The sequence below is a fragment of the Autumnicola lenta genome (assembly GCF_031846515.1).
Classification (GTDB): Bacteria; Bacteroidota; Bacteroidia; order Flavobacteriales; family Flavobacteriaceae; genus Autumnicola; species Autumnicola lenta.
The window spans coordinates 1-57261 of record NZ_JAVRHO010000008.1 but is presented as its reverse complement, the minus strand read 5'-3'; the positions used below and the strand labels follow the sequence as shown (position 1 = coordinate 57261).

Sequence of the window (57261 nt, the reverse complement as noted above, 5' to 3'; positions counted from 1 at the left end):
AAAGAAGCCTTGCTGAATCCAAAGAATTTGTAAGGAAGTAGGGAATTAAGAATAACAGAATAAAACTACAACCTACCAGTATAGCAATATTGGGAATAGTGGAACCGAACTTTAAAAATTCAATATCATAGTCCTTATACAAATAATAAATTATGTATACACATAGCGCTATTGCTACGCCATAAGTAATGATGTATTGAACAATTATTGGATCAGGAAAACTTTCTGTTGGCAGGAATCCCCCGGTTAAGTTGTAAGCAATATACAGCAACCCGAGAGTTATATACCTTCTTAGGCTCAGGCGTTTTAGCTTTGCATTTTGAATGACAGCAATAAGTACAATAATCGTGTCAATCAATAGGTAAAAAAAGGTCGTCCAATGGATTGAAGTGCCAAACATCATTGTTTCTCATCTTTTCGTTCGAACTTATTTGTCTTCAAATTAGTCGCGTTGCTCCAATGAAAAATCCTGTTGTTCATAGCCACATAAACGTCTGGCTTTAAAAATTGTAAGGCATCTATTACATAGCCTAAATTGAATGGAGCATCTGTATTTCGAGAGGATCCCAGAATAAAGGAACCGGTGAGAACTATCATTTTATTTATTTTACGGTCTGCTTTATGTTCTGCAGCTTCTTTCATAGTGAAAGTACCGTGAAATATAAAAATTTTTGAAGCTTTTGAGGTTTGGATTTTTTCTACCAAATACTCCGGTCTTCAAATGTGATAGATCTGCTGTCTTTTTTTTAAAGTGTCTTCGATGATATAGGTAAAAAGACGCATTTACTGATTCTAGGGCACTCTTTAATAAAAGCTGTTGCTTCTTTTTTTTAATTCGTTATCCAGGCCTTCTATCTTTTCCACCTGATTATCTAATCTTGAAATTAAGCATTATCAAGTCAGTTACCTTCTATTATTATGGAAAACATCTTAACTATTATTTAGTAGTAGTTATTCGGCAATAATGAATTGACAAGATAAGCATTGGATTTTCACTAAAAGCTAAACCTTTACTATAGCAGACTGAAAGCAATATATATGGATTTCAGCTTTGGATTTTGAATGACAGCAAGTAATTCAATAATGGTGTCAATCAATAAATAAAAAAAGGTCGTCCCCAATGGATTGAAGTGCCAAACATCATTGTGTTTCATCTTTAGACTCGAACTTATTTGTCTTCAAATTTTTAGTCACATTGCTCCAATGAAAAATCCTTCCGTTCATAGCCACATAGACATTTGGCTCTAAAAATTGTAAGGCACATATTGCATAACCTAAATTGAATGGAGCATCTGTATTTTGAAAGGATCCCGGAATAAAAGAACCGGTGAGAACTATCGTTTTGTTTATTTTTTGGTCTGCTATATGTTTTGCAGTTTCTTCCATAGTGAAAGTACCGTGAGATACTAAAATTTTTGAAGCTTTGGAGGTCTGGATTTTTTTTGCCAAATACTCCCGGTCTTCAAATGTGATAGATCTGCTATCTTTTTGGAAAACTTCTTCTATGGAAAAAGAAATTGACACATTCGCCGATTCCAGAAAATTTCTCAATGAAATTTTCCTATCAATTTGTTTTTGATCATAATCCAGTCCTTGGATGGTACCGCCGGTTGAAAATATTTGTATCACAATTGGAAGATTTGAGAATTTAAATACTAAAGATAAAGGACTTACTCCTAAAAAAATACTCTGTAAGGTTTTTTTACTATGAGTGACTTATTTACCTGCAGCAAACATCTAAAAGTTGAAAAATAGATCCATCTTGCTGTTAAATTATCTCTTAAAATTTGTGGACCACCCCAGGGCATGTTTTAAATTTGAAAAAATAAAACAAAATGATACCACGAGACTTAAGTAAAGATATCAAAACCAGGCTACAGAGCATTAATGGACAGATACATGGTCTCATAAAAATGCTTGATGAAGATGCCAACCCCGATAAGATTCTTATTCAATTTAAAGCGGCACAGAAGGGTCTGGATAAAGCTCATTTTTTATTGTTGGATGAAACCTACCGGAAAGCCTTGGCCATAAAAATTTCTGAAACTGTAGATGCCTGCCCCGGAGATTGTGGAAATGAAGATCGCATCGAATTTATACGAAAGCAATTCCCCGATTTGGAATTGGATACCCTTACTTCCAAAATGAGTGAAATAGCCGAGCTCCGTAAGCGAATCACTGATCGAGAGATATAGAGTATATCTCAATACCATGTCTTTTCAACATTAATATAGTTTTCTTGGCACTAGTGCGATTTGTAAGAATATAACAAGCAGAAAGCTAGAAGCATATTTCATTATTCCCCTTCCCAAAACTTAAATTTTTCTTCTTTAATTATTAGGAGACCACCCTGGGGTCTCCCCTACCTTTGAATTGTTCTATTAAAAGAATATAAAAATTGTTTAATAATAAAATTTAATAAGATGAAACGTAAAGTAGAAATATTTACCGCCAACTGCCCTGTATGTGATCCGGCTGTTGAAATGGTTAAAGCCCTCGTTTGTAATAATTGCGAGCTCACCACTTATGATTTGGTGAAACAGTGTGACGATAAATCCTGTGTGTCCAAAATAAGTGAATATGGGATCAAGAAATTACCGGCAATTGCAGTAGATGGAAAATTACTGGATTGCTGCAAAGGCAATGCCATCACAAAAGAAAAACTAATTGAAGCCGGGATAGGAAAAGCTTAATTAATAGAAGGCACGGCTTATTTTTAAACCAATTTTTCCGGCTTCCGTGCAAGCAGGGAAATCATTTAAAACCAACATAATTATGAAACCATTAAATTCAAAATTACAGAAATGCATTGATGATTGTAACGATTGTATTACCGCATCGCGAATTTGCCTGGACCAGCACCTGGGGGAACCGGATATGAAAAAGTGCCATCAGTTTTGTTTGGACTGTATTGTTTTATGTACGGCCTGTGTGCAACTACTAGCCAGCCAGTCCGATTATTCAAGTCGTGTTTGCGCCATTTGCGCCGATCTTTGTAAAGCCTGTGCCGATGAATGTGCCAAATTTGATAGCGAAATATGCCAACAATGTGCAGAGAAGTGCAGACAATGTGTGAAAAGCTGTGAAAAAATGGCAGCTTAAGATTCATTTGAATTAAAAACATTGTTTGAAATGGGGCAGTATCTTTTATGTTATTGCCCTTCTTTTTATTTTACCTCTATCTAACCATTTTAGGATTCATCCGTGAATTATCAAGAAATGTAGAATGAGTGACTACTTCTGAATAGATTTTATAAAAATTCAAAACTGACTTGGAGACCACCCCATAGTTCCTCGTAACTTGCCAATTAATTGAATAATTAAAATGATGAAACATCCATGCGAAAAGAATTTCTCACACAGAAGAAAGATTGTATGGATGTCCATATATCCTCTAAAACACTAAAAATATATGAAACAATTAATAAAAAAAGTAGTCGCTGTGATGCTGACTGGTGCTGCAATTTTATTTTCCTACAGCACAGCGAATGCACAAAAGTCCGAGATACAGCAAAATGAAACTGAATTAGAAGATAAAAAGATGATGAGTAGTGTACTACATTTAAAAATAAAGGGCATGCACTGCGAGTCCGGCTGCGCCAATGGAATAGATGCGATGCTGAAGGAACAGCAAGGAATAATTAAAAGTAAAACGAGTTTTGACCAAAGTTCAGCTGTAATTGAATATGATCCCATTCTGATTTCTGAGGAAGAAATTGTTAGCTTGATCACAGGCAGGGGGTTTGAGGTAGAAGTTGTCACCGAAAAGGGAGATATACCACAGGATTAATTCCACTCAAATAAAAATAATATGCAAATCCTCACAAAAATAAAAGAAGACTTCGTAAGCATAGGAAGCCTTTTCACCTCGATTTCCACCTTGCTGTGTTGTACCCTGCCTTCGCTCTTGGTTGCCCTGGGAATGGGAGCGGTGGTGGCAGGATTAGCTTCTGACCTGCCCTGGCTTATTACCATGAGCAAATATAAAGACTGGACCTTCTTGATTGCCGGGACTATGATAGGCTTTAATTTCTGGCTGTTCTACGGAAGAAAAAGAAAGCAAACGTGCGAGATTGATGGAAATGGAAATGAAACCCCCTGCGATACAGCAGCAAGATGGAGCAAAGTCATTCTTTGGGTTTCCTTTGGCCTTTATGTCCTTGGATTGTTTTCTGCTTATTTACTATTACCCATTCAAAAATTTTTAGGAGTTTAAATCTACAAAACGTGAAAAATTATTTTTTGATTCTATTTATAGGATTATCGACGCTGTATAAAGTAGGAGCCCAGGGACATGGCCCCATTTTTGGATTACAAACTCCCACCCTGGCAAAAGGCGGTGTGAATCTGAACGCTGCCGGGATGAGCATAGCGACCGAAGACGAGACCTCTTATATGCTTCGGTATACCTTGTTCTATGGCATTACAGAAGATTTACAGGTTACTCTTACCACTCCAACTATGATTGAGGGTTTAGAAAATGCTCCACGAACCCGAGGGAATAGTATTATGCCCGCCAATGGAGACATAGAGGCTTCCCTGTGGTATCGTTTTTTTTCAAATGCTTTCGGTGTAGGGAAAAGATTTGAGTCGACAGCGATTTTAGGTGTATCCGCCCCTACTGAGGATGTTCGTGGACAGGTGAATGTGGGGAACTCCATTCATGGGGCTATTTCCACTGGCTATGCCTCAAGGGTTTGGTACGCGTGGATAGGTGGCGGTTACCAATATTATTTAGAAAAGGACAACGAACAATTAGGCGATTTGCCCTATGTAAGTTTGGTGATAGGCTACCGTCCCGATATTTTTATGGGGGATTACCCTAAACCCGACTGGCGGATATTTATAGAATCACTGGCGGAATTTCCGGGAGATAGTAAAATTGATGGACAATTTTTTTCTACGGAGGAACGGAGTGAAAATGTATTGGTTGGTCCTTCCATTTTAGGACTTTTTGGTCCCTGGGGAATTTCATTCGGGGCATTGTTCCCGGTGGTTCAGGATCTAAAACCCAATATGCCTCGTGAAAGGTACAGGGTATCATTGAATATAAGTTATTGGTTATAACAGATATTAAAGAAGAATTTTAAATTAAAAGAGATGAAAAAGATAGTATTAATTATAGTATTAGCAGTATTTGGAACTTTAAGTTCCAATGCCCAAATCACCAAGGTAGATCAGGAAGTTTTTGGAATGGATTGCGCACCTTGTGCCTATGGCCTTGAACGCGGACTCAATGAAATGGAAGGCATAGAAAAGGTACGGGTAAGCCTAAATGATGGCAAAGCTTATTTAGATCTGACAACAAACAATAGCTTAAGCCTAAAACAAATTCAGGAAGAAGTGAAAGAGAACGGGTTTTCAGCCAAAAATGCCGAAGTAGTTTTGGAAGGACAACTCGTAAAAGAAGATAATACCTTAAAAATTAGAGTGAACAATGAGGAATATTATTTCACTTCAAATACAGAGCAGAGTCTTGTAAATTCCCTTCAGCCCGGAAAGGTGAAAGTGCGGGGAATTGTTCAGGATGAGGAAGATGGTCAAGTTACCAATAAATGGAAAATAAAGATTACGGAAGTACTTTAAATTTATTTATGATGTACGATAAAAAGCATCAATAGAGTCCTTACAAGGGTGAAGGATTCTCGTAGTTTTTGGTGTATAGAGTGTCGCCGAGATCCCGCTCAAAAAATTCTAGTGTAATGGAATCAAAAATGCTCCTTTTGGTTATCCAAATAGTACAACATTTTTCCATAATAGTACAACTCTAACTGCTATTTTATAGTTAATTTCGCTTTTTAAGCGAGAAAATCAGGAGATCATTTCTATTATGGGAATGTTTTCTCCATTGACGATGAAAAGTACAATACGTAATATTGTCTCTGTTTTAATGGCACTTATAGTGTTGTTGTCTACTTTGTCCTTTACTGTAGACAAACATTTCTGTGGGGGGCTTTTAATGGATCTGGCTGTCTTTTCTGAAGCTAAAAGTTGTGCAATGGGAATTCATGATCACTCCGAAAAGGGCAGTTCCATAGAGAAGGATCATTGTTGTAGTAACGAAAAAGTTCTGGTTGAAGGTCAGGACGAGTTGAAAAATTCATTTTTATCTCTGGATCTTGAACAGCAGGTGTTTTTAGGTGCTTTTGCGTATTCCTATGTCTCTCTATTCAAATACAGGCCTCGGCAGGTGCCAGCTTATACATTCTATTCTCCCCCTTTGCTGATCCATAGTATTTATCTTCGGGATCAGGTTTTTCTTATTTGATTTTAATCTTTTTTGTCAGTACCAGTTATTTATTGCTGGTAAGGTATATCTGTTATAGGAGTGAATAAAAATATTCATTCAGATTATACTTTATAGGTGAACTTAGTCGCTAGAACTGAATTCATCTTCAACTGGTATTAATTAGTTAAATTAAAAAGAAATGAAAAAACATCTTTTTGCGGTATTGCTGATAGTTGTAACTGTAAATCTTGCGTATGCCCAACAACCTCCATCATTAGAGGGGAATGTGGACAATTTACCTGTACGGGAGTACCATTTAACCATAGATGAAGAAAGGGTTCATATTGCAGGAGAGGAAAGCATGGGCATGACGGTTAACGGCAGCATTCCCGGTCCAACTTTAAAATTTACAGAGGGGGATTATGCTGTTATATATGTTAAAAATGAAATGGAGGAGGAAACTTCAATTCACTGGCACGGCCTCCTGCTACCCAATTTTTATGACGGAGTGCCTTATCTCACTACACCGCCCATAGAGCCAGGCGAGGTACAGAAGTATGAATTTCCCCTCATTCAGGCCGGTACTTACTGGTATCACTCCCACACCATGCTGCAGGAACAAAGTGGCGTATACGGTTCAATCGTCATAGAACCAAAAGAACCATCGGCCGCTTATGATTATGACCATGATGAGGTACTGGTGCTATCGGACTGGACTTTTGAGAAACCGAGGAATGTCCTGCGAAACCTCAAGCGCGGCAACGAATGGTACAGCATTAAAAAAGGAACTGCGACTCCTTTGAACCGTGTAATTGCCAGAGGCGCTTTGGGTGCCCAGTTGGATTTCTGGCGTCAGCGTATGGAAGGTGCAGATATTGCGGACATATATTATCCTGCCTTTTTGACTAACGGGGATACGGTACAACATTATTCCAAGTATGAAGCCGGGGATAAGGTAAGGCTTCGCATTATAAATGCAGCCGCATCTACACAATTTTGGCTCACCTTCGGGGGCAATCCGCCTCTTTTAGTTTCGGCCGATGGCCTAGATGTGGTCCCGGTGAACAAAGAAAAACTATTTATTTCCATCGCAGAAACCTACGACGTAATCATTACCATTCCAGAAAACAGACAGATTGAAATGCGGGCCGTGGCTCAGGATGGTTCAGGGGCGACACATGCCTATTTCGGAAATGGAGATATACTACCGGCAGAGGTACTACCAAGGCCCGATAAAATAGGTATGATGATGCAGATGGCAAAAATGGACATGCGCATGGGAGCTCCCGCCATGAAATTCAATCCAGGTAAAGTAGAGCCCTACGAGTTTATGAAAGAATGGGGAATGGACATGAAACATGGTGAAAAAATGGAAGGGGATATGGGTATGGACCACAATAAAGAAATGGAGGATATGGGCAGGCAAAGAATGCCCGAGATGAACCACGACGCACATGAACCGAGGACTGACAGCCTTCAGGCAGAGCGTTCCTCTTTAGAGAACCCCAAAACTTCAGAGAAAAGACAGCAGACGGGGAAATCTGATGTGTCAAAAATGGGAATGTTTGCAGATTACAATTATGATTTTCTACAGGCTCCTGTTCCTACTACCATTGATGAGACAAAATCCGAAAGAGAGATTTTGCTGAACCTTACCGGCAATATGTGGCGCTACATCTGGAGTATGAATGGAGTACCTCTGGCCGAAGCCGATATGATTAAAATTGAAAAAGGTGAAAAGGTGCGAATAGTATTCAACAACCTCACCATGATGCATCACCCCATGCACTTCCACGGTCACTTCTTCCGCGTTCTTAATAGACATGGAGCCTATTCTCCGCTCAAGCACACGGTGAATGTTGCACCTATGCAAAAGACCATCATTGAATTTGAGGCCAATGAGGATAGTGATTGGTTTTTACACTGCCATGTGCTGTATCACATGGTTGGGGGCATGGCCAGGGCAGTAACCTACCAGACTGAGCGCAACCCACTAATGAAAGAACACCCCAGAGAGATTCTCTTTCAGGAAGGAAATCATTTTTTTACCTGGGGCTTAGCAGATGTAGCCTCTCACATGACCGAAGTAAATGTAGTTTCCAGCAATATCAGGAACCAGTTCAACTTAAGTGCTGAATACGGCTGGAACGAAAATTTAGAAGCTGAGTTTTCTTATGAATATTATCTGAACGATTGGTTTCGGGTATTTGGTGGGGTGAACGTGGAAAATGAAATGGAAGGTAACCTTGATGAACTAAGCACTACTGCCGTTGCCGGGGTACGCTATTTTACGCCATATATGTTTAACCTGGATGTACGGTTGGATCATAAGCTAAGACCACAAATAAGTTTAAGCCGGGAAATTCTGTTATTTCCAAGATTAGTCATATTCGGGGAATATGAATTCCAGGCCGATTTTGGCTGGGTAAATGCGCTGCCCGAAAGCGCTGACTTTGAAAAAGAACAAGTTTACAATTTGGGTGCCGAATATTTCCTTTCCAGGAATTTTTCTTTAATGGGAAGTTATGACAACCGGTTTGGAGCGGGGGGCGGACTGAGCATAAGATTTTAGGGAAGTACCAATATCAATTAATATCAGTTTAAAACAATTCAAAAATGAAAAATCTAAAAGTTAACTTAGGAATTGCAATGTTAGTAATCGCGAGCTTAACAGCAGTATCCTGTAAAAACAACAATGAAGAAGGAAATGTTGACAATTCAGGAATGGACCATGAAAATATGAGCGAAGGTTCAGAAATGATGGAAGGTGGAACACAAACTTCCGAGGATATATCGGGCGGTGAAAATCAGGATTCGCAGACGGGAATTATTGTTAATGATTATCTGGAACTAAAAGACGCCCTGGTAGCCGATAATTCGGAAGGGGCTGCGAAAGCCGGTGAAAGCCTCGTAACAGCTTTTGAAAATTTTGATAGGAGCGGTTATGAAGCTGGAGAGCAGCAGGAAATGACCGAAATTATTGAAGATGCCAGAGAACATGCCGAACATATTGCCGTGAGCGATATGGCGCACCAAAGGGAGCATTTTGACATTTTGAGCATTGACCTCGTCGATATGCTGGCTATTACCGGTTCCCCCGAAACGCTTTATCAGCAGTTCTGCCCTATGTACAACAACAATAAAGGCGCGATTTGGCTAAGCACCAGTGAGGAAATAAGGAACCCTTACTTTGGACAAAATATGCTTAGCTGTGGAGAGGTCCAGAAGGAAATTTAACGAATGAAATTCCTAAAGATCATCGGTTTGGTTTTATTGGTTGCCTTTGTGGGGATACAGTTTATCCCCGCAAACCGCAATCAGAGTGATTATATTTCTAAATCAGATTTTACGGAGATCTACGAGGTGCCCGAAAACATCAATACCATCCTGCAAACCTCTTGTTATGACTGCCATAGCAATTATACCAATTATCCATGGTATAATAAGATCCAGCCGTTTACCTGGTATTTGAACGATCATATTGAGGAAGGTAAGGCAGAATTGAATTTTAGTGAATTCGGGGAGTATTCCTCGCGACGGAAAAGCAGCAAATTACGTTCTATAAGCAGCCAGGTGGAAGATGGGGAAATGCCTTTGAAATCATATACTCTAATGCATTGGGATGCGAAACTTTCTGATAAGGAGAAGGAAGAATTCACTGCCTGGATGGATTCTTTGGCCATGGAAGTAAGATGAAAGAAAATAATCCCCCGTCCCTGTGCCTGAAGACTGTTTGTTTAATTAGTTAATTGATATTTCAGGTGCAGGGTTTTTATAAAATGTTTTCAGCAACAAATAAAAATTATGATTATTGGTCAAAAGAAAAACAGCGCTAAAATTAGGAAAAGCCCAACTTTATAACGAACTCTTCATATGGATCCACTTTAATTACTTTAAAATGGGGGAAATTAAAATGAAAAACTTGTGTTGCAAAAATAAAGTCTTAATTGCTTTGCTGATTTCAGTAATATCCCTGGCTTGTGGCACTTCCGAAAAGAAATCAGCAGGTGAGAAAATTATAGAAAAAAGTATAGAGGCCTCCGGTGGAGAAAACTATGTAAATGCTGAAATCGATTTCACTTTTAGAAATAGGAGGTATAAGAGCAAACGTAATGGGGACATCTTCCGGTTGGAGCGTATTGTAAAGGATTCCACAGGTAACACCACACATGATGTTCTGGACAATGAGGGTCTGAAACGTTTAGTAAACAGTAAAGCTGTCACTGTTCCAGATTCAATGGTTACCAGGATAAGTGATGGAGTCAATTCTGTTCATTATTTTGTCCAGGTGCCTTATGTGCTCAATTCACCTGCGGCCAATAAAGAACTGTTGGGGGAAGATGAGGTGGAAGGGGATGCCTATTACGAAGTTAAAGTCACCTTTCGTGAGGAAGGTGGAGGGACCGATTTTGAGGATGAGTTCTTGTATTGGATACATAAAGAAAATTTCACGGTAGATTATTTAGCTTATAGGTTTTATACCAATGACGGGGGAATAAGGTTCAGGAAAGCTGTGAATCCCAGGGTGGTAGGAGGAATCAGGTTTGTAGATTACCAAAACTATAAAACCGACGAGCTTTCCACCCCGTTACGTGATTTGGACTCCCTATATGAAGCAGGAAAACTGGAATTTTTCTCTGATATCCAAACTGAAAATATTAGCGTAAGCATTAATAAAAACAATTAATTAAACACACAATTTTCCATGAAAACCACAAAATACATTTTTTACGTGCTACTCGTATTATTTTCCACAATTGGAATGCAGGCGCAACATGAAAACCACCAGGCCGAAAAGGTGGCAACACAAGACAAAGAGGTGCTAAGTCCGCATACTGGTGCCATGGCCATAATTGATGGGGCTCATATTCATATAGATTATTCTTCACCACGCGTGCGTGACAGGATAATTTTTGGCGGACTGGTGGGCTACAACACAGTTTGGCAAGCCGGGGCACACAAAGCCACCTGGATAGAAACCAATATAAATTTGGTAATTGGTGATGAAACATTGCCCGCCGGAAAGTATGGTTTTTTTGTAATCCCCGGAAAAGAAAAGTGGCAGGTCATGTTCAATTCCCGATGGGACCAGCACGGGAAGGATGAATTTAATGAAGTTGAGAATGTAGTTGTATTGGAGGTAAATGCTGAGACCCTAGAGAACGTCCAGGAGGAGCTGATTTATGAGGTTGAAAAGAAGGACAGTGACGAAGGAGTTATTTCTCTCACTTGGGAAAGAAAGAAAATTAATATTCCTTTTCAAGTCAGTGCAGATTGACGGTGGATAAATGACTAAGCATACAACCTAAAGAACTAATAAACCAGCAACAATGACAAAGGAAGTTTTAATTGACAGGAATTCGAACAATATTGAAAATCATAAAGTTATTCAGATTAAAAATGTGGTTTGCCAGCGATGCAAAAGGAGCGTAAGAGAAATATTGACTGCATTAAAAATTCCTTTTAAGAAAGTGTCTTTGGGAGAGGCAGAGTTGGAAAGAGATCTCTCTGATCTTGAGTTTCCGTTGCTCCAGGAGGAGTTGCGTAAAGTGGGATTTGAGCTTATTTTTGAAAAGAATGAGCGACTGGTGAACCAGATAAAATCAATAATAATTGCGCGGGTTTACAAGGAGGAAGATTTTGGAGAACAGAAGATTTCAGATCTATTGACCAATCGTTTACACTACGATTATAGCCACCTTACTCATATCTTTACCAAAATTGAGGGAAAAAATATTCAGAAGTTTCATAGTGAAATAAAAATAGAAAGAATAAAGGAGTTATTGGAGTATAACGAGCTTACTATTTTAGAGATTGCTCATGAAATGGGATATAGCAGTGCTACTTACTTATCAACTCAGTTTAAAAAAGCTACCGGTGTAACCCCATCGGATTATAAAAATAAAGAGGAAAAACGTAAAATAGATCTGAATAGGCTCTGAGAGACTACCAAATCATCTGAGTAGATTCATAAATTTCGAGCTATCGTTTCTCTTATGGTGATTTTTATGGCCCTCTTCCTGGCTAGCACTGCGAAGGAGTTAATTTTACCCAGTCCTTACTTAGAAAGAATCTTTGACAAGCACTAGAGAACCCTCTACATTGTTAAGCTGAAAATACTTTTAAACCGCAGCTTCTTGTAATTAGCACACTAATGATCTTGTACTAAAAGATTCATAAAATCATAATACCTAATGATTTTACCATAAACTTCAAAAAAAATGCGCTTGAGATATTGTAAATTGAGAAAAAGTTAAAGAAAAAATACCAAGAATTAAGAATAAGCAAAACGTTTTACGATTGTGCAGCGTATGAAATTTATGCTGAGGCCTGTTTGAAAGAGGAAAACATTAAGAAGAGGGTGCGGTATATCCGGCTGGACAAGCTTTGTACTGTGTAGAAGTCCGCGACTCCATTCTTGCTTTACAAGAACCTTGAGGAAATATTCCTTTTTTTTACAAAAAACATAAAAACCCAATTTGCTGGGTTTTTCTAATTAGCATTTATGGAGGAATATAAAACAGTCTGATCTTTTCGAAATGCTGTGGTCATATGCACCGTTTATTTTAGGACACAAAGGTAAGAGAATATAAGTAGCAAATAATATGTCATGAAACAGAGGTATACAATTTCAGGTATGACCTGCAACGGTTGTCGCAGTAAAGTGGAGAAAGCTTTGCAGGGAGTTGAAGGGGTCTCTAATGTTGAAGTAAGCCTTCAGGATAAACAGGCAGTTATTGAGATGAAGCAGCATGTGCCCCTGGCAAAGCTACAACAGGCACTGGAAGAAACGAAAGGAAGCTATTCTATTGCTCTACCTAGTGAGGAGGAAGAGGATTCACACTCAACTATGACACACACCTATGCGGTTCACGGGATGACCTGCAATGGTTGCCGTAGCCATGTTGAAAAAACCTTAAATGAAGTAGAGGGAGTCACAAAGGCCTCTGTTAATCTTGAAAAAGCGGAAGCTACTATAGAGATGGAACGCCATATTGAAATTATTCAATTTCAGGAGGCTTTAAAAGATTCAAATTACAGAATTTCTCAACCTTCAGAAGGACGTAGCAGTGAAAAAAAGATGAAGCACACTTATGCCGTTCATGGAATGACCTGCAGCGGTTGCAGAAGTCATGTGGAAAAAGCTTTGAGCGAAGTAGAAGGGGTCACCAATACATCGGTAAACCTGGAAAAGGAAGAGGCGGTGATAGAGATGGATAAACATATTCCACTTAAAACATTTCAGAAAAAACTGGAGGATGATGGAGGAACTTATTCTATCACTATGCCGGGAGAGAAAGCTAAAAAGCCTTCTAAAAAAAGTACAGAAAAAGTTGCGGGAGGATCTGGCTCCTTTTATTGCCCTATGCACTGTGAGGGGGAAAAAACGTATGATAAACCCGGAGATTGCCCGGTGTGTGGGATGGATCTCGTTGAAGCACCGTCCTCGCAAAAGATGCCTCAGCGATTTACCTGCCCCATGCATCCTGAAATAGTAGAGGATGAAATGGGTTCCTGCCCAATCTGCGGAATGGATCTTGTTCCTATGGAAGGAGGTGTGGATGAAGATGACAAGACCTATAAGAAACTGCTGCAGAAGTTCTGGGTTGCTACTGCCTTCACCATTCCTATTCTAATAATAGCGATGTCTGAAGAAATATTTTCAGATAATCCACTGATGGAGGTAATGGATTGGGAGTATTGGAACTGGGTTCAGTTTGGATTATCTATTCCTGTTGTTTTCTATGCCACATGGATGTTTTTTGAACGTGCCTATAGATCTATAAAGACGTGGAACCTAAACATGTTTACGCTAATAGGGATAGGTGCAGGGGTGGCCTGGCTTTTCAGCGTGGCAGCTATGTTGTTTCCAGATGTTCTTCCTGCTCAATTTAAAACAGAACAGGGTACTGTTTTTGTCTATTATGAAGTGGCGACAATCATCCTCACACTCGTGCTCCTTGGGCAGTTGCTTGAAGCACGAGCTCATGGAAAGACAAATTCAGCCATTAAGGAACTTTTAAAGCTCGCACCAAACAAAGCTACCCGTATAGTCGATGGAAAAGAGCAGGTGGTGATGATAGACGACATCAATAGGGGAGACCTGCTTCGGGTAAAACCGGGAGAGAAAATTCCTGTAGATGGAAGTATAAAGGAAGGGGAAAGCAACATTGACGAATCCATGATAACAGGGGAACCTATTCCGGTGGATAAGGAGGTAGGCGATAAAGTAAGCTCGGGGACTATAAATGGAAACAAAACCTTCATAATGGTGGCTGAAAAAGTAGGATCAGAAACCCTTCTCTCACAAATTATTGAAATGGTAAATGCTGCGAGTAGGTCCCGGGCACCAATTCAAAAACTTGCTGACAGGATCTCAGGTTATTTTGTTCCGGTTGTAGTTGCAGTGTCTGTTTTAACCTTTATTATCTGGGCAATTTTTGGTCCTGAACCTTCATACGTTTTTGCGCTGGTTAATGCCATTGCAGTATTGATCATTGCCTGTCCCTGTGCTTTGGGATTGGCTACGCCAATGTCTATCATGGTAGGGGTGGGAAAAGGTGCGCAATCGGGAGTTCTTATAAAAAATGCCGAATCACTCGAAAGGTTTAATAAGGTTGATGTGGTAATAATAGACAAAACAGGAACTGTCACTGAAGGAAAACCTTCAGTAGAAAAGGTAGTTCCTGCATCATCAAAATTTTATGAAAAAGAGATCCTTCAGAAGATAGCTTCGGTTAATAGCAGTAGTGAACATCCTTTGGCAGAAGCAACTGTACGTTACGCTGAAGAAAAGGAAATAGAAATAAAATCAGTCTCTAATTTTAATGCGATCACAGGAAAAGGGGTTACCGCTGAACTAAACGGGAAGAAAATAGCTTTAGGAAATGACAGGTTAATGGAGCAGGAAAACGCTCAAATTTCTGATGAACTTCGTGAACAGGTAAGAACAGAACAGCAATTAGGGAAAACCGTTTCCTATTTAGCTGAAGGAAACCGGGTTATTGGCTTTGTGGTTATATCAGATAAAATTAAGGCTTCGAGTAAAGAAGCCATCCAAGAACTCCATGATCTGGGAATAGAGGTATTCATGCTAACCGGGGACAATGAAGATACTGCCAAAGCTGTCAGTGAAACTTTAAACCTGGACGGCTTTAAAGCACAAATGCTGCCGGAGGATAAATTAAAAGAAGTTGAACGTTTACAGATGAAAGGTAAGAAAGTAGCCATGGCAGGCGACGGAATAAATGATGCGCCTGCTTTAGCTCAGGCCGATATTGGAATAGCAATGGGTACCGGGACAGATGTTGCTATTGAAAGTGCAGGAATTACTCTTGTGAAAGGGGATTTAAAAGGCATTGCCAAGGCTAAAATTTTGAGCCAAAAGGTTATGAAGAATATTAAACAGAACCTTTTTTTCGCGCTGATATACAATACCCTCGGTATTCCAATTGCAGCAGGACTGCTGTACCCATTTTTCGGAATACTGCTTTCACCTATGATTGCTGCTTTGGCTATGAGCCTGAGTTCTGTTTCAGTGATTGCAAATGCTTTGCGCCTTAGAGCAGCAAAGGTTTAGCATCTAGTGAAAATACACGGTTTCTTAAAGATACATTATAGGCTGAATGACCACTATCCTGGAATAGTTAATGTATTTTCCATAATAATAGAACGGGGCGAGATTAATAATAACTAATTTGTTAAAAATTGACTGCAAATTACACTATGGGATCCAAAAAAGAGAGAGTGGCGAATAAACGGCTATGGTATCTTATTTTCGCTTCAATAGTAATTGTAGAGTTGGGGTGGTGGATAGCAGAAGAAGTTTTCTGCGAGCCCATAATGCAGGTTGATTCTAAAGGAGAGAAAGAAGTCGCACCTAATGATTCGTTTTTTTGTAGGATTTCAGGATAAATTTTAGCATACATCTATATTGGCTTCTTCAAAAATTACAATCTTAGGTTTAAATAAACATTTATTTAAATAATAAAATGTCAGAAACATTACTAATCCTTGGATTCATTATACTATTAATAGCTATACATGATTTTTTTTACACTACTCTTTCCGCCAGCGGAGCGGGTTTTGTTTCTAAAAATGTAGCAATTTTGTCCGATAGGATACTTCAGTTTTTCGTAAGGACTTTTGGGAGAAAAGTCTATAATTATCACGGGCTATTCATAAATCTTATGATCCTCGTTGTATGGCTTTTTCTGATTTGGCTTGGACTTTTCCTGGTTTATTCCTCAAACCCCGAGGCTATTACCAACAGTAGCGGCAGAGTAGCAAATTACTGGGAACGGCTCTATTTTACCGGTTATACACTTTCTACCCTGGGGATGGGAAATTTTAAGCCTACATCGCCTTTTTTTGAACTGGTCACAAGTTGCTTTTCTTTCTTCGGTTTTATTTTTTTCACCAGCTCGATGACTTATTTTCTTTCCGTTTCATCTGCTGTGGTAAAGAAAAGAACCCTGGCAAAAAGTATCTATAATTTGGGTCATAATCCACAGGCCATAGTAAAGAAAATACTTGCCTTGGATTCTTCCTATAGTTTCCAACAGATTCTTGAACTTCAGGAGAAGGTAGACGGGCATTCCGTAAGTCATCAGGCTTATCCGGTTGTTCATTTTTACAGCCGGTCCGAAGTGAAAGATTCGTTCAGTATTAATATCGCAAGATTAGATGAGGCTTTAACGTTTCTTCTTAAATCTAAAAAGGGAGAAAATCTTCGGGAGGAACTGGAAATTTTGCGTTCTTCTCTGTCAAATTTCCTTCAAAATCTGGATAAAAATTTCTCGCGCAGCTTGCCTAAAGCTGAAGCTTCCCGAAGCAGTGAAGATTTACCACACAGTTTGACTGAAAGAAACTCACAAGAGTTGATCGAGCGTAGGCGTATCCTGGAGGGCTTGCTTAAAAGTGAGGGTCTTAGCTGGCGTCAGGTCGTGGAACAGGATCAGAAAAACTAAAACAAGTATCCAATAATTCGCTATTAAATTTATAAAAAAATAAAACTCATGACGGAATCAATTTGGAAAGCGAAGGCCTCTAATGCTAAGGCCATTTCTTTAAGTGAAGATATAGAGGTCGAAGTTGCCATTGTAGGGGGTGGCATTACCGGAATTACTACTGCTTACCTTCTGGCTGAGGAAGGTATTCAAGTCGCCGTTTTGGAAAGCATGGACGTGGGTGGAGGCACAACCGCTGGTTCTACCGGTAATCTTTATACTATGGTGGACAACCGGCTACATCATATCCAGTCAAAGTTCAACGACAAGACAGCCAGGAAAGTGGCTGAATCTCGTACAACCGCGATCAATCTCATTGAAGATCTGATTAAAAAATATGCGATAGATTGTAGTTTTAAAAGACAGCCATGGGTGTTATACAGTGAAACAGGCGAAGAAGAAACAATTAAAACCACAAAAGATACACTGGAAAAATTTGGTCTGGAAGTGCAGGATATAACATCAACTTCGTTGCCCTTCAATATAAAATCGGGTATTAGGGTTGAAAACCAGGCCCAATTCAATCCTGCTGCATTTGTTGCCGGTCTTGCCCAAAAGGTAGACCAAAATTACTGTAGTATATATGAAAATTCGCCGGTTCATCATATAGAGAAAGGTTCTCTACACGTCTTGCATACCCCTACAGCAAAAGTGAGGGCAAAAAAAGTAGTGCTGGCAACCCATAGTCCTAAAGGCATTTATGGACTTCAAATGGCTATTTTTCCTCACCGCGAATATGCTCTGGCGGCTCGCTTACGATCCGGGGATTATCCAGAAGGTATTTTCTGGAGTGCCGAATCAAAAACACATCCCTCCCTGCGTACTTATGAAACTGAAGAAGGAAAGTTTTTAATTACTGTTGGCTATCACCATAAAGTAGGACAGGCCGATGAAAACAAGGATTATTTTGGAGATCTTGAAAAGAATTTGAAAAGACATTATGATGTTGACACAGTAGCTTATAAATGGTCTGCCCAGCACTACAAATCTTCAGACGGGCTTCCTTACATTGGTGAAAGTACAGATGACAATATTTTCGTTGCTACAGGTTTTTCAACAGATGGTCTCACGTATGGAGTGGTTTCGGCATTGATTTTCCGTGACCTGTTTACCGGAAAAGAAAACAATTGGGCAGAAATTTACAAGGCAAAAAGATTTACACCTTTAAAATCAGCTAAATCTTTTATAAAAGAAAATCTTAATGTCCTTGGGGAATATCTTAAAGATTATCCGGGGAATGCCGATGCAGAAATGTTTTCTGAAGTAAAAGCAGGAGAAGGCAAAATTGTCGAAATCAAAAATGAAAAATGGGCAGTTCACCGTAGTGATGATGGCACGTTATGTGCCGCATCGGCAGTTTGTACGCACATGGAATGCATTGTTAACTGGAATAATGAAGAGAAGACATGGGACTGTCCCTGCCATGGCAGCAGATTTAAACCCACGGGAGAAGTTATTGAAGGCCCCGCGTTTTCGCCACTTGATAAAAGAAGTATTAATCCTGAGAAATAAATAAACAATATGGTAGTTGCAGCAGTAATTTCATTCACCCTGGCAGTTCTTCTCGGGGCCTATCTTTTAATCTATGTGCTACAGAAAAAACATCCGCCTAAAGCTATTGTATTTGCCCATGGTACATTCGCTGTTCTGGGTATACTCATTTTGCTTATTTATGCACTTACCACGAAATCGCACCACAAGCACTGGGACAGTTTTACGATTTTTTCCATAGCAGCTGTAGTTGGCCTTTATCTTTTTTTCCGTGATATTAGGCATAAAAATGTACCTAAATGGGTGGCTGTTGTACATGCAGGCATTGCCCTCTTTGGATTTGTTTGGATCTTAATTCATGTTTTGGGGTTCTAATACGTTATTCCGTTAACTATAATCGAATCCTCTGTTAAGTTTTCTTAACCTATTCTTTTGAAAGACAGGATTTGAATAAAATTGAAAGTTTAGTTTTAAAAGTGAATCAACAACTGTGAAATTTAAAGAGAGAATCTATAAAACTTCTCTCCTTAAATTAAGCGAAGAATAAGATCACTTAAAAGATTAATTGTAAGTTTTTATCTTTCGAAATCATCGTTTTAACAATTATATTAATCCCCTTTCATTGAAGATTTCCTAAAAAAATGTTAAATTTGCACTCAAGCCATCTAAGGTGCATTCAATTTCTATGTCTAAATTATTTAACAAGCTCAGATTCAAGCGAAAAAGAAATCTTGAGCATCATTGCCATGACATTGCAAGTAAAAGATTATTACAAACCGTCTTTGATACCACTAATCAGGGAATAGCGGTTTTTAAAACGATTTACCATAATGAGGGGGGGATAAAGGATTTCAGGTTTATCAAAATAAATAAGGTACTCCAGGAAATGTATTTGGATGTAGATCCTTTAGGAAAAACCTATTTGGAAACTTCCAGATATGGAGTTGAACTGGGAATTTTCGATGCGCTGAAAAACGTTATGCTTACAGGAAATTCTATGGAACAAGAATTTCATTTTGATAAAGAAGGTTATAATAACTGGTTCAAAATGACAGTTAAATCTCAGGATGATCTATTGATCGCCACCATTGAAGATATCACCATAAGAAAAAGTGAGTCTGAACATCTCCAGGAAACCTTAAGATTTAAAACCCAATTAGAACACACTTCCCCTGAAACGATTCTTATTATTAACCTTGACTCCTATAGTGTCCGGTATATTAATAAAGATATTTTTCCTGACGCGGGAATGACGGTAGAAAGAATCCAGGGAACTCCATTAACGGAAATCCTTCCTTTTATACATCCACAGGACCGGGAAAAAATAATTGCTTTCCATAAGAAGTTAATTAAATCGGATGATCAGGATATACTGGAAATTGAATTACGTCTGAAATTAAGGGGCATCTCCTGGGAATGGTTTAGTGTACGCGGAAAAATTTTTGAGCGGCGAGATGCTCATTGGGTAAGCGAATATGTATTGTTAGTAAGGAATATAACAGAGCAGAAAAATACACAAGAAGCTTTATTAAAAGCAGAAAGGCTTTCTATACAAGGGGAGGTTGCCCGGATTTTTGCTCATGAATTGCGCAATCCTTTAGCAAGCATTGGAATGGCTTGCGATATATTAAATAAAAAATTCGCTCCCGGTAAGGAAGAACAGGTAGCCAATTATTTAGGTATTATTTCCAGAAGCACCAAAACTTTGAATAATTTAGTAAATAATCTATTAGATTCTTCCAATTATACGTCTCCGGAATTAAAGAGAGAAAATCTTGCTGAAATTCTAGATCAAACCATAGAGAGAGCTTCAGACAGAATTTATTTAGCGGGTATAACGGTGAGAAAGAACTACGAAAGTTCTGACTGTTATATCTTGGCAGATAAGGAAAAGCTCATTATCGCTTTACTCAATATTATTGTAAATGCCAGTGAGGCTACTACTCCGGAAAAAGGAATCATAGAAATAGAGATTACCCAACATACTACAAATTGTGTATTAAGCATCCGGGATAATGGACATGGGCTGAAGCCAGACGAAATAAATCGCATATTTGATGCTTTTTATACTAATAAAAACACAGGAGTTGGTGTGGGCTTAACTTCGGTAAAGAATATACTTGAAGAACATGATGCCCAGATAAAAGTGGATAGTAAACCTCAAGTGGGCACTTGCTTTAAGATAACTTTTCATAATGCTGAAAGTTAAATCCAATAGGATTTACATTTAGAATCTTCTTAGAGAAAAAGGTGAATTGAAAATAGCTATAATATTTAGAGAAATAATTAGGCACCTATCTGATTTCATGTATCTTCGCGATTTTTTTTAATAATTTTGAATGAGAATTAAAAATTTACTTTTTTTAATTACATTTCTACTTATTTTATTCAATGTCTATACCATCTTAGAATGGGACCTCATTGAAAGTAGGTGGGTAAGAATTATATCGGTCACAATTTTAGGTGGCTGCTCAGCAAGAATCTCTGCACTTGAAAATCGATTTTTACTCATAGCATTTTTTTTATTTTTGTTATGTGATTTTTTCCTGTTATGGTATGAAATCGACATTGCAAAGTACTTTTATTTCGGAATCCATTCTCTGGCTTACTTATTTATTCTTTTTCATATAAAATCAGAGATTAAAAAGCCAAAATTCAATCTTTTGCAGAATATTTATTTTATAGCTATAATTCTGATCAATAGTTATTTATTTTATAAAGTTGCTTCAATATTTTCGGAAGAAATTGAAGAACTTGGACTGGAAATACTCTTTTACATTCATGGGTTAATCACTGTTGCAATGGTAATGGCTGCCTTCTCTTTCTGGGATAATAGAGTGAATCGTGCTTCTATAGTGTTGTTTATGAGTATTTTATCTTTAGCCCTTTCTGATGTAATTATGTTTTCTGCTTATTATATTGAATTAAAAGAGATGTACTACCTAGAAAGAGGATTGTATGTTATTGGATTGGCTGGTCTTGCTAGATTTTCTGCTTTATATCAAAATGAGCCTATAAAAGAAGAAAATTTCTGATGTGGAGATTGTAAGTGCATGAAGGAATTTTAACTTCAGAGAGCCATGAGAGCAATCAATTTGTTATGCCAATAACAAATTGAATATTGTTTTACAAATTGTTCTGTTTAATAATTGCACAACTTAAATCTTGATTCATTAGACTTTTACCTAAGGAAAAAAGTCCGAGGTATCCAATTTCAATTGCCTCGAGTCCTTCACCTAGCATTCCTGTCAAAATAGTAGTTACAAGTATTAGGGATAAGCCTTATTTAATGAAATAAAGTTATTGTTTGTTCTTTTCGATAAAATGCGTAAATCTCCGACAAACGGCAAAACTTTTAGATTTTTTTTATATTTTAGAGAATAACAAAAAATCCCCCTGGATAAATGAATGAATCAGAAAGAATTAAAGAACTCCAGTCTTATAACCTATTGAAAGGATCTAAAGAAAAAATACTGGACGAATTGGTTGAAATTGCTTCTTTAGTCTGTAATGTACCCATTTCTTTAATTACACTAGTAGGAAAGGATACCCAAAATTTTTTAGTTCACCGTGGATTATCTATTACCCAAACCTCAAGAAAAGATTCTTTCTGCCGACATACACTTCATCAACCTGAAGAAATCTTAATTGTACCCGATTCATTGAAGGATGAAAGGTTTAAAAATAATGTACTTGTTAAAGGAGATCCCCATATTCGTTTTTATGCGGGAGCTCCTCTAGAAACACCTAATGGAAATGTTTTAGGTACTTTATGTGTGATTGACACAAAACCGAAAAAAATTTCAGAAAATCAGAAGAAGGCTTTAAAGATCTTGGCAAAAAAGGCCATGGATCATCTGAATGATCAGAAGATGATTCATCTCCAAAAACAACAGATCGAATCTCATTCAGATAACCTTTTAAAATTAACAGATGAAATTCCAGGTATGATTTATCAATGTAAAATGACAGAAGAGGGTGAAATGTCATTTCATTTTATCAGTAAAGGTCTTGAGCTTCTAAGTCCGGAAATAACTAGGGAACAGGTATACAAGGATCCTCATTTAATATTTACCCTAATTCACGAAGAAGATCTTCCAAGGGTGCAGAAAAAAATTCAAAAGTCTTTTGAGAACCTTAGGCTTTGGGAGCATGAATTCCGTATAATAAATAAAGAGAACACTATAGAATGGAGGAAGGTTAAAGCTATACCCCAAAAGCAAAATGATAATTCGGTTATCTGGTATGGATTTATTCAGGATTATACAAAAGAAAAAGCCTATCAAAACAAGATGGAAAAATTAGCTTTTGATATCTCTCATGTTTTGCGAAAACCAGTGGCTACTTTATTAAGTCTTACTTCAATCTTAGAAAATCATACGATGGATGCGCAGGAAATCAATGAATACAATGGGTACATTAAACAGGTTTCTGAAGAATTAGATGCCTTCACCAAAGAATTGTATAGAACATATGCTGACGGAAGAGATACCCCTAAATCCGTTCCAGATGAAAAAGTCACTATCTATTGATTTAGATTTAAATGCTGTATTTTTTGAATTGTTAATGGTTTAGATATAAAAGACAGGACTGAAGAAAACTCCTCAGATTTCGCCTTATCTACTTTGTCAATTGAAGAAGTCAGAAGGTATAGGTGGTATTGAAATTCAGCATCCTTTTCTAAAATAGTAATAACTTCCCATCCCGATATTTCCGGCATATTAATATCTAAAAAAATAATTATTTGAAACATTTTTGATTTTCTAAATTCATTCATTACAAAATCCAGAGCTGTTTTAGCCACATTAAAATCAACAATTGTCGCCGTAGGGAATTGATCTTGTAGGATCTTCCTGTTTACTAAGTTTGTTATATTATCATCATCTATCAACAAAAAAAGTTTTTCCATTTATTTCTAGTTCTTTGAAGTATCCTCGTTTGTTAGGACAGCTTAGCTGCTAAGTTAAGTTCTATTTTTCATTTGTTAAGCAGCTTTTCTTTGTTGTTTTAAATATTGGTTAAAGGGTATTTCATTTTCTATTCCCCGGTGCCTCCTTTGATGGTTGGAAAAATCAAAATAGCTTTGGAGTTGGCGGTATAGATCTACTCCAGATTCTGGCGGGCTTAGAAAAATGCTTTCGTATTTTACACTTTTCCAAAGCCTTTCTAAAAAACGTTATCTATGGTCCTTCCTTTACCATCCATGCTGAGTTTAGTATTTTAGAGAACACACAAAAGGGGAAAATCTCTGAAGTGAACTGGCTTCCCTGATCAGTATTGAGTATTTCGGGTTTCCCGTGCATATTGATGGCTTCTTCCAGAGTTTTTTTGCACCATTGGGCATCCATAGAATTGTATACCGGCCAGTTTAGCACAAAGCGGTTATGAAGGTCAATGATCGCTAATTTCCTGAAGCCCATCACTTTGGAATAGAGACACTCAATTCTTTTTTTGTTGATTGGATATCCTTTGTCAAGCGTGAGCCAGGTATGCATCCGCCTGGAACCTTTAAAAGGATGGTCGGTATAAGGTTCATCTATCAATCGCATAAGTTCCAGGTTGAGTTTGCTTTCGCTACAGGGTTTGTAATATAGGCCGCTGAGGTGGATTTCTAGTAGCTTACATTGTCGATGGAGGCTAAGTTTTTATGATCCTTGCTTTTCATTGTTCTACGCTCTTCCAAGGGTTTTATCGAATGCGTTTTTTAACAAATCATTTTCGATTTTAAGTTCCCCGATTACTTTAAGAAGCTGGTCTTTCTTTTCCTCTTCCTCTGATTTTTTTGATTTTTTCGCCTTTTGAAAAAACCGTACCGGTCTCTTTTAGGAAATCCCGTTTTCAGGTATTGATCTGCTGAGGGGTGATTTCAAATTTTTGTGCTAGTTCATTGACGGTTTGTCACTCTTTTAGGGTTTCAAGGACTATCTTCGTTTTAAATTTTGAGATGAATTTTCTTCGTGTCATGATTAAGTTAAATCAAGATTATTTTTTGAACTTAACTTACTGTCCTAATTTTTGGGGAATGATCATTTCTTCTATTTTGGTATGCGATTTTCCTATTATGGTATGAAATCGACATTGCGAAATATTTCTATTTCGGAGTCCATTCTCTGGCTTACTTTGTTATTCTTTATCATATAAAATGAGAGATCAAAAATCCAAATTTCAATCTTTTGCAGGATATTTATTTTATAGCTATAATTTAGTCATTATTAAATACAATGGTTAAATGGCGGTTTTGTACTTATAGACTTAACAGCCATAAGTAAGCCTTTTAACAGGCTCTTAACCACTGCTGTATATGATTTTGATTATCTTATATTAGGTTGACAGCAAGCAATATTAATTAAAAAAGTCATTATGAAAATTAAATCCTTTTTCTCCTTAACCTGCTTATTAACTCTTTCCTTCGCAACTTTTTCACAGGAATCGGTAGGATTGGAGGTAATAGCAGATAATCTTGTTTCACCGGTCGCATTTGTTGAATCTCCCGATGAATCCGGAAGATATTTCATCGTTGACCAGGTAGGGGTGATCCGAATTCATACTCCCCAAAAAGGGCTTTTGGACGAGCCATTTTTGAATCTTAAAAATAAGATAGTTGAATTAAAAGATGCCCATGAAGAACGAGGTTTGTTAGGACTTGCTTTTCACCCCGATTACAGTGAAAACGGCAGGTTCTTCGTCTATTATAGTGCACCCCTTAGTGAAGATGGTCCCGAGAATTGGAATCATACCAGCCACATTTCAGAATTCAGGGTCTCTCCGGATAATCCTAATATGGCTGACAAAGCTTCAGAAAAGATCATTCTAAAGGTAGATCAGCCACAGGATAATCACAATGCAGGGACTTTGGCCTTCGGGCCCGAAAATTACCTCTACATTGCCCTTGGCGATGGAGGAGGAGCAAATGATATCGATATGGGCCATGTACCCGATTGGTATGGGGAAAATGCCGGTGGAAACGGGCAGGATGTGGCGCAAAACCTGCTGGGCAGTATCCTGAGAATTGACGTGAATGGAGATGCTCCTTATGCCATTCCTGAAGACAATCCATTTGTAGATAAAGAGGGAATGGACGAGATCTACGCCTATGGGCTTAGAAATCCATACCGTTTCTCGTTTGACTTGAAGGGTAGCAATGATCTCATTGCCGGAGATGCCGGACAGGTACTTTGGGAAGAAGTAAATGTCATTACCAAAGGTGGCAATTATGGATGGAATGTGATGGAAGGGACACACTGCTTCAATGCCTATAACAACGATAAAGAGAAGGAGGAATGTCCTGAAAAAGATAAGATGGGCAACCCTCTGATAAGTCCTGTAATTGAATTTAAACAAGGGGGTACCGACCATGGAGGCAAAGGCCTGGTCGTCATAGGAGGCTATGTTTACAGGGGTGAAGACCTTAAAAATTTGGACGGGAAATACATTTTTGGAACCTGGACGCAGCATCATGGAAAACCTGCAGGTGCAGTGTTCGTTTCAACTCCAAAAGAGACCGGCATGTGGGATTTTCAAGAGCTGAAAATCGCCCAGACCAACTCTACTTCAATCGGACATTATTTGTTGTCTTTCGGTCAGAACAAGGAAGGAGAAATGTTCGTTCTTACAACCGATGAAGAAGGCCCTGTAGGCAATACCGGGAAGGTGTTTAAAATGACTTCTGGGAATTAAAAAAAAAATACATTTAAAGCACACGAGGAACCACCCATTCTGAGGGTGGTTCCTTATTTATTAAAGATCATATCTTAAATGATAAAGTTACACCGTAAGTAGCAGGATTTCCTAGGTGAACTGCTCCAAAGTTATAGCCGTAGCTAATGTATTCTTTATCAAAAATATTACGGCTCCACAGCATGAGCTTAATATCCCGGTAGGAGACACCTATATTCCCGTTGTACAGGCTGTACGGTTCCTGCCTTAAATTATTCGCAAGATCGAAATACTGTTCCCCCAGGTACTTCCATTCTGCACGGGCCGCGAATTCCCACTTTTCATTTAATCCCAGGCTTGACTTGTATTGCAGAGCGAGCATCGAAGTTATTTCCGGGGTGTAGATCTGCTTGTTATCTTCAAAATTAATTTCACCGCCATCTTGCGCAATGAGGAGCGATTCATAACCGGCGTCTGTAAGACCGAAATCATAACTCAGTTCAAGCCCGGTGGCCAATAAAGCTTTCAGCTCTACTTCCAGGCCTTTGCTCGTAAGTTTTCCGGTGTTTCGTGTGACGATAACCCCGTCGGGTAGGACTAAGGTCGGTACCTGTACGTCGGTCACTTCCGTATAAAAAACAGTGGCATTCACCAGCAGCTTATTCTCCAAAAAAGAGTTTTTAGTGCCTATCTCATAATTATTGCTGAACTCCGGTTTGTACTCGTACAAAGGTGGCTGTGTAGGGTCTGTACTCAAAGGAGTGAGGCCTCCCGCCCTAAAACCACGACTGTAGGTAAGGAAAACGAGGTTCTCTTCTGAAAGATCATAAGTAAGTCCAACTTTAGGCGAGAAGGCATTGAAGCTCGCAGTAGCGGTAGAGTCCGGTTGATATTCAAAGAGAGGTTTAGTATCAGAGTCCAATTGATATTCTCCAAGTACAGACTGCTTCTTGTATTCATGATCGTATCGCAATCCAGCGATGACCCCGATTTTATCAGTAAGCTGATAATTTAGCTGCCCAAAAAAGGCAATTCCTTTACCTGTTGATTCTGTAGTATTGATTAGCGAATAGTTGATTTCTTCAGATCCCACAAGGGCGGCATCTTCCCCAAAATGGGTCGCCTGTTTTACCGGACTTTCCTGGTAGAACAAATAAGTTCCTGCTGTCCATTCGAGGTCTCTGCCGGGGCCACTAACAGAGGAGAATTTAAATTCCTGTGTCGCAACTTTTACTGTATTCCAGTCGTTTCCGTAGTCATTAATAATCGAAATAGCGTCCAGAGGGGAGAAATCTCCATCAACAGGATTTTCGTAATACCTGTAATTCTGCTGGTAGGCAGTTTGAGAACTAAAATTGAAGTTTTTCCCTTTATGGTCAATGACAAGAGATGTATTGAAGGTGTTATCCTTCATTGTGGAAAGCTGGTTCTGGTTTAGCGTGTAAGGATTTTCAAAAGCCGCTTCTACACCCATGTTCAGAGGAAATGCACCGTCATTCTCTGCTGTGAAATGCTTTAGATTTAAGGTGGCATTCCAGGTGGGGCTAAAAAGGTATTTCAGATAGTAATTTCCCGAAAAATTTTTCTGATCATCATAACTGGAGCCGGTGAATTCATTGGAGTAAAATCCTTCTCTTTCCTCATACAATCCGGCTGCACCAAAAAATAGTTTCTCTCCTAAGGGGGTTCGTATTCCGGCCATATACCGCTGTTGGTTATAATTTCCCAGGCTAGCTTCTCCAAATATGGTGGTTTCATTTTGGGGCTCCCGGGTTATGATATTAATCACTCCCCCCATGGCATTTCTTCCGTAAAGAGTTCCTTGTGGTCCCCTTAAAACTTCTATCCTTTCAATGTCGAAAAGCTGAGTGATATAAGTGTCGAGGTTATACTGGTTTACACCGTCAATATAAGTGGCGATTGCCGGATCGTAGGAAGTGGTCACAATCCCCCTTATCGAAGTCACTGTTCTGCGATCACCAGGATCACTGGCGTAAAGGTTTGGGGCAATTGCTGTTAGATCATTCACATTCTGGATCTGGCTTTGCTCTATGTTTTCAGCAGAAAGACTAGTAATACTAAGGGGAATCTCCTGGATCACTTCTTCCCTTTTTTGAGCTGTCACAACCACTTCCCTGAGGCGTTCTCCTTCGGAACCTAAAATCACTTCTAACTTATTTATTGCTGAATCCACGGTAACGTTTCGTATAGTTTCTGAAAACCCTGATTTTCGAATACTCATTACATATGAGCCATAGGGTACTTCCGGAAGGGAGAAATTTCCATCGACCCCAGTACGGGTTTGAAAAGAAGTGTTTAATAACCTTACCTCAACATTTGCTAAGGGCTCAGAAGAACCTGAAAGCACCTTTCCCTGCAAAGTGCCAGGTTCCTGTGCGTTTAAAAGGAAGGTGAAAAGGCTGAAAAAAATTCCTAAGAATATTTTTTTATTCATTGGTCAACAGTTTGGGTTCTTTTATTTCTAAATGACTTTCGAAAAAGCAAGTTGAGAATATGTGCAAAATTTAGGATGAGCAGTCCGAAGAATTCCCTGCTGGCTTCTATCCAGGGCTTATCATCAGACATGGAACCGGTGATATTTTCCGCAGAATGCAAGCTGAACCAGGTATAGACGCCATTGTGGTTAAAAAACAAATACACAGCGTAAGAAACGAAAAAGACCAGACCTGCATAATGCAAAATCTTGCTATCCTTCCCGAAAATAGCCAGCATGCATACCAGTGCTCCATATCCGTAAATGGACATCCACAAAAGTGGGTCCGGGTCGTTGTGTTGTATAAAGGCAGAAACAAGAAAAATTACTGCAAAAAATGCATTAGCTATTTTCACAAAAAGTTGGTTTTGAACATTGGTCACCTCTTCGCCCCACAAGGAGCTGGAGATTCTCATCTAAAGTTTTAAAGGTGATTTAAGAAGATTAGCCGATTTAGCAAGAGTTTGGTTATTCATATAGATCTATGGTCTCTTTCTCGACTGTACCTTCAAAATCTGGAGTCGGGCGTTCCTTTTTTTCTTCCTCTGTTTCTACTATGCCGTTCTCTCTTATGTCATTTATCAGCCATTGCATTTCCATGATCTCCCTACGCTGCGCCTTAATGATTTTATCTGCAAGCTCTCTTACCCTAACATCTTCTATTTGAGAACGCTCGCTCGTTAATATAGCAATGGAATGGTGAGGTATCATGCCTTCCATATAATCTGTATCCGAAACGGTTACCTGGCTTCGTACCAGCCATATCGCCCCACCTATTAATATGACTCCAAAAGCAAGAGTGAGCATATTAGCTTTCCTGTTTTTGTACATGTTAAGCATATACAATAACATAATAATGATCATTGCCCCTCCCATGATCATTGTCATAAACAGTCGGGTTTCACTATACCAAAAATGATCTATAATTTGGTAAGAATGTGTATACATCAGAAAGAACATAGCAACCATTGAAGTTGCTATCATTAAAAAAAACTTTATGTAAGGCTTTTTGTTGTTTTGATTATTTTCCATTTTTTAGATTGTTTGGTTAGAAATTATTTTTGATTTGAGCTTAATTTAATTCGCCATTGATGGCTTTTTTCAAATTAAATAGTTTATGGATTTAATGATATGAAAATTGTGTTAAATCTAATTTTTTGTCTTGGGAGTGTTTTTTCAGGATGACTTTCAAATAAGGACTCCATCTGAAATAAACAACAGGTAAACCACGTGTTGGTAATTTTCACTTCTTACAAATTAGTCTTTGTTCCTGTTTGTACGCAGGTAGTGCAGATATTCTGCGATATTTTCTACCTGTTCATCTGAAAGTTGTTCTTCATTAAATGCGGGCATAACCCCAATTCCGTTTCTTATCTGAAATTTAATAAGAGCCTTCGGCAGAGGTTTATTTATAATAGCCAGCCCCACACCGGACATTCCTTCAGGATGGCATGAGGCACAATAATTATCAAAAAGTATTCTCCCGTTTTGAAGCTGTTCTGTTGGCAGCTTGACAACCTCAGCATAAGGTTTTGTTTTTGGGGCAGAGCAGCTAATAACTACAATGCCTGCTAAAAATGCTATAGTTATAAACCTGTAATTTCTTCCTTTTAATCTTGTCTTGTAATTTTCCATACCACGCCAGAATTTTTAACAGGGTTAGCACCTTCCTTGCTCGTTGCAAGAATTCCAAAATCTGTAATATACAATGCACTACCATCGGGACTGAATTGGACTGAAACCGGTCTTTCCAGACCTCCCGTTTCCAACCAGGAGGCAGGTCCATTCTTTTTAGCTTTATTGGTGGCGAAATCTTCAACTATTCCCGATTCTACATCTACACGTATAACCCGATACCCAACTGGCGACAACACCTTTCCTACTCCCGGTGCCATATCCCCAAACTGGGCTATAAAAGCCTGTCCTTCAAAGCCAAAGTTTCCGTTTGTGGAAAAACTTATTCCGTTGGAGGAGGAGTGAACCCCCAAACTTGCCACGGGCTGTGGCGGCGTACCGGGATCATTCACCAGTATTTTTTTTGGGTCTTCTTCTCCAGGGACCTCCAGGTGGGTTATGGACATATTTCCATTGTAGTCTGGCCATCCATACCAGGCATCCTGCTCTAGTTTAAACAGCAAATCTCCTGTTCCCCAAACGGGACGGCTACCACGAACATCATAAGAGTTATTGGTAACATAGATCTGTCCATCTGGGGCTAATGCGAGGCCGTAAGGATTTCTGAACCCCCAGGCTACCAGCTCAAGATCGCCTCCATTGATTGGTACCCGCATTACAGCACCGGTACAGGGAATTGCTCCCTTTATCACCTCGTTTGGTTCGGCTTTTTGATTATAAGGAAGAAAAGGGCCTGTAACTGCTTTATCATCGGGATCTTCGCTCAGGACGTTTTTTGTCTCACTGTTTATTGCGTTTACAGTAATATCTTTACATGGAATATCGTGAAAATCGGGAAAGCGGTGGAGCCAGCCAAAAGAGGCATTGTCATTACCCACTATTCCGGAATTGGTTGCTGTGCCTTGTCCAAAATACAGATATCCATCTTTTATGACCGGTCCGTTCGTATGGTGGTCCCCAAGACTTGGTAATCCCTCTACCAGAACTTCAGCTTGACCTTCCTTACTTACTTTAAGGATCTTTCCTCCCTCCAATTGTCCTCCTTCAGCGATAAAAAAGTGCCCGTCGTAAAAAGTAACGCCATTCCACGGACCATTTTTTTGGCCTGTGTACAAGGTAGTGGTGGAACCATCTGCCTCTACTCTAAGTAACTTAGGTTCCAGGAAGACTTCCCCGTAGGAGTAGCCTGCTTCGATCACATAAAGATTTCCGACGTCGTCAAAGGTAACCGCGGTGGGAAAGGTGAGTCCTGTGGCTTCAACTTCTATGTTATAGCCGTCTGGCAACAGAACATCTGCAGGTTCAATATTTCGGGTTGATGGCACCTCAGAAATCTGTCCGCCGCCTTTAGAAGGCATTATGCGATAGCAACTTTGGTTGATCAGCAGAATAGCAAAGAGTACTGTTAATACATATTTTATTTTCATCTTTTTATCCTTTTCTATAGTGGAGACAGCTTTTCATACAATTATTGTTGGACTAGTAAATCATTGAAGGGCTACAGGCAAGTTTATTTACTATGATTATCATAGTCAAAATATCTTAATTCCAGGCCTACAGCCCCTGAGTCATAAAATTGTATTGCAGCTTAGGCAGCTTCTGCCCACCACCACCAGATTAGTAGAAGGACTATGATTGTCCCTATGATCCAATACCACATATTCTTTCTTTTTTTTTCTCTTTCTGTTTCCATGTTTTCTGGTTTTTAGTTATTGATAATAAGGTTCTTCCTTTTGAAGGCTGCCTAGGTCTATAGAGTTAATCTTTACCTTTGTGTTTTAATTTTTTTTGCGTTTTTCCGCAGAGTAGAACTTATACATAGAAGACTACCAAACAATCCTCCAATCCCACTTCCTTCAACAAATCCAAAAAAAGCTCCTTGACCTCGGTTTCCTGCCGACATTTGTCCCAAACCTACCACAGACCATACACCGTCCGCCACCATCCATGCAATGAATTTATGTAAAACACCACCAACAACGTGGCTTAACCAGGTCGCTTTAGGTACCGACATGTTCATACTTAGGTGGGTAAAGGCCATAAAACCTAAAACCGCTCCTGCAAAAAGTAAAACTGTAGCTGTAATTTCCATTCCTGGTATTTTTTATTGTTTGCTTACTTTCCAGATTACACCTGTAAAAGGGTGGGCGTTCATTCCCGTATCATCAAATTCGACTACCCCAAAATCCACGATATACAAATTTCCTTGCGGGTCCCACTCCAACTGTATAGGGCGCTCCAAACCACCTCCCTGGTTGGCTGATGCAGGAAGACCGGATTTGTTATATATAAAATTAGTTGCCTCTCCTGAAGATAAATTCACCTGCTGTACTTTAAAACCCGGCCAATTATATTTTACTCCTTCAGGAGCCTCAGATTCCGGGGGAACACCGGGAGGGCGGTTAGGATGATATTTTTCTCCTTTGAAGACAGGAACGATAGCACCAAATTCGGCCACTAAAATGTTGTTTTCCGGCAGGTCCATGTGGCCATTGCCGAACACCATTCCCTGAATCGCAGCATGTGATGGCAATTTTGCTAAGGGCTGTCGTGGAAGATCTTTACCTTTTAAAAGTTTTCGGTGGGTTTCAGGAGTAAGGACAAAATTCCGGTCTTCTTTTTTGACACCAAACCTTTCGTCTGTAATGGGAAGGCCGCTGTAGAAATCAGGCCAACCATACCATTCCCCTTCTATAACTTCGTAAATAGGTTCCCAGTCAAACATAAGACCTCTCGGTGGCATTGGGTTTGCACTGTTCATTGTAGCAATGAGTCTTCCGTCGGGACTAAAGCGGTAACCAAGACTACTACGCAGTCCCCATGCGATCCTTTCAATATTGGAGCCGTCCAAATTGCTTATATAAAAAGCTCCGTTTGCAATCTTTTCCCCTGGAATTATTTGCCCGGCCGTAGTGGTCTCTCCTAAAGCCGCATAGGCTCCGGTTTTAACAGAGTCTGCTTCTGTCATAGTAATTTTTGAAGTTGGAACCCAAAAATTCTGTCCCGTAAGTTCAATATCTTCTCCCGGTATCTCCCGGGCTTGAGGTTTGTTGAACAGGTCTATCACCCGCACCCAATGTGCTTCAATCACTCCGCTGTTTCCCTGAGTGGAGAGGAACCAGTACATTTTGTCATCCTTAAAAATCGGCTTTGCATTAAGGAATTCCCCCCATGAAGGCAACCCGTTGATGATTGTTTCAAATTCCTTTGTTTCGAGATTGTAAAGCGAATAGCGACTTCGGTGAGAAATATAAAGGTTCCCTTTGTAATAGGTTACCCCTGTTACAGGAGGGATAAGCCCTTCTACCATATCCTCGGAAGATGCTGATTCCTTTATTTCAGTCATGGAAACCACCTTATCGTAGAGCACTTCTACCTGCCCATTGGGGAATACTTTCAGAATACGTGCCTCCGGTGCTTGCGGAGGTTTAGTGCCATAGGTATGGCCGCCAGCTTCAGCTATATAGTAATTGCCTTCCTCGTCAAAGGTGACATCTACAGGGTAAGAGAGGCCGGTATTAACAGCTTCTATAGTGAAACCATCAGGAACAACAATGTCTGCTGTATTAATTTCCCGCTGCGAAGGTTGGTTTACAACCTCTTCAGGAGTAGCGTTGCCTTCATCTCCCCGGGTTCTTTCAGCATCTTTACAGGAGATAACAGCAAAAGAAATAAAGAAATAGTAGAAGTATAAATTTTTCATTTCAAAGGAAATTTTTGGTTGACATTTGATTCCACTGAAGCTCCTGCTTCTTATGTGTAGGTCTTTTAAGAATCCTATTTGTAATCATTTTTTACTGTTTATGATTTGATGCCATTTGCTCAGGCTTAAAAAAGATACTCAAACAGAGTTCTATTTTACTTTTGATTTGGTTAAAACACAACCTTATCTAGTACTGTTTATTTTCTCCTACATCTTATTGGCTGCTATATGAACCTGCTTAGTAGAAAAAAGTGCAGACAAATTAGATCCACTCCAAATTGAAATTACAATAATATGTAGTCAGGAAGGCTTTAGTTTTATGGATAATTCGTTAGTTTTCATTGTTTTAAGAAGTTATTAGTAAAAAACTTATCAATTGTTAATTTTATTATGTTGGTGAATAGGATGGGAAAATATTCACGAGGGGGAGGAAAACAGAATTGAAGTTTGAGAAATAATTGTTGGAAGGAAAAAGCTTTATGCTACATACAAAAGAAGTAAAAACTAAATTTTTCGAATCCTAAGACTGGGACTAAATATTTTAAATTGAATTGTAGCTGTGTACTGTGATCAAACAAGGATTACCATTGTCGAAGTGATCCGGGGCGCGAAAAAGTTTCTGTATCAGAAATAACGGGTAAAAAAAGAAAGGCTGCTTTTTATTAGCAGCCTTTAAAAAGTTTGGGTTTAGGATTAAGCTGCAAAATTCCTGAGATTTTTAGCACATTCCCTACAAGCTTCTGCGCAATCTTTACAGTGCTTGGAGTCAAATTTCTCACACTCTTCTGCACATTTTTCACACATTTCAATACAATAATCCACCAATTTTTGGATATCCTTGTATTCTGTAACAAGAATGTCGTTTAATGCCCTGCATACTGCTGCACAAGCTCTGTCCAGTCTTATGCATTCAACCATATCCTTTAGGTTTTCTTCATTTAAACAAGCGTCAGCACACCAGTTGCAGTGATTTACGCAGTTTGACATGCCTTTTACTAGCTCTTCATTTCTCATAGTTATATCTTTTTTAAGTTTATTTCTTTCGAAATTACAGTTTAACGATGTAAAAAGATCTGTGATTTTCGGAATAAAACATTAGTTATCATGGTTTTATCACATTTTTAGCATAGTTTAAATTTCTGTTTAGTTCACGACCTGTTAAAAAATTTCGTACGAATGTTTAGGGGAAAAGTGCTTTAGGTACTTGAGAGTAGCTTTAAAGAATTTTAGGATTTATGACTTATTGGACAATTGCTTTCAACTGATGTAGTTCTCACATCTCCAGTGTTCATAGAATTCTGAGTAACCCAATTTCAGAACTGCTTGTCTATACAAAAGGTGGCAAACCACAGTTTTTCGCTGAATCTTATGAAAAGTTTAAAACATTCAATTTTTCAAAAATAATTGAATCCTATATGTGCCATTTTTCCTTGAAAAATTAAAATCTGCCTACAAAAGAGATCAAAAAAGAACAACTCAAATGTAAATCTTGAAAATTTAAAATTTCTGTACTTATTCTGTACTAGAGGAAATAAAAAAGGCTCCCGATTTCTCGAAAGCCTTGTTTTTCCTAGTAGCGAGAACGAGATTTGAACTCGTGACCTCCGGGTTATGAATCCGACGCTCTAACCAACTGAGCTACCTCGCCAAAATTCCCAAAAATTGCCAAATTCTACAACTGGCCTTATTTCCGAAGCATTCACCCTCTGTGCAAATGCGGGTGCAAATATAAAAACAATTTGAATTGGCGCAAACAATAATTTCCGAAATATTTATTTTCTTTTCTTTCTATCTTTATAATTAATATCTATATTGGCTCAAAACCAATAAAACAATGGAAGAAAAGATCAAGTACGAAATGGAATTTCCTATTCATGCTTCTCCATCTTTACTATATCAATATATCTCTACACCTTCAGGTTTGAGCGAGTGGTATGCCGATAATGTCAATTCTCGTGGAGAAATTTTTACATTTATCTGGGAAGGAAGTGAAGAAAAGGCGAAGCTGGTAAGCAAAAAGAGTGATGAACGTATCAAATTCAGGTGGCTTGAAGAAGAAGACACCCCATATTATTTTGAGATAAGAATCCAGGTGGATGATATCACTAAGGACGTTTCTATTATGATAACAGATTTTGCTGAAGAAGGAGAAGTGGATGAAGGAAAAATGCTTTGGGAAAACATGATTTCAGATTTAAAACAGGTGCTTGGTTCAGTATAGTATTCCTGATTAAAATATTACCTTTGCCCCGTTCTAAAAACGGGGCTTTTTTATGATCAATCTAAACGGAAACTTAGTTGGAGAAGAGGACGCAATCCTCTCAGTGTTTAATCGTGGATTTGCATATGGTGATTCAGTTTTTGAAACTGTTAGAGTGATAAACGGAAAGATAAGGTTCTGGGAAGACCATTATTTCCGGCTAATGTCTTCAATGAGAATTATGCGCATGGAAATTCCTGCTTCTTTTTCTCCGGAATTTCTAGAAGAAGAGATCAAAAACTTAATTGAAAATAACAATTTAGGTAATTCCCCCGCCAGGGTAAAACTTGCCATTTTTCGGGAGCAGGGTGGTTTTTACAGGCCCACCAGCAGGGAAATAGGGTATACGATTATCGCAGAAGAACTGGAAAATTCATTTTACCTTTTAAATGATGACTCTTATGAAGTTGAGCTGTTTAAGGACCATTACATTAACAGCGGAATCCTTTCCAGCATTAAAACCAACAACAGGGCTGTAAACGTTCTTGGGAGTATTTTTGCCAGTGAAAATGGTTATAAAAACTGCCTGCTTCTAAATGAGAACAAAAGCGTTGTCGAAGCCTTAAACGGAAACATTTTTTTGGTGAAAGACAATGTTATAAAGACACCGCCAATTAGTGACGGTGCTTTAAACGGTATTACCCGTAAACAGCTTCTAAAAATAATAAAACAAATTCCCGAATATCAATTACAGGAAACTTCGATCTCTCCTTTTGAACTTCAGAAAGCAGATGAACTGTTTATTACAAATATTGTTGTAGGAATTCAACCTGTAACAAAATACAGGAAAAAAGAATATTCCGCTAAAGTTTCAGGAGAACTACTTTCTAAACTGAATGTAAAAGCACGACTAGGTTAGTTGTAGCTGGGATTTTCGGGCGCATTGCACCATAAGAGATATTCCCCTCCAAGCTGAAGCATTTTATCTTTCCAGAAAGAATCGTAAGGACGCTCAATAAGACCTGTCTGATCCTCGTTTGTAGTGACGATCCAGGAATGCGAATCAAGTTCCGCATTTAATTGGTCAGCATCCCAACCGGAATATCCCAGAAAAAATTTTATTTGATTTTCATCAATCATTTCCCGGTTAACCAGTTCCTTAACCGCTTCAAAATTACCGCCCCAGTAAATGCCATTGGCGATCTCGATACTATCAGGAATGAGATGAGGTACTTTATGTATAAAATAAAGATTGTCCTGTTCTACAGGACCACCATTGTAAATTTTAAACGAGAACTTAAGTTCGGGAATAAGATCCTTAAGAGTGAAATCGAGAACTTTGTTTAGAATAAATCCTACAGATCCGGTATCGGAATGATTAGCTAACAGCACCACCGATCGGTTAAATGCCACGTCCCCGATTATTGTAGGTTCTGCTACAAGCAGGTGTCCTTTGGCTGGTTTTAAAGCTATCATAATGGGTTCTTTTTAACTAATCTAAGTATTTATTTAAAAAAATCAAATGATTATGCCAATTTTCTAATAAAAAAAAGCCTCCCACGGAGGCTTTGATTTTTTTTCCTAATATAAATTATTAGTTAACAGCTTTTTGAAGATCTGCTCCGGCTTTAAATTTTACTACGTTTTTAGCAGCAATTTTTATAGTTTTTCCAGTTTGCGGGTTTCTACCTTCACGCGCAGCTCTTTTTGATACAGACCAAGATCCAAATCCTACAAGAGATACTCTATCTCCTTTTTTAAGGGATTTCTCTACATTTTCCAGGAAAGACTCTAAGGCTTTTTTAGCAGCTGCTTTTGAAATACCAGCATTTTCAGCCATTGCGTCGATTAAATCAGTTTTGTTCATAATGTGAAATTAATTAAGTTGTTGGTTAAACATTCTGTTACATTGCTTTACAAATTTATATGGATTTCCCGGCCACGCAAGTAATATCAAGGGAAATGCAGTTTATTGTTAATAACTTTGGCTTTTTGTTAACAAAGAAGTCTTGCAAAAATTGATTTTTTATGATTTCAGCAGGCACAAGGCCTCAGAGCATTTTTGCTTCAGAATCGAAACTGAAACCGTTTAGCAGGTCATGAATTGCCATTTTTCTCTTTCCCGGAAGTTGCATTTCACCAATTTGAAGAAAACCATCAGGTGCTGCGACTTTCAGTTTTTTATCATTTAATACTATGGTGCCCGCCGGCAATTCATGTAAATCTAATATTTTTTCGGCTTCAAAAATTTTCACCTTATATTCTTCTGAAGCATTTTGCAGGATGCTCCATGCAGCAGGATAAGGATTTAGACCTCTTATAAGGTTATAAATTTCTGCTACTGGCCTCTCCCAGTTAATCTTTGTATTCTCCTTTGTGAGTTTAGGTGCAGGTTTTAAATGATCATTTTCTTCCTGCAAAGTGGTTTTTACTTTATCACTCTTTATGAGTTCCAGTGTTTCTAAAATGAGATCAGCCCCACTTTTCATTAATCGGTCATGTAATTCTCCCACATTTTCATTTTCTCCAATCGATAATTGCCGTTGCAGGATCATGGCCCCCGTATCTATTTTCTCATCAATATAAAATGTAGAAACTCCTGTTGTTTCATCGCCGTTAATGATACTCCAGTTAATTGGTGCCGCGCCACGATACTGGGGCAGGAGCGATGCATGTAAATTAAACGTGCCGTGTTCGGGTAAAGCCCAAACCAACTTTGGCAGCATTCTAAAGGCTACCACCACCTGCACATTTGGTTGGAGTTGCTGTAATTCCTGCTGAAAATCTTTAGATTGTAAGTTTGTTGGTTGCAGTATCTTTAGATCCTGCTCCAGTGCATATTTTTTTACGTCACTCTGCTGAAGTTTTCTTCCCCTTCCGGCAGGACGATCTGGTGCTGTAATTACTCCGACCACGTTGTAACCGGCTTCAATAATTTTTCTAAGGCTGGTCACCGCAAATTCCGGTGTACCCATAAATACGATTCTAAGGTCTCTCATTTCTGATTGATTTTATATTGGTTACTGCTGGTTCGCGTAATAATTCCTTTTTCGATTAACAGCTGTAGCACTTTTAATATATGTTTCTCTGGAAAGGAAATTTTTTCGGTCAATTCTCTCGAAGAAAAATCTTTTTCTTTTAAATGAAAAGCAAGTTCTTTGTATATACTGTTCATTTCTTTCCTGGAAAGCGGAATGCTGTGCTCAAGACAGACAGAACATATTCTACAGGGCTTTTCTGTCTTTTCTCCAAAATAGGAAAGTAATTGAATGCTTCTGCAAACCTCTCTATTATTAATATAATAAAGAACAGCCTCAATTTTATCTTTTTTATTTTTCTGGTGAAGCCGGATATATTCAGCTACGGGATTTATAGTGGTGTCGTCTTCCCGCGGAACAAGAAAAGTCACCGCAGCGTCCTGTTGGGAATAAGTGAAATCTATAACTTCATCTCTTTCCAGCTTCTTAAGAATTTCTATTGCTTTATCTTCGGGGATGGAAGCTTTCTTACATACTGAAGCAAGACCAACATTTATCTTGTTTTCAAAAATTCCGCCATAGGTCCTCAAGATGGATTTAACAATTTTATCAGCAGCTTCATTTTCCTGAAGATAATGCGTAAGCCGATTGGCAGACACTATAAACTGTATCTCTGTTTTCTTTTGAAATTGTTGCGAAAGTCGTATAATGCTGCAACGATCCAGCATTTGAAGCGTGTTGTAGGTTTTATGGGAATTCAGGTTATACTGGGAACAAAATTCAGAAAAATTAAAATCAAAATTTTCATTCTCACCCTCTCCGTAAGCTATCCTGAAATAGGAATTTAGTTTTTTGTAAACCAGTTTTACATCTTCAACGTTGGGAAGGTTTACCAGGAATTGATTTTTAAGTATTGGGATATCGCCGGTATTGGTAATAATCGTCGAAACAGCCGGTCTTTCATCTCTTCCTGCGCGTCCTGCTTCCTGAAAGTAACTTTCCAGGCTTTCGGGAAGATTCAAATGGATTACCTGCCTAACATCAGGCTTATCGATACCCATTCCAAAGGCAGTAGTGGCCACCATGATGTAAAAATCGTTGCGCAGCCATTTTTCCAGTTTGTCGGCTTTATCCTCATTCTTTAATCCGCCGTGAAAAGCTTCAGCGCTATAGCCGCTTTTCTTTAGATGGTCTGTAATTTCTATAGTGGCGTTCCTGCTTCGAACATAAATAATAGCAGTTTCTTCTTTACTATTCAGGAGTTGAAATAGCCGATAAAATTTATCCTCAGCATTCAGAACATTGTAGGCGATATTTTCCCTCTCAAAAGAACGTTTTATTACCTGAGCTTCTGGCATCAGCAGTTCTGTCTTCATATCTTCTATCACTTCTGCAGTGGCAGTGGCGGTTAAGGCTGCAAGAGGAACTTCGGGTTGAATGTCCCGCAAAATGGCAATATTTCTGTAAGCCGGCCTAAAATCGTGACCCCATTGGGAAATACAATGCGCTTCATCTATGGCAATAAGGCTAACATGCATCTGCCTGATGCGCTCCTGGACAAGATCCTGCTGCAAACGTTCTGGCGAGAGGTACAGGAATTTATAATTTCCATAGATGCAGTTGTCCAGGTTTTTATCCAGATCGTTATAGCGCATGCCGCCGGTGAGGGCCATAGCCTTAATGTTCTTGGCCTGTAGCGCGTTTACCTGGTCGTTTATAAGTGCAATTAAAGGTGAAACCACAATGCAAATCCCTTCCTGCATAAGTGCGGGAATTTGAAAACAAACTGATTTACCACCACCTGTGGGAAGCAGGGCAACCACATCTTCTTTGCTTAGCAGGGCTGAAATTATTGGCCATTGCTGCGGCCTGAATTCTGAGTGCCCCCAGAACTTCTGTAGTATATGTTGTGCTTCCTGCAATTTTAAGATCCTAAATTATTGAGGATAAAGTTAGCTCTTTCCTCAATACTGGCCTCAGGTACCAGAATTGGCTGGTAACCATAAGATTCATAGGTGTTATTTAGATATATGGAAATTTTGCTTGCCTGGTCAAAGGATTCATAACGCTCATTGTCACTCTTATAAATTGCTCTCCAGGGTGGCAGAATAAAGATTTTATCGTACTTATACTTACGAGAGGGCTCCACAAACTCTTCCGGATATTCTGTGCCAAGATAATCCATATATGCAGTGACATCTGGAATTCCACGGTCTATAAAAATGATTTCTGAAGGATTCTCTTCTGCTTCACGAAACTGATCAATTCGGCCCTCCATAAGTTTCCTGCTAAAAAGTAGGGGATCCTCAAGGAATAGTTGTTCAATTCCGTTTAGTTGTGCCTCGCGTATAACATCTCGTGAGATTTCATGAAGGCATTTATAATTCAGTTCTTCAAGATGATGAACGATTGAAGATTTTCCAGTACCCGGGCCACCGGTGATAATAATTTTTTTCTTTTTCACACTGCAAATTTCGGTATTTGAATTTGATTATAAAAATGAAAGCATTCCTTGTATCTTTGCAATATTAAAATGAAGGGAAAAAATTATGAGTGAAGAGAAAAACGATGAATTTTACGATAAATTAAAGACGCAATTACAGGATACATCCTTATGGCCATCAGAATATCTGTATAAATTTATTGTTCCTACTAATGCTAAGGAAATAAAACAAATAGAATCGATATTTGACAATTTGGGAGCAGTAATTACTACAAAAAAATCCAAAAATGGTAAGTATACCAGTGTTTCCATTAATGTAAGGATGAAGAATCCCGATGCCGTAATCGAGAAATATAAAGAGGTTGGAAGGGAAGTAAAAGGCGTGATTTCGCTTTAAATATTCAGCCAAATAAAAGCAGATTATTTCCTGTCTTTCCTTAATTAAATTTAGTATTTTGCAAACGTTTTAAAACTTCTGCAATTTTTTATCACCTTATAAATTTCAAATTTGACAAACGCATTAGAATATAACTCTGAAAGGAGCCAATTAATTATTCCTGAATACGGTCGCCATTTGCAAAAAATGGTTGAACACACCGTAGAGATTGAAGACGATAAAGAGCGCAACAAAGTTGCCCGATCCATTATTGCGGTTATGGGTAACATGAATCCGCATCTAAGGGATGTACCCGATTTTCAGCATAAATTGTGGGATCAGTTATTTATTATCAGTGATTTTAAATTGGATGTAGAGTCACCTTTTCCCAAGCCTTCCAGAGAAATATTGGAAGAGCGACCAGAACCTTTAGCGTATCCTCAAAATTTCCCGAAGTATCGCTTCTACGGAAATAATATTAAGCGGATGATAGACGAAGCCAAGGAGTATGATGAAGGTCCATTAAAAGATGCTTTGGTTTTTACTATTGCCAACCATATGAAAAAATCCTTTCTTAACTGGAACAGGGATACGGTTGACGATAATGTTATTTTTGAACATCTAAGGGAGCTTAGCGGCGGGGAATTGAATCTGAAAAACTCTGACGAGGATCTTAGTGATTCTTCCAATCTACTGCGCGGAAGAAAGAAAAGCACAAAGAGCAATTCTAAAAAACCAACTAAAAAGGGCCGTAAACGCTATTAAAATCGATAAATATACATGGGATCTTTCCAGATAGAGGGAGGGCAACGGCTAAGTGGCAGTATTCAGCCACAGGGTGCAAAGAACGAGGCTCTCCAAATACTTTGCGCTGTTCTGCTCACCTCAGAACAAGTTACAATAGATAATATTCCTGATATTCTGGATGTAAATAAACTCATCCGGCTACTTTCCAATTTGGGTGTTAAAGTAGAAAATAGAGGGGAGGGAAGCTACACTTTTACAAGTGATGAGCTCGACCTGGATTATTTACAGAGCGAACAATTTAAAATAGACGGTAGCGGATTAAGGGGTTCTATTATGATAGTTGGACCTTTACTGGCGAGGTTTGGAAAAGGTTATATTCCAAGACCCGGCGGCGATAAAATAGGAAGAAGACGTCTTGATACACACTTTGAAGGTTTTATTAAGCTCGGAGCAAAATTCAGGTATAATAAAGAAGAACGTTTTTACGGGGTGGAAGCACCCGAAGGCGGCCTAAAGGGCAGTTATATGCTTCTTGAAGAGGCTTCAGTCACCGGGACTGCCAATATTGTAATGGCAGCTGTTCTGGCTAAAGGTATTACAACTATTTACAATGCTGCCTGTGAACCTTATTTACAACAACTCTGTAAAATGTTAAATTCCATGGGTGCCAAAATAGGCGGCGTGGGATCTAACCTTCTAACTATAGAGGGTGTGAATGAACTGGGCGGATGCAGTCATCGGATCTTACCAGATATGGTAGAAATAGGATCCTGGATAGGGCTTGCTGCAATGACCAGGAGCGAAATAACTATTAAGAACGTGAATTGGAATATGTTGGGTGTTATTCCAAATACGTTCAGAAAACTTGGAATTACTATAGAGCAGCAGGGGGATGATATTCACATTCCTGCACATACCAATGGATATGAGGTGCAAAATTTTATTGATGGTTCTATAATGAACATTAGTGATGCTCCATGGCCGGGATTTACGCCCGATTTACTGAGCATCCTGCTTGTTGTTGCCACACAGGCAAGAGGAAGTGTGCTTATACATCAAAAGATGTTTGAGAGCCGTTTGTTTTTTGTGGATAAGCTTATAGATATGGGAGCCAAGATTATTCTTTGCGATCCGCACAGGGCCACTGTAATAGGTCATGACTTTAAATCTACCTTAAAGGCTACTACAATGAGTTCTCCGGATATTCGTGCCGGAATTTCTTTGTTAATAGCGGCTTTGTCTGCAAAAGGAACCTCGGTGATTCATAATATTGAACAAATTGACCGTGGCTACGAGAATATTGATGAACGCCTAAAAGCAATAGGTGCCAAAATTGAGCGGATAGCTTAAAACAACAAATATTAAATTAAAAAGCGAGGGGCTGAAAATTGCAATTTTCAGCCCCTCGCTTTTTAATTTGATCCGAAAGATTTATTTAATTTCTGCTTTTTCGGTTTCTGCTTTTTTCTTATTCTCTTTGTAATGAAAAAGGTTTAGTTCCTTAATCATAGATGCCGTGTTCTCAGGCAGCATTTCCTCCCAGCCTTCTTTGCCTTCGCTTATCATCTGGAGGATTTCGCGTGAGTAAATATCCAGGATTTCAGGATTATAATTTTCAATATCTTCAACCCTGCCATTGTATTTAAAGAACTTGTACAACTCCTTCATTCTTGGATGTACTTTCATATCCTCACTCGTAGTAATTTTTCCTGTTTCAGGATCTTTGAGTGGGTATAAATAAACCTTCAGGTCTTTAAAGAATAGTTTTCCGAAGGCTTCCAGTATTCCGCCGCTAAGGTGTCGGTAGTATTTTTCATCAAAAACATCCACAAGGTTATTTACACCCATGGCAAGTCCCATTCTCTGCTTGGAATATCTGGAGAAATATTCAACAACTCTGTAATACTCCTGGAAATTGGAAATCATTACAGTTTGTCCCAGGGAACAGAGCAGTTCTGCACGATCCATGAAATCCCTTTCATCAATCTCCCCTTCAGCTCTAAGGTTGGAGAGGGTGATTTCAAAGATCACTTCAGTGTTCTCTTCAGAAACTTTATTCTCTCTGAGGAAAAGTTCCAGAGAGCGTTCATACATGTCCATGTTCACCTTTGTTACCGGACGAAAACTTCCTCTTAACGCTAGAATGTTCTTTTTGTAAAGAATCTTGGCCGGTAAAACGTTATTCCCGTCGGGAGCGAACATCACAGCGTCTGTCATTCCGTTTTTAACCAGTTGCAGACTCATAAGTCGGTTATCCACATTTTTAAAACGTGGTCCTGAAAAGTTGATCGTATCTATTTCTATCTGATCCTTGTCTATATGATCGTAAAGGTATCTTAGTAATTTCTTCGGATTGTCATATTTATAATAAGCTCCGTAAATTAAATTTACACCCAAAATACCTAGTGTATTCTGTTGATGGCGGGCGTCATTTTCATGAAACCTTACGTGCAGGCTTATCTCGTTGTAGTCTTCTTCCGGCCGCACCTGGTATTTGATACCAACCCATCCATGGCCTTTATACTTCTTTGCAAAATCTATAGTAGCTACAGTATTTGCATAGGTAAAGAAAAGTTTATCGGGATGTTTTTCCCGGGAAATCCTTTTTTCGATCAGGTTAATTTCGTGGCTAAGCATCCTTTTAAGGCGTGCTTCTGTAACATATCGGCGATCATCTTCAACTCCATAAATTGCATCACTAAAGTCCTTATCGTAAGCACTCATAGCTTTTGCTATAGTTCCGGAAGCACCACCTGCTCTAAAGAAATTCCTTACTGTCTCCTGGCCAGCGCCAATTTCAGAAAAAGTTCCGTAGATATTGTCATTTAAATTAATGCGAAGTGCTTTGCTTTTTATAGAAGGAATATTTTCAAATTCCTTGTCGCCCATTATAGTAATTGGCATAATTTTTCTTTTAAATGAATTTCATTTTCGTGCCTACCAAAGGTACTAAAAGAGGGAGGTAAACAAAAAAATATAATTACTTTTGTGATAAAATAAACACTTCTTGAAGGTAAGATTTTTAGGCACAGGAACATCACAGGGCATCCCAATTATAGGTAGCGACCATCCCGTTTGTTTAAGCCAAAATCCAAAAGACACACGTCTCAGGGTTTCGGTTTTGGTGGAATGGGCAGGTTATAATCTGCTTGTAGATTGCGGACCCGATTTCAGGTCCCAGATGCTGGCCAATAACGTGAAAAAGCTGGATGCAATTATTTATACCCATGAGCATAATGACCATACGGCCGGACTCGATGATATTCGTCCGTTTTTTTTCAGGCAGGGTGACATCCCTATTTTTGCTCATAAACGCGTACTGAAGGCTTTACGTAGCCGCTTCGATTATATTTTTGCTTCAGAAAATAAATATCCCGGAGCTCCGGGTGTTATAGAATTTGAAATAGAAAATAAGCCTTTCATTTTTGAAGGATTGACTATAATTCCCATTGATTTTAGGCATAACCGGCTTCAGGTTTTTGGGTTTAGGTTTGAAGATTTCGCCTACTTAACAGATCTAAAGTCTATTGAAGATGAAGAAGTAGAAAAGCTTCGGGATGTGAAGGTTTTGGTGGTAAATGCGCTGCGCAGGGAACCACACCATTCTCATTTTAATCTTGAAGAAGCCCTGAAATTTATTGAAAGAGTAAAACCGGAAACAGCCTATTTAACGCATATTAGCCATCTACTGGGTTTTCATGATGAGGTCGAAAATGAACTTCCTGAGAACGTTCACCTGGCTTATGATAATCTTAAAATAGAAATTTAGCATGCGGAGTAAAATATTACTGTATTTGTTCATTTTCACGCTCTTGTTCACCATATTCATTTATGTAAACGATAAAAAAATTCTCGATGCGCGGGACGAAAGTATAGCTGGTCTTCAAAATCAAATAACTGCAGTAGAAGCAGAGCTCGACTCCCTGAAACTATCAGCAGGTACTGAAACTGATTATTTTTCGATTGACCGAAACGAGGACGCATTTAACTACTTTGAAGAAAGGGGCATTTCACCTGAAGATGTAAAAGCAATAATTCAGGATAAACTGATTAGTGGAAACAGTACATCCCAGGACAATCCGTTCGTTCCATTTGCAGGAATGGAAGGGAATATGAGGATTAACAAAATAAAAATCGTTAATCACAAATGGGTATTGGCAGACTTTACCGACGGTACTTATTGGGGCGAAGTTTTCTTCAGCTACTCTGTAGAAGAAGATGGCCAAGTTTCCCTTGTTCCGGAAAAATCATTTTTATATCCACTGGACTAAATCCTCTTTTTTAGCCACTCCTTTAATTCAAAAAAGTTCTGCGGAGCCACACCGTGACCTACAGGAAATTCAGAATATACATTTTCGATTTTTAGATTATCGAGAAAAGGCTTTGTTCTCCGGGCCCATTGCACAGGGAGAACCTGATCCTGTGTACCATGGGAACAGTAGAACGATAAATGAGAAAAATCATTTTTTTCGTAACCTTCTTTCATAAGGTCTTCATTAACATATCCGCTTAAAGCAATCACGTTTTTCACTTTTTCAGGATAAGACAGGCTTGCAGCATAACTTAAAATACTTCCCTGGCTAAAACCTATGAGGGTAACGTTTTCAGGATCTACGGGATAAGCAGCAACGGCTTCATCTATAAAACGGGAGATCGTTTCGCTTGATTCCCGCGCCTGATTTTCATCGCTGAATTTTCCGTCAGTATTATTCCAATGGATAGCGAACCATGCGTTTCCGGAAGGTTGCATTGGGTGTGGAGCGCGCACAGAAATTATAAATAGTTCTTCGGGAAGTTCCCCCGCAAAAGAAAACAAATCATTTTCATTGCTTCCATAGCCATGGAGCATGATTGCCAACGGAGCATTTTCAGTTTTTGTAGAAGGTTTTATAAGATGATGTAAGGATAAATCTGCAGTCGTCATTAAGTAATACTTTTAAAAATTGTTTGAAAGAAATTACCAACAAGAGGAATTTCTTTTTGTTCCCCCTTTATTGCAATTATCAGACCGTAAGCCCATAGAACGAGCACGAAAATGTAAAAAGCTGTCGGGATCATATATCCTGTAAACATAGAAGCTAAAACTCCCATTAAATAAAATAATAAATGTGTACCAAGTGCCTGCCTGATATGGAAACTTGCCACAGGATCTTTCTTATCAAGATTTATAAAGTAGGCGACTATGGTTCCTATAATAGTAATATAAGCTGCAATTGCTGCTATTTTTCCTTCTTTCATAATCTAAATCAGTAGGTAATTAGTCCATTTTCAGTAACAACGCCGTAGGCCTTTCCTTTTAGTTGATGTCCAATAAAAATGCTGTTTTGGGAAGTGGAAAAAATGTCTTCTTTGGAGAAGTTGTATTTATCTTCAGTAGTAAATAAACTCAGATCTACTCTTTCTCCTTCTTTAATTCCGGATTCGCTTATGTTGAACCTGTTTTTTCCTGAAGTGAGGAGCGAAATAGCTTCTTCTGCAGAAAAAATATTCATTAGCGCCCCAAAAGCAGACTCAAGTCCAATTGTTCCATAAGAAGCATTTTCAAATTCTACCTTTTTATGTTCAATATCTATGGGTTGATGATCGCTGGTAACCATATCAATAGTACCGTCCTGAAGTCCTTTTATCAGCGCTTTTATATCTTTTGAAGTTCTCAAAGGAGGCAGCACTTTCGAGCAGGTCTCGAACTCTTTTAGTAGTTCGTCTGTAAAAATCAGGTTGTGAATAGCGACACTACAGGTAACATCCAGTCCCTTCTTTTTGGCGTCTTTGATTAGTTTAACCGACTTTTCTGTGGAAATTGTGGGAATATGAAGTTTCCCGCCGGTGTACTCAAGGATATACAAGTCCCTGGTAATCTGGAGTTCTTCAGCAAGATTTGGAATTCCTTTTAGTCCAAGAGAAGTGCTGTGGTGATGTTCATTTACCTGTCCGCTCCCGGCTATCTTGTTTTCCTGCGGAAAAGATTGCACCAGCGCATCAAAATTTTGTGCGTATTGCAGGGCAATTTTTAAAAGATTCGGATTTCTAACCGCACTTTTGTAATCTCCAAAAGAAGCTGCTCCGGCCTGTTTCATATCATAAAGCTCTGCCAGGTCTAATCCTTCACTTTTCACCGTTAAAGCACCTGTAGGGACCAATTTTACCGGGTGGTTGGAAGCTTTTGAAATCAAAGAATTTACCGTGCTGTTGTTGTCAATGACTGGAGAAGTACTGGGGTTAACGCAAACTGTGGTAAATCCGCTTTTTCCTGCGGTATCAAGTCCGTTCGCGATAGTTTCGCGCTCCTCAAATCCCGGTTCCCCAAAACTTACACTACTGTCAAACCAGCCTCTGGAAACGTGCAGATTTTCTTTAGAGATTTCCTTCTCTGCCTTTTCTTTTAGAGAAGCACCAATTTTTTTAATGATACCATCCTGGATAAGAATATCAACCTTTTTAGTATTAAAATCCGATTCTTTATCAATGACTGTGGCCGATTTTATAAGTAGCTTCATTTAAGGTATTTTAACAGGAGCATTTCCACGATTAGAAAGATTAGTGCAAAAATAACAAACCATTTCCAAAGCGCAGTTATTTGCCTTACTGCATTTGCACTTTCAAAATAGTTTTTGATGTTGTCGTAAATTTCGACATTTTCAAAATCTTCAGGATTTATATAAGTCAGATTACTTTCACGGCGGCTGTAGTTATAGCTTACGTGCCCAATGGTCTCATTTCTGTATTCAATTTTATAATTTCCAGCCACAGCGGGTAGTTCAGAGGTGTTTATCTGAATTTTTTCTGAATAAGCTTGTTGCTGCGGAATAAAATTATCTTCTTCTGAAGTAAGATGAACAACTTCATCATTTTCTGAAACAACCGGAATATCAATAAGGTTATTTCTACCAATTTCGTAATAGATTTGCCTTGCCTGTAGCGCCATTCTGCCCATATTGTAAAACGTGGGAACGACTAAAGGTGACTGCTGAAAATTGCCATTTTCCGCACCTAATGCTGAAGTAAATAAAAATAACTGGTCGCTTTGAGTGAGAAACGGTGCATTATCCTGATATTCTAGAACTGGCGATCCCGGCCGATTTAATGTAAAATAGGATTGTACTGAAGGATATTCGAAATTCTCTACCTGTTCTTCAAAAACCGAACCGTACAAGGGATGATCAAAGCCGATATTTGTGATTTTTCGCTCTTCACTTTGAAAAGCTTCAAAAGCTGGTGCTCCGGAATTTCGTAAAAATGTATTGTAAGAAGCAATTTCTGCATCACCTGAAGGGATAAGAACCACAATTGCCCCTTCCTCCATTCTCTTTTGAAGGATAGTGGATAATGAGGGGCTAATTTCCCTCAATTCGTCCAAAATAATGAGCCGTGCGCTCGAAAGTTGATTGTAATCTACTCCGGAAAATGGGAAAACTGCAAGATCAAATTCGGGTTCGGTATAAATTCTTTTCAAAAATGAATCGGAATCTTCAGTAATAAGAGCAGCCTTAATTTTGGCAATTTTCGGTATGCTAAAGAACAGTTCGTTGTCGTATTGGAGTCCGTTATCTTCGATTTCTATTTTTCCGTCACTTATAGAATCATTGGAAAGATTAAAAGTTACTTCAGCCTGGTTATTTTGGCCAAAGGTCACTGAAGATTTCCCCATGAGTTCGCCTCCTGCCATAATAGCGACGGGAATTTGATCTTCATTGGTTGAAGAAGTACTTAATTGCACCTTCAGGCTGATATTTTCTCTGTCTCTTTCAGCAATGAAAGCAGAATCAAGGCTGACATTCGTGATATTTACAGGCTGGTAGGGGAGAAGTCGAAAATTAAAGTTTTCGGCATCAGGCTTTACAGGAAATCCGGAATTTTGCTGAAAATCTGAAATTACAACCAACTCCTGATCGTCTGCCGGATTTTCCTGAAAAAATCTTTCAGTTCTTAACTTGAGGTTTTCAAAATCCAGCGGAGTAGCAGTGTAATTTAAATCCTGTAAAATTCTCTGACTTTCTGCTGCCTCGATATTAAAATAATCTTCATCATTAGTAAGCAAATCGAGAGTTTCATCTTCAGGTAAGCTTTCAAGTACACTTTGAATAGCAGCCGGTAATAATTGACCTTTTTGGCCTGTAGCCTGCATGCTAAAAGAGTTATCCAAATAAATAAGCGTGTTTTTCGATCTAAAAGCTTTAGTAGAGGCGGGGAGGTAAGGTTGCGCAAAAGCAAAAATCAAAAATCCCAGGGCGAGTAACCTCGAACAAAGGACCAGCCACTTTTTTACTTTGGAACTCTTTCGGGTTTGACTGGAAATTTTTTTTAGAAATCTTACGTTGGTAAATTCCTCCTTCTGAAATTTCCGTAACTGAAAAAGGTGAACAATAATTGGAATGATGAGCAAGAAAAGGGCAAAAAGAAGTTCCGGGTATTTAAAATACATGCTCGGCTAAAATATTTTTCAAATATAGGAAATGAAAACTATTTTAAGTAAGTACGCCTGATCTTAAATGAAAATTTACTTCCATCTCCAGGAACAGACTGGACCTCAATTTTCCCATGCATATTTTCCACAAGTTTTTTTACCGTGGCGAGGCCGATTCCGGTGCCGGGATTCCCATCCCTGTCATTTTCATCCAGGGTAGTAAAAAGGTCGAAAATCTTTTCCAGGTTCAACTTGGAAATTCCTTTTCCGTTGTCTTTAACTTCGAATAAATAAAAGTCATTGGTCTCATCAAAACCTATATCAATTCGGCGAATTTGTTTATCGTTGTATTTTAAAGCATTGCTTATAAGGTTCATAAAAACCTGTGTTAATGCAGACTTGTTGACGTTGTGCAGCATAACATTTTCAGGATATGTTATTTCGATATTTTCGGAAACCTGGTAGAGATCAGAAACTTTTTTGAGAAGATCGCCAAGATCGACATTTACATAATCTTTCGCGCTAATATGGTCACTTCGATAATAACCAAGGATTCCATCTACGTAGTTACGAAGAGAATAAGAAGATTCTACTAAGTATTGAAGGTATTGTGAAGTATCCTCATCAAATTTTCCTTCATTCTCGTCTTTTAAAAGTTCAGAAAGGGAAATAATGTTAGCCAGAGGGGATTTAATATCATGCGACACCACACTTGTAAATTTTTCCAGCTCCTGATACTTCAGCTTCAGCTTTTTCTGAACCTGGTAAAGCTTGTTATTTTGCTTTCTGTACTCAAAAAGATTAAGTGTTTGATTTGCAATTGCCTTTAAAGAGCGTTGTTCAGTTTGAGAAAAATTATGAGGCTCAGTATCCAGAATATAAAAAACTGCAATAACATCACCCTTAGGATTAAAAAGAGGAATTCCGGCGTAAAACTGAAAATCTTTTTGATAAAGTTTATTTAATTCTTCAAATGCATCGGGAGCATCCTCCTTGTGGAATATAGAAATTTCGTAAGGATTGCGAAGTGTTCTTTCCAAAAGATCTGTTTCGTGAGGTATTTCAGCTAAAGAGACCCCATATATAGATTTAAACCAGATCGATTTTTTACCAATAATTCCTATTTGAGCAATAGGAACCTTACACACTTGTGAAGCGAGAAAAGTCAACTCCTCATAATCCTTATCCACCTCTCGTTTTACGAATTTATATTCCGCTAGAGAAGACCGGCAGTTATTATTATTATTCTTAGATGTAGAAGTTTTAAAATTCATGCCCCGATTTTTGCCTGCTGTTTATACTCGCAACTGTTAAAACAAAATATGGGGAGTTAAGAAGTTACGTTGCCTGTATTGTAAAAGTAAATTTAGTGCCTTTTTCTAATTCTGACTTGATTTTAACAGTTCCTCCGAGGTTTGTTACCAATTTTTTAACAGTAGAAAGACCTATCCCATGTCCATTATTACCTTTTCTATCTGTTATGGAGAGGGTAGAAAATAGCTTAAATATAAGTTCCTGTTCCTCCTGTTTCACGCCGATTCCGTTATCTTCTACAGTAAAGACGTAGTAATCTGGTATTTCTTTAAAACCTAAATTGATCACGATTTTTTCCTTGTCGTTATACTTCAGGCTGTTGCTTATTAGGTTTAAAAGTATTTGCTCCAGAGCCGATCTGTTTACTCTGATATTAACATTTTTCTTCGGAAAATTTATTTCACAATCTTCTTCTATACCTAAAAGATCGATGATATCCTCCAGAAGATTGTGTAAATCAATTTCTTCAATTTCTATGTTAGCCAGCTTTTCACTTTCGTAATGATTGAGAATACCCGTTATATAATCGCTGAGATTGAGTCCGGATTTTTTAAGTTGATTGAGATATTTAACTCCTTCTTCCCCAATAAGGTCGCCATACTTTTTCTTAATTACATCTGCGGTAAGTACCATATTGGCTAGCGGCATCTTCATGTCGTGTGAGACTACACCTGCAAAATCTTTTAAAAGGACATTGTGATCGTCTAAATCCTGTCTTGCTTCTTCAAGCAGGTAATTTTTATGCCTGGCTTCAAAAAGCGCTTCCACCTGCTTTGCCAGTGCTTTTAGTGCTTTTATTTGATGCTCATTTAGCTTGTTGACCTTCGTATCTATAACGCAAAGGGTTCCCAAAGCCATTCCGGTGCTGTTTACCAGGGGCACACCTGCATAGTATCTTATAGATTCTTTTCCTGCATTAGCGAAAGGATTATCTTTAAAACGCTCATCCTTATGGGTATCCTTAACCTCCATAAAATTATCCGGTTCAAGAATCGCATGGCTACAAAAAGAAATATCACGGTCTGACTCGCACATTTCTGTGCCTATTTTTGATTTGAACCATTGCTTTGTTTCATCTACAAGAGTAACCATAGAAACAGGCATACGGCAAATATATGAGGCGAGTTCAGTTATACTGTCGAAACTCTCTTCAGGCTCAGTATTTATGATGTGCAGGTCGTGAAGAGCCTTTAAACGCTCTTCCTCATTCGCAGGAACAGGAGGATGAATCATTCAAACATAAAATTATGGTATGCGTTAGATTGCGAATATAGTAAAAATTCTTAAAAATGTGTTAATTCAATATTTTTCAAAAACTCCAAGACCAAAAAGGGCAAAATCATATTTTACCGGGTCTTTTGGATCTAACTTCCTTAAAGCGGCATCGAGTTCCTGAAGCGCTTTTGCATCGTTTTGTTTCCTCTTAAGCAGGTTCAGTTTACGGGCAACATTACCCGAGTGAACATCCAAAGGGCAGGACAGTTGGGAAGGTTTTAAAGCATTCCACAACCCAAAATCTACCCCGCAATTATCTTTTCTCACCATCCATCTTAAATACATATTAATCCTTTTTGCCGCGGAATTCTTTAATGGATCACTCACGTGTTTTTCAGTTCTTGACAGGTGAGGAAGTTCAAAAAAGATTTTCTTGAACTGATGAATTGCAGGCTGAAGGTTATCTGCTTCAGCATATTTTATAAATATATTTTCTATTCCCGAATGCTTTAAATAGATATTCTGAAGCGCTTTTATAAAGTATTCTAAATCCAAACCGTTAAACGTGCGATGGACGAAATTTGCCATTTTTTTGAGGTCATTTTCAGAATGATTTATGACAAAATCATGCGGACTCCTTTCCAGAAGGTCCATTAGCCGGTTGGCATTATTCAGGATACTCTTTCGGTTACCCCAGGCTATGGTTGCAGTCAAAAAACCGGCAATCTCGATATCCTCTTGTTTAGAAAACTGGTGCGGAATCTGAACCGGATCGGTTGCAATAAATTCCGGGGTATTATATTGTTCAGCCTTAAAATCAAGGAAAGATTTTAATTCGCTTTTTTTCAATGGAAATAATTACTTTCAGATTATACAATTTCGCCGTCGACCATAGATAACTTTCGGTCTGCCATATCGGCAAGTTCTCCATTATGAGTGACAATTACAAAAGTCTGATCAAATTCGTCCCTTAGTCTAAAGAACAATTTGTGAAGATTTTCGGCAGATTCACTGTCCAGGTTTCCTGAAGGTTCATCTGCAAAGATCACCGCAGGATTATTTATTAAGGCCCGGGCAACAGCAATACGTTGTTGTTCTCCACCACTCAATTCTCCCGGCTTATGACTCGCCCGGTGTTCAAGACCTAAAAATTGAAGCAGTTCCTTTGCCCTCTTTTCAGCTTCTGCTTTCGATTTCTTCTGAATATAAGCAGGAATACAAATATTCTCCAGAGCAGTGAATTCCGGTAACAGCTGGTGAAACTGAAAAATAAAACCTACGTGCTTGTTCCGAAATTTTGAAAGTTCTTTTGAAGACAATTTATCAATTTGAATATCATTAATTGCCAATTCTGATGCCTTGCCTTTTTCAGGTCTTTCCAAGGTCCCCAGGATTTGTAAAAGCGTGGTCTTCCCGGCTCCGGAAGCACCTACAATAGAGACAATTTCTCCTTTTTTAATATGAAGGTCAACTCCTTTTAGAACATGAAGATGTCCGTAATATTTATGGATGTTATTTGCTGAAATCATTTTTTCCTGTTAAAGTTGGAAAAGTACCCAAATAGTAAAGAATTGGCAACATTTGAGATTAGAATAATATATTCTATTACTCCTGATTGTCATGAATTTTTAAAAAGATGGTAAAAGTGAACTGTGGAATGGGTTTTGTCTGTTATAAAAGAGAAGTAAGAAAGACATAATTTATAGTTAAACGTAGAGGGTTTTGTTTATTATGACGTTAAATTAGCTAAACAAAAAATTGATTTAAATGGAACGAGAAGAATTAGAAAAAGCTATAATTGCAGGTGGATGTTTTTGGTGTACTGAAGCGGTTTTCCAGAGACTCGACGGAGTCGAAAAAGTAGTTTCCGGATTCACCGGTGGCAAAATTAAAAATCCTGCATACCGCGAAATTATTACCGGAAGAACAGGACATGCAGAAGCTATTGAAATAACATTTAATCCTAAAATAATTTCTTTTGAAGAACTATTGCTGGTATTTTTCGCAACCCATAACCCTACAACCCTTAACAGGCAACAAAATGATGTGGGAACACAATACCGAAGCGCAATTTTCTATAATTCTGAAACACAAAAAGAGACGGCAGAGAAAGTAATTGCAAATCTTGAAAAAGAAGCCGTTTTTGATGATCCTATCGTGACTGAAGTTACTGAAGCTTCACCGTTTTACGTTGCAGAAAAGGAACACCAGGATTATTACAATCAGCACAGACAGCAGCCTTACTGCCAATATATCATTGATCCTAAGGTCACTAAACTGAAAGAACATTTTTCAGAAAAACTAAAGAAATAAAAACTCATGCCGTACAAACTTTTTGAAGAGTACAACCTGGAAGTCACAGATAACCTAAAAGGTAATTTCAGAAGCATTATTCAGGAGTTGGGAGAAGATCCGGAAAGGGAGGGGATTGTAAAAACACCTGAACGTGCTGCAAAAGCAATGCAGTTTTTAACGCAGGGCTACGAAATGGATGCTAAAACAATTCTGGAAGAAGCCATGTTTAAAGAAGGCTACAACGAGATGGTGGTGGTGAAGGATATCGAACTTTATTCTTTGTGCGAGCACCATATGCTTCCATTCTTCGGAAAAGCTCACATTGCTTACATTCCTGATGGGCAAATCGTGGGGCTAAGTAAATTGCCCCGGGTTGTTGATGTTTTTGCAAGAAGATTGCAGGTACAGGAGCGCTTAACCCATGATATTCTGGAATGTTTAAATGAAACCTTGAAACCTAAGGGAGTTGCCGTGGTTATCGAGGCACAGCATATGTGCATGATGATGCGCGGAGTACAAAAGCAGAATAGTTCTACCACAACTTCCGGCTTTAGAGGTCAATTTGAGAAAATAGAAACTCGAAATGAATTCCTGAAGCTCATCAGCTCAGATCTGAAATAATTTCAGTTATGGCACTTTTCTTGATTTATTAATAGAAAAATAACCAATGAAGATCTTAAATAATAAACTATTTATTAAAGGAGTTGTTTATGATGCCATAGGTATGGTTACCGTGGCAATTCCGTTAATAGGACCTTTTCTGGATTTGCTATGGGCTCCTTATGCAGCAAAGAAAATGAGGGAAATGTATCCCGGTAAAAAAGGAAAACTGGCTTCTGTGATTGTATTTATTGAAGAGATTTTACCGGTAACAGATGTTATCCCTACGTTTACATTAATGTACCTTTACACTCATGTATGGAATAAAGCTCCACAACCAAGGGGTGATCGAGGTGGAAAGCTACTAGTAAAGTCTAAAAAGGTCTGCTATTAAAAAAGGTAATTATCGACCTTTTAAAAGCTCGGGGTTTGTAGTTCGTAGTTCGTAGTTCAGGGAGCCTTATGCCACGTT

60 protein-coding genes, 1 tRNA gene and 1 pseudogene (1 of these 62 only partly in view) are annotated in these 57261 nt (G+C 38.5%); 33 read left to right on the top strand and 29 right to left on the bottom strand.

Annotation, left to right across the window (positions count from 1 at the left end; all coding sequences use genetic code 11):
• The 3 genes from RM545_RS07230 to RM545_RS07220 form a co-directional block, all read right to left on the bottom strand.
• On the bottom strand, positions 1–403 hold the beginning of the coding sequence (locus tag RM545_RS07230; RefSeq protein WP_311494646.1) for a helix-turn-helix domain-containing protein. The gene continues 518 nt to the left of window position 1, outside the view; the window shows 403 of its 921 coding nt (coding positions 1–403); it begins with the start codon at positions 401–403; its stop codon lies off the left edge, out of view.
• Entirely contained in the window at positions 400–705 is a 306-nt protein-coding gene (locus RM545_RS07225) for an asparaginase domain-containing protein (protein WP_311494645.1), read from the bottom strand. Before RM545_RS07225 ends, RM545_RS07230 begins: the two co-directional genes overlap by 4 nt.
• Positions 706–1140: 435 nt before the next feature.
• Positions 1141–1629 carry an asparaginase domain-containing protein gene (locus tag RM545_RS07220; RefSeq protein WP_311494644.1) on the bottom strand — a complete coding sequence of 163 codons (489 nt, stop codon included), beginning with the start codon at positions 1627–1629 and terminating at the stop codon, positions 1141–1143.
• Between the two features lie 206 nt (positions 1630–1835).
• On the opposite strand from RM545_RS07220, the gene RM545_RS07215 reads away from it, so the two are divergent.
• From RM545_RS07215 to RM545_RS07115, 22 genes are all read left to right on the top strand, one after another.
• Complete coding sequence (locus RM545_RS07215; RefSeq protein WP_311494643.1) at positions 1836–2195, top strand: metal-sensitive transcriptional regulator; 360 nt, start codon at positions 1836–1838, stop codon at positions 2193–2195.
• Positions 2196–2423: 228 nt separating this feature from the next.
• Complete coding sequence (locus RM545_RS07210) at positions 2424–2693, top strand: thioredoxin family protein (protein ID WP_311494642.1); 270 nt, start codon at positions 2424–2426, stop codon at positions 2691–2693.
• A gap of 82 nt (positions 2694–2775) precedes the next feature.
• Complete coding sequence (locus RM545_RS17700; RefSeq protein WP_489752648.1) at positions 2776–3102, top strand: four-helix bundle copper-binding protein; 327 nt, start codon at positions 2776–2778, stop codon at positions 3100–3102.
• A 310-nt stretch (positions 3103–3412) separates the two neighbouring features.
• Complete coding sequence (locus tag RM545_RS07205) at positions 3413–3790, top strand: heavy-metal-associated domain-containing protein (protein WP_311494641.1); 378 nt, start codon at positions 3413–3415, stop codon at positions 3788–3790.
• Positions 3791–3811: 21 nt separating this feature from the next.
• Positions 3812–4216, top strand: a complete 405-nt coding sequence (locus RM545_RS07200; protein WP_311494640.1) for a hypothetical protein — start codon at positions 3812–3814, stop codon at positions 4214–4216.
• 11 nt (positions 4217–4227) lie between these two features.
• Positions 4228–5067, top strand: a complete 840-nt coding sequence (locus tag RM545_RS07195) for a hypothetical protein (protein WP_311494639.1) — start codon at positions 4228–4230, stop codon at positions 5065–5067.
• A 33-nt stretch (positions 5068–5100) separates the two neighbouring features.
• Positions 5101–5586 carry a heavy-metal-associated domain-containing protein gene (locus RM545_RS07190; RefSeq protein ID WP_311494638.1) on the top strand — a complete coding sequence of 162 codons (486 nt, stop codon included), beginning with the start codon at positions 5101–5103 and terminating at the stop codon, positions 5584–5586.
• A gap of 268 nt (positions 5587–5854) precedes the next feature.
• Positions 5855–6268 (top strand): HYC_CC_PP family protein, encoded by a 414-nt coding sequence (locus RM545_RS07185; RefSeq protein WP_311494637.1) that lies wholly within the window; start codon positions 5855–5857, stop codon positions 6266–6268.
• Positions 6269–6428: 160 nt separating this feature from the next.
• On the top strand, positions 6429–8801 hold the full coding sequence (locus tag RM545_RS07180) for a multicopper oxidase domain-containing protein (RefSeq protein WP_311494636.1): 2373 nt from the start codon (positions 6429–6431) through the stop codon (positions 8799–8801).
• 44 nt (positions 8802–8845) lie between these two features.
• Positions 8846–9466, top strand: coding sequence for a DUF3347 domain-containing protein (locus tag RM545_RS07175; protein WP_311494635.1), 621 nt, complete (start codon positions 8846–8848; stop codon positions 9464–9466).
• Positions 9467–9469: 3 nt separating this feature from the next.
• The gene (locus tag RM545_RS07170; RefSeq protein ID WP_311494634.1) at positions 9470–9925 is read left to right on the top strand and encodes a heme-binding domain-containing protein; all 456 of its coding nucleotides are present in this window, start codon (positions 9470–9472) and stop codon (positions 9923–9925) included.
• Between the two features lie 217 nt (positions 9926–10142).
• Positions 10143–10916 carry a DUF6503 family protein gene (locus tag RM545_RS07165; RefSeq protein WP_311494633.1) on the top strand — a complete coding sequence of 258 codons (774 nt, stop codon included), beginning with the start codon at positions 10143–10145 and terminating at the stop codon, positions 10914–10916.
• A gap of 18 nt (positions 10917–10934) precedes the next feature.
• Positions 10935–11507, top strand: coding sequence for a DUF2911 domain-containing protein (locus RM545_RS07160; protein WP_311494632.1), 573 nt, complete (start codon positions 10935–10937; stop codon positions 11505–11507).
• Between the two features lie 52 nt (positions 11508–11559).
• Positions 11560–12171, top strand: a complete 612-nt coding sequence (locus tag RM545_RS07155; protein WP_311494631.1) for a helix-turn-helix domain-containing protein — start codon at positions 11560–11562, stop codon at positions 12169–12171.
• 668 nt (positions 12172–12839) lie between these two features.
• On the top strand, positions 12840–15809 hold the full coding sequence (locus RM545_RS07150) for a heavy metal translocating P-type ATPase (protein ID WP_311494630.1): 2970 nt from the start codon (positions 12840–12842) through the stop codon (positions 15807–15809).
• A 146-nt stretch (positions 15810–15955) separates the two neighbouring features.
• Entirely contained in the window at positions 15956–16144 is a 189-nt protein-coding gene (locus RM545_RS07145) for a hypothetical protein (protein ID WP_311494629.1), read from the top strand.
• Between the two features lie 77 nt (positions 16145–16221).
• Positions 16222–17199, top strand: a complete 978-nt coding sequence (locus RM545_RS07140; protein ID WP_311494628.1) for an ion channel — start codon at positions 16222–16224, stop codon at positions 17197–17199.
• Between the two features lie 48 nt (positions 17200–17247).
• Positions 17248–18750 carry an FAD-dependent oxidoreductase gene (locus tag RM545_RS07135; protein WP_311494627.1) on the top strand — a complete coding sequence of 501 codons (1503 nt, stop codon included), beginning with the start codon at positions 17248–17250 and terminating at the stop codon, positions 18748–18750.
• A gap of 9 nt (positions 18751–18759) precedes the next feature.
• A complete protein-coding gene (locus tag RM545_RS07130) occupies positions 18760–19104 on the top strand; it encodes a hypothetical protein (RefSeq protein WP_311494626.1) in 345 nt (114 codons plus the stop codon).
• Between the two features lie 310 nt (positions 19105–19414).
• Positions 19415–20938 (top strand): two-component system sensor histidine kinase NtrB, encoded by a 1524-nt coding sequence (locus tag RM545_RS07125; protein WP_311494625.1) that lies wholly within the window; start codon positions 19415–19417, stop codon positions 20936–20938.
• Between the two features lie 130 nt (positions 20939–21068).
• Positions 21069–21764, top strand: coding sequence for a lysoplasmalogenase family protein (locus RM545_RS07120; RefSeq protein ID WP_311494624.1), 696 nt, complete (start codon positions 21069–21071; stop codon positions 21762–21764).
• Between the two features lie 369 nt (positions 21765–22133).
• Complete coding sequence (locus tag RM545_RS07115; RefSeq protein WP_311494623.1) at positions 22134–23261, top strand: GAF domain-containing protein; 1128 nt, start codon at positions 22134–22136, stop codon at positions 23259–23261.
• Here RM545_RS07115 and RM545_RS07110 read toward each other — a convergent pair.
• The 3 genes and pseudogenes from RM545_RS07110 to RM545_RS07105 form a co-directional block, all read right to left on the bottom strand.
• The gene (locus RM545_RS07110) at positions 23255–23638 is read right to left on the bottom strand and encodes a response regulator (RefSeq protein WP_311494622.1); all 384 of its coding nucleotides are present in this window, start codon (positions 23636–23638) and stop codon (positions 23255–23257) included. The two genes, RM545_RS07115 and RM545_RS07110, sit on opposite strands and share 7 nt — an antisense overlap.
• 75 nt (positions 23639–23713) lie before the next feature.
• A pseudogene (locus tag RM545_RS17695) lies at positions 23714–23890 on the bottom strand (IS3 family transposase); the annotation flags it as partial.
• Between the two features lie 19 nt (positions 23891–23909).
• Positions 23910–24287 carry a DDE-type integrase/transposase/recombinase gene (locus tag RM545_RS07105; RefSeq protein ID WP_349254705.1) on the bottom strand — a complete coding sequence of 126 codons (378 nt, stop codon included), beginning with the start codon at positions 24285–24287 and terminating at the stop codon, positions 23910–23912.
• Between the two features lie 802 nt (positions 24288–25089).
• Between RM545_RS07105 and RM545_RS07100 the strand changes: the two genes are divergently transcribed.
• Positions 25090–26406 (top strand): PQQ-dependent sugar dehydrogenase, encoded by a 1317-nt coding sequence (locus tag RM545_RS07100; protein WP_311494620.1) that lies wholly within the window; start codon positions 25090–25092, stop codon positions 26404–26406.
• A gap of 67 nt (positions 26407–26473) precedes the next feature.
• Here RM545_RS07100 and RM545_RS07095 read toward each other — a convergent pair whose 3' ends face one another.
• From RM545_RS07095 to RM545_RS07055, 9 genes are all read right to left on the bottom strand, one after another.
• The gene (locus RM545_RS07095; protein ID WP_311494619.1) at positions 26474–28840 is read right to left on the bottom strand and encodes a TonB-dependent receptor; all 2367 of its coding nucleotides are present in this window, start codon (positions 28838–28840) and stop codon (positions 26474–26476) included.
• Positions 28837–29295 carry a transmembrane 220 family protein gene (locus tag RM545_RS07090; protein WP_311494618.1) on the bottom strand — a complete coding sequence of 153 codons (459 nt, stop codon included), beginning with the start codon at positions 29293–29295 and terminating at the stop codon, positions 28837–28839. Before RM545_RS07090 ends, RM545_RS07095 begins: the two co-directional genes overlap by 4 nt.
• Before the next feature lie 52 nt (positions 29296–29347).
• Positions 29348–29863: a DUF305 domain-containing protein gene (locus tag RM545_RS07085; RefSeq protein WP_311494617.1), complete on the bottom strand. Its 516-nt coding sequence runs from the start codon at positions 29861–29863 to the stop codon at positions 29348–29350.
• 273 nt (positions 29864–30136) lie between these two features.
• Positions 30137–30514 carry a c-type cytochrome gene (locus RM545_RS07080; protein WP_311494616.1) on the bottom strand — a complete coding sequence of 126 codons (378 nt, stop codon included), beginning with the start codon at positions 30512–30514 and terminating at the stop codon, positions 30137–30139.
• Positions 30490–31941 (bottom strand): PQQ-dependent sugar dehydrogenase, encoded by a 1452-nt coding sequence (locus RM545_RS07075; protein ID WP_311494615.1) that lies wholly within the window; start codon positions 31939–31941, stop codon positions 30490–30492. The genes RM545_RS07080 and RM545_RS07075 overlap by 25 nt, the downstream gene beginning before the upstream one ends.
• 338 nt (positions 31942–32279) lie before the next feature.
• Positions 32280–32606 (bottom strand): hypothetical protein, encoded by a 327-nt coding sequence (locus RM545_RS07070; RefSeq protein ID WP_311494614.1) that lies wholly within the window; start codon positions 32604–32606, stop codon positions 32280–32282.
• A gap of 12 nt (positions 32607–32618) precedes the next feature.
• Positions 32619–34217, bottom strand: coding sequence for a PQQ-dependent sugar dehydrogenase family protein (locus RM545_RS07065; RefSeq protein WP_311494613.1), 1599 nt, complete (start codon positions 34215–34217; stop codon positions 32619–32621).
• Positions 34218–34910: 693 nt separating this feature from the next.
• Positions 34911–35231, bottom strand: coding sequence for a four-helix bundle copper-binding protein (locus RM545_RS07060; protein WP_311494612.1), 321 nt, complete (start codon positions 35229–35231; stop codon positions 34911–34913).
• Between the two features lie 560 nt (positions 35232–35791).
• Positions 35792–35865: transfer RNA gene (locus RM545_RS07055), tRNA-Met, on the bottom strand.
• 186 nt (positions 35866–36051) lie between these two features.
• On the opposite strand from RM545_RS07055, the gene RM545_RS07050 reads away from it, so the two are divergent.
• Together RM545_RS07050 and RM545_RS07045 are read left to right on the top strand one after the other, a co-directional pair.
• Positions 36052–36438 (top strand): START-like domain-containing protein, encoded by a 387-nt coding sequence (locus RM545_RS07050; protein ID WP_311494611.1) that lies wholly within the window; start codon positions 36052–36054, stop codon positions 36436–36438.
• 52 nt (positions 36439–36490) lie between these two features.
• The gene (locus tag RM545_RS07045; RefSeq protein WP_311494610.1) at positions 36491–37336 is read left to right on the top strand and encodes an aminotransferase class IV; all 846 of its coding nucleotides are present in this window, start codon (positions 36491–36493) and stop codon (positions 37334–37336) included.
• Here the strand turns inward: RM545_RS07045 and RM545_RS07040 are convergent.
• From RM545_RS07040 to RM545_RS07020, 5 genes are all read right to left on the bottom strand, one after another.
• Positions 37333–37893 carry a YqgE/AlgH family protein gene (locus RM545_RS07040; protein ID WP_311483623.1) on the bottom strand — a complete coding sequence of 187 codons (561 nt, stop codon included), beginning with the start codon at positions 37891–37893 and terminating at the stop codon, positions 37333–37335. The genes RM545_RS07045 and RM545_RS07040 overlap by 4 nt on opposite strands.
• A gap of 118 nt (positions 37894–38011) precedes the next feature.
• Positions 38012–38284: an HU family DNA-binding protein gene (locus tag RM545_RS07035; protein ID WP_006990442.1), complete on the bottom strand. Its 273-nt coding sequence runs from the start codon at positions 38282–38284 to the stop codon at positions 38012–38014.
• Between the two features lie 184 nt (positions 38285–38468).
• Positions 38469–39416 carry a methionyl-tRNA formyltransferase gene (gene fmt, locus RM545_RS07030; protein ID WP_311494609.1) on the bottom strand — a complete coding sequence of 316 codons (948 nt, stop codon included), beginning with the start codon at positions 39414–39416 and terminating at the stop codon, positions 38469–38471.
• Positions 39413–41317 carry a RecQ family ATP-dependent DNA helicase gene (locus RM545_RS07025; RefSeq protein WP_311494608.1) on the bottom strand — a complete coding sequence of 635 codons (1905 nt, stop codon included), beginning with the start codon at positions 41315–41317 and terminating at the stop codon, positions 39413–39415. Before RM545_RS07025 ends, fmt begins: the two co-directional genes overlap by 4 nt.
• A gap of 2 nt (positions 41318–41319) precedes the next feature.
• Complete coding sequence (locus tag RM545_RS07020) at positions 41320–41859, bottom strand: AAA family ATPase (protein WP_311494607.1); 540 nt, start codon at positions 41857–41859, stop codon at positions 41320–41322.
• A gap of 85 nt (positions 41860–41944) precedes the next feature.
• Here RM545_RS07020 and RM545_RS07015 point away from each other — a divergent pair, with 85 nt between their 5' ends.
• The 3 genes from RM545_RS07015 to murA all read left to right on the top strand — a co-directional run bounded on the left by RM545_RS07015 (position 41945) and on the right by murA (position 44311).
• Positions 41945–42235: a DUF493 family protein gene (locus tag RM545_RS07015; RefSeq protein ID WP_311494606.1), complete on the top strand. Its 291-nt coding sequence runs from the start codon at positions 41945–41947 to the stop codon at positions 42233–42235.
• Between the two features lie 111 nt (positions 42236–42346).
• Complete coding sequence (locus RM545_RS07010) at positions 42347–42979, top strand: DUF4290 domain-containing protein (protein ID WP_311494605.1); 633 nt, start codon at positions 42347–42349, stop codon at positions 42977–42979.
• Positions 42980–42994: 15 nt separating this feature from the next.
• Positions 42995–44311 carry a UDP-N-acetylglucosamine 1-carboxyvinyltransferase gene (murA, locus tag RM545_RS07005; protein ID WP_311494604.1) on the top strand — a complete coding sequence of 439 codons (1317 nt, stop codon included), beginning with the start codon at positions 42995–42997 and terminating at the stop codon, positions 44309–44311.
• 81 nt (positions 44312–44392) lie between these two features.
• On the opposite strand, the gene RM545_RS07000 is transcribed toward murA, so the two are convergent.
• The gene (locus RM545_RS07000; protein WP_311494603.1) at positions 44393–45865 is read right to left on the bottom strand and encodes a TonB-dependent receptor; all 1473 of its coding nucleotides are present in this window, start codon (positions 45863–45865) and stop codon (positions 44393–44395) included.
• A 103-nt stretch (positions 45866–45968) separates the two neighbouring features.
• Between RM545_RS07000 and RM545_RS06995 the strand changes: the two genes are divergently transcribed.
• Together RM545_RS06995 and RM545_RS06990 are read left to right on the top strand one after the other, a co-directional pair.
• On the top strand, positions 45969–46730 hold the full coding sequence (locus tag RM545_RS06995) for an MBL fold metallo-hydrolase (RefSeq protein ID WP_311494602.1): 762 nt from the start codon (positions 45969–45971) through the stop codon (positions 46728–46730).
• 1 nt (position 46731) lies between these two features.
• A complete protein-coding gene (locus RM545_RS06990) occupies positions 46732–47232 on the top strand; it encodes a hypothetical protein (RefSeq protein ID WP_311494601.1) in 501 nt (166 codons plus the stop codon).
• Here RM545_RS06990 and RM545_RS06985 read toward each other — a convergent pair.
• From RM545_RS06985 to RM545_RS06950, 8 genes are all read right to left on the bottom strand, one after another.
• Entirely contained in the window at positions 47229–47885 is a 657-nt protein-coding gene (locus RM545_RS06985; protein WP_311494600.1) for an alpha/beta hydrolase, read from the bottom strand. The genes RM545_RS06990 and RM545_RS06985 overlap by 4 nt on opposite strands.
• Entirely contained in the window at positions 47885–48199 is a 315-nt protein-coding gene (locus RM545_RS06980; protein WP_311494599.1) for a magnetosome magnetite crystal formation protein family, read from the bottom strand. The genes RM545_RS06985 and RM545_RS06980 overlap by 1 nt, the downstream gene beginning before the upstream one ends.
• Positions 48200–48207: 8 nt before the next feature.
• A complete protein-coding gene (locus RM545_RS06975) occupies positions 48208–49458 on the bottom strand; it encodes a dihydroorotase (RefSeq protein WP_311494598.1) in 1251 nt (416 codons plus the stop codon).
• A complete protein-coding gene (locus RM545_RS06970) occupies positions 49455–51383 on the bottom strand; it encodes a BatA domain-containing protein (protein ID WP_311494597.1) in 1929 nt (642 codons plus the stop codon). The genes RM545_RS06975 and RM545_RS06970 overlap by 4 nt, the downstream gene beginning before the upstream one ends.
• 38 nt (positions 51384–51421) lie before the next feature.
• The gene (locus RM545_RS06965; RefSeq protein ID WP_311494596.1) at positions 51422–52639 is read right to left on the bottom strand and encodes a sensor histidine kinase; all 1218 of its coding nucleotides are present in this window, start codon (positions 52637–52639) and stop codon (positions 51422–51424) included.
• 64 nt (positions 52640–52703) lie between these two features.
• Positions 52704–53912: a sensor histidine kinase gene (locus RM545_RS06960; RefSeq protein ID WP_311494595.1), complete on the bottom strand. Its 1209-nt coding sequence runs from the start codon at positions 53910–53912 to the stop codon at positions 52704–52706.
• A gap of 66 nt (positions 53913–53978) precedes the next feature.
• The gene (locus RM545_RS06955) at positions 53979–54743 is read right to left on the bottom strand and encodes a TIGR02757 family protein (protein WP_311494594.1); all 765 of its coding nucleotides are present in this window, start codon (positions 54741–54743) and stop codon (positions 53979–53981) included.
• A gap of 20 nt (positions 54744–54763) precedes the next feature.
• A complete protein-coding gene (locus tag RM545_RS06950) occupies positions 54764–55423 on the bottom strand; it encodes an ABC transporter ATP-binding protein (protein ID WP_311494593.1) in 660 nt (219 codons plus the stop codon).
• A gap of 238 nt (positions 55424–55661) precedes the next feature.
• Between RM545_RS06950 and msrA the strand changes: the two genes are divergently transcribed.
• Genes msrA through RM545_RS06935 form a run of 3 tightly spaced genes read left to right on the top strand, consistent with a single transcriptional unit; the run spans position 55662 to position 57183 of the window.
• On the top strand, positions 55662–56207 hold the full coding sequence (gene msrA, locus RM545_RS06945) for a peptide-methionine (S)-S-oxide reductase MsrA (protein ID WP_311494592.1): 546 nt from the start codon (positions 55662–55664) through the stop codon (positions 56205–56207).
• A 6-nt stretch (positions 56208–56213) separates the two neighbouring features.
• A complete protein-coding gene (folE, locus tag RM545_RS06940; RefSeq protein ID WP_311494591.1) occupies positions 56214–56810 on the top strand; it encodes a GTP cyclohydrolase I FolE in 597 nt (198 codons plus the stop codon).
• Positions 56811–56856: 46 nt separating this feature from the next.
• Positions 56857–57183: a hypothetical protein gene (locus RM545_RS06935; RefSeq protein WP_311494590.1), complete on the top strand. Its 327-nt coding sequence runs from the start codon at positions 56857–56859 to the stop codon at positions 57181–57183.
• The last annotated feature ends 78 nt before the right edge of the window (positions 57184–57261 follow it).

What these genes read in the sequence shown, in the direction of transcription:
- RM545_RS07215 (WP_311494643.1), top strand. Translation starts at nt 1,836, where the DNA reads ATGATACCACGAGACTTAAGTAAAGATATCAAAACCAGGCTACAGAGC.
- RM545_RS07210 (WP_311494642.1), top strand. Translation starts at nt 2,424, where the DNA reads ATGAAACGTAAAGTAGAAATATTTACCGCCAACTGCCCTGTATGTGAT.
- RM545_RS17700 (WP_489752648.1), top strand. Translation starts at nt 2,776, where the DNA reads ATGAAACCATTAAATTCAAAATTACAGAAATGCATTGATGATTGTAAC.
- RM545_RS07205 (WP_311494641.1), top strand. Translation starts at nt 3,413, where the DNA reads ATGAAACAATTAATAAAAAAAGTAGTCGCTGTGATGCTGACTGGTGCT.
- RM545_RS07200 (WP_311494640.1), top strand. Translation starts at nt 3,812, where the DNA reads ATGCAAATCCTCACAAAAATAAAAGAAGACTTCGTAAGCATAGGAAGC.
- RM545_RS07190 (WP_311494638.1), top strand. Translation starts at nt 5,101, where the DNA reads ATGAAAAAGATAGTATTAATTATAGTATTAGCAGTATTTGGAACTTTA.
- RM545_RS07185 (WP_311494637.1), top strand. Translation starts at nt 5,855, where the DNA reads ATGAAAAGTACAATACGTAATATTGTCTCTGTTTTAATGGCACTTATA.
- RM545_RS07180 (WP_311494636.1), top strand. Translation starts at nt 6,429, where the DNA reads ATGAAAAAACATCTTTTTGCGGTATTGCTGATAGTTGTAACTGTAAAT.
- RM545_RS07175 (WP_311494635.1), top strand. Translation starts at nt 8,846, where the DNA reads ATGAAAAATCTAAAAGTTAACTTAGGAATTGCAATGTTAGTAATCGCG.
- RM545_RS07170 (WP_311494634.1), top strand. Translation starts at nt 9,470, where the DNA reads ATGAAATTCCTAAAGATCATCGGTTTGGTTTTATTGGTTGCCTTTGTG.
- RM545_RS07165 (WP_311494633.1), top strand. Translation starts at nt 10,143, where the DNA reads ATGAAAAACTTGTGTTGCAAAAATAAAGTCTTAATTGCTTTGCTGATT.
- RM545_RS07160 (WP_311494632.1), top strand. Translation starts at nt 10,935, where the DNA reads ATGAAAACCACAAAATACATTTTTTACGTGCTACTCGTATTATTTTCC.
- RM545_RS07155 (WP_311494631.1), top strand. Translation starts at nt 11,560, where the DNA reads ATGACAAAGGAAGTTTTAATTGACAGGAATTCGAACAATATTGAAAAT.
- RM545_RS07150 (WP_311494630.1), top strand. Translation starts at nt 12,840, where the DNA reads ATGAAACAGAGGTATACAATTTCAGGTATGACCTGCAACGGTTGTCGC.
- RM545_RS07145 (WP_311494629.1), top strand. Translation starts at nt 15,956, where the DNA reads ATGGGATCCAAAAAAGAGAGAGTGGCGAATAAACGGCTATGGTATCTT.
- RM545_RS07140 (WP_311494628.1), top strand. Translation starts at nt 16,222, where the DNA reads ATGTCAGAAACATTACTAATCCTTGGATTCATTATACTATTAATAGCT.
- RM545_RS07135 (WP_311494627.1), top strand. Translation starts at nt 17,248, where the DNA reads ATGACGGAATCAATTTGGAAAGCGAAGGCCTCTAATGCTAAGGCCATT.
- RM545_RS07130 (WP_311494626.1), top strand. Translation starts at nt 18,760, where the DNA reads ATGGTAGTTGCAGCAGTAATTTCATTCACCCTGGCAGTTCTTCTCGGG.
- RM545_RS07125 (WP_311494625.1), top strand. Translation starts at nt 19,415, where the DNA reads ATGTCTAAATTATTTAACAAGCTCAGATTCAAGCGAAAAAGAAATCTT.
- RM545_RS07120 (WP_311494624.1), top strand. Translation starts at nt 21,069, where the DNA reads ATGAGAATTAAAAATTTACTTTTTTTAATTACATTTCTACTTATTTTA.
- RM545_RS07115 (WP_311494623.1), top strand. Translation starts at nt 22,134, where the DNA reads ATGAATGAATCAGAAAGAATTAAAGAACTCCAGTCTTATAACCTATTG.
- RM545_RS07110 (WP_311494622.1), bottom strand. Translation starts at nt 23,638, where the DNA reads ATGGAAAAACTTTTTTTGTTGATAGATGATGATAATATAACAAACTTA.
- RM545_RS07100 (WP_311494620.1), top strand. Translation starts at nt 25,090, where the DNA reads ATGAAAATTAAATCCTTTTTCTCCTTAACCTGCTTATTAACTCTTTCC.
- RM545_RS07095 (WP_311494619.1), bottom strand. Translation starts at nt 28,840, where the DNA reads ATGAATAAAAAAATATTCTTAGGAATTTTTTTCAGCCTTTTCACCTTC.
- RM545_RS07090 (WP_311494618.1), bottom strand. Translation starts at nt 29,295, where the DNA reads ATGAGAATCTCCAGCTCCTTGTGGGGCGAAGAGGTGACCAATGTTCAA.
- RM545_RS07085 (WP_311494617.1), bottom strand. Translation starts at nt 29,863, where the DNA reads ATGATAGCAACTTCAATGGTTGCTATGTTCTTTCTGATGTATACACAT.
- RM545_RS07080 (WP_311494616.1), bottom strand. Translation starts at nt 30,514, where the DNA reads ATGGAAAATTACAAGACAAGATTAAAAGGAAGAAATTACAGGTTTATA.
- RM545_RS07075 (WP_311494615.1), bottom strand. Translation starts at nt 31,941, where the DNA reads ATGAAAATAAAATATGTATTAACAGTACTCTTTGCTATTCTGCTGATC.
- RM545_RS07070 (WP_311494614.1), bottom strand. Translation starts at nt 32,606, where the DNA reads ATGGAAATTACAGCTACAGTTTTACTTTTTGCAGGAGCGGTTTTAGGT.
- RM545_RS07065 (WP_311494613.1), bottom strand. Translation starts at nt 34,217, where the DNA reads ATGAAAAATTTATACTTCTACTATTTCTTTATTTCTTTTGCTGTTATC.
- RM545_RS07060 (WP_311494612.1), bottom strand. Translation starts at nt 35,231, where the DNA reads ATGAGAAATGAAGAGCTAGTAAAAGGCATGTCAAACTGCGTAAATCAC.
- RM545_RS07050 (WP_311494611.1), top strand. Translation starts at nt 36,052, where the DNA reads ATGGAAGAAAAGATCAAGTACGAAATGGAATTTCCTATTCATGCTTCT.
- RM545_RS07045 (WP_311494610.1), top strand. Translation starts at nt 36,491, where the DNA reads ATGATCAATCTAAACGGAAACTTAGTTGGAGAAGAGGACGCAATCCTC.
- RM545_RS07040 (WP_311483623.1), bottom strand. Translation starts at nt 37,893, where the DNA reads ATGATAGCTTTAAAACCAGCCAAAGGACACCTGCTTGTAGCAGAACCT.
- RM545_RS07035 (WP_006990442.1), bottom strand. Translation starts at nt 38,284, where the DNA reads ATGAACAAAACTGATTTAATCGACGCAATGGCTGAAAATGCTGGTATT.
- fmt (WP_311494609.1), bottom strand. Translation starts at nt 39,416, where the DNA reads ATGAGAGACCTTAGAATCGTATTTATGGGTACACCGGAATTTGCGGTG.
- RM545_RS07015 (WP_311494606.1), top strand. Translation starts at nt 41,945, where the DNA reads ATGAGTGAAGAGAAAAACGATGAATTTTACGATAAATTAAAGACGCAA.
- murA (WP_311494604.1), top strand. Translation starts at nt 42,995, where the DNA reads ATGGGATCTTTCCAGATAGAGGGAGGGCAACGGCTAAGTGGCAGTATT.
- RM545_RS07000 (WP_311494603.1), bottom strand. Translation starts at nt 45,865, where the DNA reads ATGCCAATTACTATAATGGGCGACAAGGAATTTGAAAATATTCCTTCT.
- RM545_RS06990 (WP_311494601.1), top strand. Translation starts at nt 46,732, where the DNA reads ATGCGGAGTAAAATATTACTGTATTTGTTCATTTTCACGCTCTTGTTC.
- RM545_RS06985 (WP_311494600.1), bottom strand. Translation starts at nt 47,885, where the DNA reads ATGACGACTGCAGATTTATCCTTACATCATCTTATAAAACCTTCTACA.
- RM545_RS06980 (WP_311494599.1), bottom strand. Translation starts at nt 48,199, where the DNA reads ATGAAAGAAGGAAAAATAGCAGCAATTGCAGCTTATATTACTATTATA.
- RM545_RS06975 (WP_311494598.1), bottom strand. Translation starts at nt 49,458, where the DNA reads ATGAAGCTACTTATAAAATCGGCCACAGTCATTGATAAAGAATCGGAT.
- RM545_RS06970 (WP_311494597.1), bottom strand. Translation starts at nt 51,383, where the DNA reads ATGTATTTTAAATACCCGGAACTTCTTTTTGCCCTTTTCTTGCTCATC.
- RM545_RS06965 (WP_311494596.1), bottom strand. Translation starts at nt 52,639, where the DNA reads ATGAATTTTAAAACTTCTACATCTAAGAATAATAATAATAACTGCCGG.
- RM545_RS06960 (WP_311494595.1), bottom strand. Translation starts at nt 53,912, where the DNA reads ATGATTCATCCTCCTGTTCCTGCGAATGAGGAAGAGCGTTTAAAGGCT.
- RM545_RS06950 (WP_311494593.1), bottom strand. Translation starts at nt 55,423, where the DNA reads ATGATTTCAGCAAATAACATCCATAAATATTACGGACATCTTCATGTT.
- msrA (WP_311494592.1), top strand. Translation starts at nt 55,662, where the DNA reads ATGGAACGAGAAGAATTAGAAAAAGCTATAATTGCAGGTGGATGTTTT.
- folE (WP_311494591.1), top strand. Translation starts at nt 56,214, where the DNA reads ATGCCGTACAAACTTTTTGAAGAGTACAACCTGGAAGTCACAGATAAC.
- RM545_RS06935 (WP_311494590.1), top strand. Translation starts at nt 56,857, where the DNA reads ATGAAGATCTTAAATAATAAACTATTTATTAAAGGAGTTGTTTATGAT.